Origin of the sequence: Streptomyces sp. CB01881 (assembly GCF_002953255.1) — a bacterium.
Lineage (GTDB): Bacteria > Actinomycetota > Actinomycetes > Streptomycetales > Streptomycetaceae > Kitasatospora.
Genome location: NZ_CP026498.1, coordinates 1,881,412 through 1,937,744 on the forward strand (window position 1 = coordinate 1,881,412; position 56,333 = coordinate 1,937,744).

The following is a 56,333-nucleotide window of genomic DNA, read 5'->3' on the forward strand; positions in this document are numbered from 1 at the left end:
GGCCAAAGAGAACTGGGCCGGCCGACAGCCGGGCGGGCACCTTTCACAGAGGGACGATGCGCGATGAGTTCTCACTCCGCCCCCTGACCTGACGTCAACGGCTGCGGCGGTGCCCGCCCACGGACGCCCTTTCGCTGTGCCCGTACGCAGGTGCCCCGCCGTCGCCTTCACTCCCCTTGTTCGGAGATCCCACAGGCGTATGCCCATGTCTTTCCATCAAGCGATCATCGAGGAATTCCGTGCCAAGGCCGGAAGGGTCGGCGGCCCCTTCGAAGGCGGCGACCTGCTCCTGCTGACCACCGCCGGCGCCCGGTCCGGGCAGGAGCACGCCGTGCCGCTCGGATACGTGCGGGCGGACGGGCTGCCGCTGGTCGTCGCCTCGGCGGTCGGCGCTCCGGAGCACCCGCAGTGGTACCGCAATCTGCTCGCCCGGCCGGTGGTGCGGATCGAGCTCGGGTCGGAGGTGTTCGAGGCGGTCGCGGTGCCGGTCGAGGGCGCCCGGCGGGACCGGCTGTTCGAGGCGGTGGTGCGCGTCGCGCCGGGGTACGGCGACTACCAGGCGCACACCGCGCGGGTACTGCCGGCGGTGGCGCTGGAGCGGCCCGAGACGCCGCCGCGCGAGGTGGCCACCCTGGCGGACAAGCTGCTGGAGGTCCACACCTGGCTTCGCGCCCAACTGCGGCACGTCCGAGCCGGGACGGAGGCGCACTTCGCGGCCGGACCCGCGGGCGACGGCCGGCCACCGGGCCTCGGGCTGCAGATCCGCCAGCACTGCCTTGCGCTCTGCAGGGACTGACCCACCATCACAACGGCGAGGACGCGGCGATCTTCCCCGCGCTGGAACGCAGCCATCCACAGCTCCGGGAGACGCTCGTGCGACTGGGCGAGGAGCACCGCCCGGTCGGCCGGATCAAGGACGAGCTGGTGGGGCTGCCGGCCGGGATCGGGGTGGCCGAGCCGGAGCGCTTCCGGGCCGAACTGACGCGGCTGCCGGCCGAGCTGGAGGCGCACCTGGACCACGAGGAACGGGAGCTGCTGCCGGTGCTCGCCGGCATCCCGTTCCCGTCGGGTCGCCGAGGGACCGGGGGCGCCGAGGGGCCGAGCCCCTGATGGGGTGGGGCGCCGAGGCACCGAGGCGCCGACCCCGTGGTGCTCCGTGGCCGCCGGCCCCCACCCGGAGGACGGGTGGGGGCCGGCGGCCAGCCCGAAGCCGGCGGGCCCTCCCGGAACGGGCGGGCCTTCCCGGAACGGGCGGGCCTTCCCGGAACCGGCGGGCCTTCCCGGAACGGGCGGACGCCACCGGAACCGCGCAGCCTCACCAGGTCCGGCGGGCGCCACCGAACCGGTGGACGCCCGGCCCGGGTTCGGCTACGCCTGGGCCGAGAAGACCGGCAGGTAGCCGCCCGAGTGGCCGGCCGCCTTCGGGTGGTAGCTCTCGTCGACGGGCAGGGTGGTGCTGTTCAGCCAGGTGGTGCTGGAACCGCAGATCTCGTGCTCGGTGAAGATGCTCCGGACGTCACCGAAGGCGAAGCCCGCGTTGGCGGCACGCTTGGCGATGACGCCGTCCAGGACGTCCGCCGCACTGTTGATGGCGGAGCGCTTGGTGTCGCCGATGCCGAAGATGCAGCTGCCGCCGATCTTGTAGAGGTGGGGGTAACCCAGCACGACCACGCGGGCGTTGGGGGCCTTGGCGTGGATGGCCGCGTAGACCTGGTCGAGCTGGCCGGGCAGGGTGTTGTTGGCGTAGTTCTTCGCGGTGGCGACGGCGTTGAGGCAGGCGCTCTCGGTGTCCAGCACGCAGGTCTGCATGGTGCTGGCGAAGCCCGCGTCGTTGCCGCCGATGCTGATGCTGACCAGCGTGGTGCCGGAGTTCAGCACCGAGAGCTGGTTGTTGAGGACGTCACCGGTTCTGGCGCCGGAACAGGCGACGAAGGAGAAGGACGACGGCGCGTGCGCGTTCTTCCAGAGGTAGGGGTAGGCGTTGGTGCTCCGCTTGCAGCTTCCGCTTTCGCTCGTGTAGCTGCCGGCACCGACACCGGAGGCGTAGGAGTCCCCCAGGGCGGCGTAGTTGACACCGGCCGCATGGGCGGACGAGGCGGTGAAGAGGGTGGTGAGGGCGAGGAGTGCCGCAAAGGCGGCGACTGACATGGAGCGGGTGGGGCGCAGCATGACACCTCCAGAGAGTGACGTGAGTCACAGAATTTGATACCAGGCAGTAGGTATCCCGGGAAGTGGTCATGCCAAGGCAATTGACGGTCGGTCGGACGGACACAGGGTGAACTGCGCTACGGCCAAAGGAAAGTGCACTGGCCGGGCGCCCTGGACAAGGCCTGCGGCACCCCGCCGCAACTCACTCGTCCGGAGGAGCGCGCGGCAGCGCGGTGGAGGTTTCCCGGACACGCCGGTGGCGGTCCCGGGTGCCCCGGTCGGATCCACGAGGACGCCGGCCGGGCCCACGGTGGTCCGCCAGGCCGGACCCACGGTTGCGCCGACCGGGCCCACCGGGGTCCGCCGGCCGGGCTCAAGGGTGCGCCGGCGTGGACGCCTCCCGCCCCGGTCCCTGACCGTCCATCAGGCGCGCCGTCGCCCCCGGTGTCGGCGCGCGACCTCCGGTGGGCGGCACGGCGCCCGCCGGGCCCGCGTGGCGGCGAGGCCGTCCGCCCGGAGCTCGACGTGGTGGAGCAGCCCGCCGGGGTGTGCCTCCGCGGCTCCCGGTCACTCCCCGCCGGGGTGAGCGGCGGCGCCGGCGCCGCGGACCGCCCCGGGGAAGACCTCGCAGCCCTCCACCGGGAGCTCCTCGATCGCCTCGTTGGCGGCTGCGGGCACGCCGAGCCACCGGACGCCGGCCGACACCGCCGCCCGGGCCTGCCGCAGGCCGGGCGCGCCCCAGCCGAGCAGCTCGACCGCGAGGCCGGGCGCGACCAGCAGCCTCCGGTAGTGCCGGCCCGACGCCGGGTCGGGCGCGCTCGGACCGACGGCCCGCAGCGCCGCGGCCATCCGGACCCGCGCGCACTCGTGCCCGCCGTTGGCCGAGCCGACCCGGTCGTAGAGGTAGCCGAGGTAGTACGGCGTGCCGATCAACGCCTGGGCCTCCTCGGCCGCCTCCCGGGCCAGGGCGGAGCCCGGCTCGCCGTCGTCCTCGGGCTCCAGTGAGCCGCCCGGGAGCGAGACGATGCCGTCCTTGGGGTTGACCAGGGTCAGCACCCGGCCGTCGGGGGCGAACAGCCAGCCCCACGACTGCTTCACCGGCAGTCCGTCGGGCACCTGCTCCCCGGGCCGCCACGGCCAGCCCGCGCTGGGACGCCGTCGCACCTTGCCGAGCAGCTCGGCGATCTCCGCGCTGTACTCGATCCGGCTCATGCGTCCCCCTTTCGGTGTCGGGCTCGCCGGACCGGCGGTGCGCGGGGAGGACCTGCGGTGCGCGGTTCAGGGCGGAGCGGCCGGAACGACGGCGTGGGGCACCGCCGGCTCCTGCTGTTGATCTTCCCCGAAATCTTCCCCGAACAGGCGGTCGATGAACAGTCCCCAGCGCCGCTTGGTGGACACGGAGGTCTTAAGTCCCTGGTCACCCCAAGGGCTCACCGCCGTCCTCGCGCACCCCGCCGGGGCCGGCTCCGTCACCCGGCCCCGCACCCGGCGGCACGGGCCCCGGCCGCCACGGGCCCGGCAGTGCGAAGCCCGGCAGCGGCACGGCGCCCGGCGGGAACGGCAGGCCCCGGCCGACGTCGTCGGCGAGCGAGTCGAACACCTCCTGGGCGGACATCGGCCGCATCCGGCCGCCCTCCAGGGCCCAGCCCCGCACCTCCTGCCCGCCCGGCGCCGCCGGATCGCCGTGCAGCAGCAGCGCGCCCGCGCCGCCGGCGGCCACGCCCGCCGCCAGGGTGACGCAGAGCGCCTCGGTGTCCCGGCCGGCGTCGAGGAGGCGGCCGTCCCGGACCCGGACGTCCGCGGCGGCGGTGAGCTCCTCACCGTCCTCCGGCCCGTGGCACCACAGGGTCAGCAGGTGACGCCCCTCCCCGGCCCCCTCCGCCACCGCCAGGTAGACCGAGGTGACGTACGTCATGACCGCGACCATCCGGGGCTGCCCGGCCGGGCCCTCGCCGAGGGCGTCCAGCAGCGCGGTGCAGGCGATGGTGATCCGCACCCTGGCCCGGTGGTCGTCGGCCAGCGCCGGAAGCAGCCCGGCCAGCCGCTCCCCCGCGTAGACGAAGGGCTCGCCGGCCAGCTCCGGGTCGGCCGCGTACGCGACGCGGGCGGCCGCGCCACCGGGGTCGAAGCCGAGGGCCTCGCAGTAGTCCTCGTAGTCGGCGGGGTCGAGCACCCGCAGGTGCACCTCCACCCCCTGTCCGCACAGGGCTCTGAGCTGGGACTCCGTCCGACGCAGGTACTCCCGGAAGGCCAGGCCGCCGAACAGGCCGTGGCGGGCCAGGCCGGCGAAGTCGGCCTGGCGGACGGCCAGCGCGACCGCCACCGGCAGCGGCGGCGGAGCCCCGCGCGACCGGCCCCGCTGCCCCGCCCGGCCACCGGGCCCACCCGGACCTCCGGTGCCGCAGGGGCCACCCGGACCGCCCGGGCCCGCTCCGCCCGCACCTCGCGCGCCGCCGCCCGGCGGCCGGGCGCCGCCCCTCCCGGCGGCCCTCCCGCCCGACGGCGGACCACCCGGCGGGCCGCCCGTGCGACCGCCCCCGGCCGGCCCGCCCGGCCCCGGCCGTCGCCCGGACACCCGACCGGACGACCCCGGCCGGGGTCGTCCGCCCCCTCCCGTACTCGCACCCGCTGCACCTGCACCCGCACCCGCCCACGCACGGACGCGCACCCGACGCACCCGGCGCACCAGGGGCCCGGCAAGGCCGAAGAACTGGGACTGCACGGACATGGTTCCTCCCACGAGCTCGCACCGGTCGCTCCGGAGTGGCGCCGGCGATCGGGACCATACACAGCGTCACTGACAATGCACCGGGAGCGACGGCCCGACGGCGGCGGGCGCCCCGCCCGGCGGCAGCCCCCTCCGCGGGACACCCGGGTCCCCTGTTCCGGCCGCGTTGTCAGTGCCGGGCGTTAGGGTCGGGGACCATGCGACTGCTGCATACCTCCGACTGGCATCTCGGGCGCTCCTTCCACCGGGAGAGCCTCCACGACGCCCAACGCGCCTTCCTGGACCACCTCGTCGCCGTGGTCCGGGCCGAGCGCGTCGACGCCGTGCTGGTCGCCGGCGACGTGTACGACCGGGCACTGCCGGGCCTGGAGGCGGTCGCCCTGTTCGACGACGTGCTGCACCGGCTGGCCGGCCTGGGCGTGCCCACGGTGTTCATCAGCGGCAACCACGACTCGGCCCGCCGGCTGGGCGTGGGGGCCGGCCTGATCGGCGAGGCCGGCGTCCACCTGCGGACCGACCCGGGCAAGTGCGCGGTGCCCGTCCTGCTGGCCGACGAGCACGGGCCGGTCGCCGTCTACGGGCTGCCCTACCTGGAGCCGACGCTGGTCCGCGGGCAGTTCGGGCTGGAGCGCGGCGGCCACGCGGCGGTGCTCGGCGCGGCGATGGACGCCGTCCGGGCCGACCTCGCGGCCCGCCCCGCGGGCACCCGCGCGGTGGTGCTGGCACACGCCTTCGTCACCGGTGGCGCGCCCAGCGACAGCGAGCGGGACATCGCGGTCGGCGGCGTCGCCTCGGTGCCCGCGTCCGTCTTCGACGGCGTGCACTACGCCGCCCTCGGCCACCTGCACGGCTGCCAGACGCTCGCCCCGCACCTGCGCTACAGCGGCTCGCCGCTCGCCTACTCCTTCTCCGAGGCCCGGCAGCGCAAGACCATGTGGCTGGTCGACCTGGCGGCGGACGGCTCGGTGGCCGCCGAGCGGGTCGACTGCCCGCAGCCGCGCCCGCTGGCCTGCCTGCGCGGCCGGCTCGACGAGCTGCTCACCGACGAGCGGTACACCGAGCACGAGCAGTCCTGGGTGCAGGCGACGCTGACCGATCCGGGCCGCCCCGGCGAGCCGATGGAGCAGCTGCGCCGGCGCTTCCCGCACACCCTCCAGCTGCTGTTCGACCCCGAGGAGAGCGAGGCCGCCCCCGCCCGCTCGTACGCGGCGCGGGTGAGCGGGCGGGCCGACCTGGAGATCGCCGAGGGCTTCCTGCGGCACGTCCGCCCCGGCGCCGAGCCGGACCAGGACGAGCTCGGCTGGCTCCGCGAGGGATTCGAGACCGTCCGGCAGACCGGCGACCGGAAGGCGGAACTGCCCCGATGAGGCTGCACAAACTCACCGTCACCGCCTTCGGCCCGTTCGCCGGCACCGAGACGGTGGACTTCGACGCGCTCGCCTCCGGCGGCCTCTTCCTGCTGCGCGGGGCCACGGGCGCGGGCAAGAGCAGCGTGCTGGACGCCGTCTGCTACGCCCTCTACGGCGAGGTGCCCGGCACCCGCCGGGTCAACCGGCTGCGCAGCGACCACGCCGACCCGCGCCGGCTGACCGAGGTCCGGCTGGAGCTGACGCTCGGCGGGCGCAGGCTCCAGATCACCCGCCTCCCGGAGCAGCCGCGGCCGAAGAAGGTCGGCAAGGGGACGACCGTCGAGCGGGCCCAGACCCTGCTGCGCGAGTGGTCCGCGGACGGCTCCGACGGCGGTGACGGCGCCCCCGGCTGGCGGGCCGTCAGCAAGTCCCACCAGGAGGCCGGGGAGGAGATCCACCGGCTGGTCGGGATGAGCCGGGACCAGTTCTGCCAGGTGGTGCTGCTGCCGCAGGGCGACTTCGCCCGCTTCCTCAGGGCCGACTCGGAGGAGCGCGGCAAGCTGCTCCGGCGGCTGTTCGACACCGAGCGGTTCCAGCACGTCGAGGCCTGGCTGGCCGAGCAGCGGCGGGCCCAGGAGGCCGCCGTCCTGGCCGGGCGCCGGCGCCTGCGCGACCTGTGCAGCAAGGCCGAACAGGCCGCCGGCCCGCAGTCCGAGCCGGCCGCGGCCTGGGTGCCCGGCGAGGACGAGCCGGCCCACGCCGCCGCCGGCCTCACCGCGGACGTGCTCGGCTGGGCCGCCATCCTGCGCAACGGCGCCGCCGAGCAGCTGGCCGTCGCCGACGCCGCGCTCGACGGTGCCGAGGCCGGCCACCGCGCGGCGCAGCGCGCCCGGGCCGACGCCGAGGAGCTGGCCGGCCGGCAGCAGCGCCACCAGGCGGCGGCGCAGGAGGCGGCCCGCCTCACCGCGGCCGGTCCGGAGGTCGAGCGCGACCGCCGCCGGCTGGCCGACGCCCAGGCCGCCGTCGGGGTGGAGTCGGTGCTGCACCTGCGCCGGACCGCCGTCGAGGCCTACCGGGCGGCCGTCAAGGAGGAGCACCGCCGCCGGGAGGCGCTGGCCGGTGCGCCCGGCGGCGAGGGCGCCGCGCTGGCCCGCGCCGGCGCCGAGGAGCTCGCCGCCGCCGAGCAACGGCTGCGGGCCGAGGTCGTCCGGCTGGAGGCGGCCCAGGCCGACGAGCTCCGGTGCGCCGCGCTCGGCCGGGAGCAGGCGTCGCTGGACGCGGACCGGTGCAGGGCCGAGGAGCTCGCCGAGGAGGCGGCCGACTGGCTGGTCGAGTTCGACGGGCGGCTCGCCGCGCTGCAGGAGGCGCAGGCCGCCGCCCGGGCCGCGGGCACCCGGGTCGAGCAGCTGGACGCCAGGCACGGCGAGGTGACGCAGCGACTGGCCGCGGCCCGCCGCCGGGACGCGCTGCGCGAGGAGATCAGGGCCGCCGAGCCGCTCGCACTCGCCCGGCGTGCCGAGGCCCTGGACGCCCGCGAGCACAGCCAGGACGTGCGCGAGCGCCGGCTCACCGGCATGGCCGCCGAGCTGGCGGAGCAGCTGCGGGCCGGCGAGGCCTGCCGGGTCTGCGGTTCATCCGAGCACCCGGAGCCGGCCCGGCCGTCCGGCGGGCAGGTCGGCGCGGCGGACGAGGACCGGGCCCGGGCCGCCCAGGCCGTGGCCGAGCAGGCGGCCGACGCCGCCGAGCGGGAGCTGGCCGGCCTGCAGGTGCGCGAGGCGTCCGCCGCGGGGGCGGCCGGGCCGGAGAGTGCCGGGGCCATCGCCGAGGCGCTCGCCGAGGTGGAGCGGGAGCGCCGCGAGGCGCTGCGGGCGGCGGAGGGGCTGGGACCGGTCACCCGCCAGATCGAGCGGCTGGCGGACGACCAGAACCGCCGGCTCGCCGAGCTGCGCGACGCCGGCGAGCGCACGGCCGCGCTGACGGCCCGGGCCGAGGCGCTCGGCACCGAGCAGGAGGAGCTGGGCCGCCGGGTCGAGGCGGCCCGGGGCGACGCGCCCTCGGTGGCCGGCCGGGCCTCGGCGCTGGCCCGCCTCACCGAGGCCGTGGCGGCTTCCGCGGAGGCGGCGCGGGCCGCCCGGGCGGCGGCCGAGCGGCTGGAGGAGGCCTCCGGAGAGCTGGCGCGGGCCGCCGAGGCGGCCGGGTTCCCGGGCGTGGAGGAGGCCGCGGCCGTCCTGCTGCCACGGGAGCGGCGCGAGCAGCTGGAGGCCCGGCTGGCGCGGTACCAGGCGGAGCTGGCCGCGGTGCAGCAGCAGCTGACGGAGCCGGAGCTGGCCGCGGCTGCGGCCTGTCCGCCGGCGGACGTGCCCGGCGCGCAGTCCCGCCTCCAGGCCGCCGTCGACCGGCTGCGCCGGGCGCACGCCGCGCAGGAGGCGGCCCGCGAGCGACGCGAGGCGCTCGCGGCGATCGGCCGGGAGCTGACCGGGCTGGCCGCCTCGCTGGCGCCGGCCCTGGACAGGTTCGGCCGGATCAACCGGCTCGCCACCCTCGCCGCCGGCACCTCGGCGGAGAACCGGCTCCGGATGCGCCTGGAGTCGTACGTCCTGGCGGCCCGGCTGGAGCAGGTGGCGGCGGCCGCCAGCGACCGCCTGGTGCGGATGTCGGGCGGCCGGTACACACTCGTCCACAGCGACGACCGGGGCGCCGGCACCAAGCGCTCGGGCCTGGCGCTGCGCGTGGTGGACGCCTGGACCGGCACCGAGCGGGACACCGCGACGCTCTCCGGCGGCGAGAGCTTCTTCGCCTCGCTGGCCCTCGCCCTCGGCCTGGCCGACGTGGTCACGGACGAGGCGGGCGGCATGCCGCTGGACACGCTCTTCATCGACGAGGGCTTCGGCACGCTGGACGAACAGGCACTGGAGGAGGTCATGGACGTCCTCGACGGCCTCCGCGAGCGGGACCGCGCGGTCGGCATCGTCAGCCACGTCGCCGACCTGAAGTCCCGGATCCCGGCCCAGCTGCTGGTCCGCAAGGGCCGACACGGCTCGACCCTCAGCCTGGCGGGCCGGGAGAACGCGTAGCGCGGGCCGGGCGCGGAGGACGGCCGACGGAAACGCCCGGGGGGTCAGCCGGAGCAGGCGATCCGCTGCGCCTGCTGCCAGGCGCAGACCGGGCAGAGCGTGGTGCCCGGGTGGTCGGCGGGCAGCTCGGTAGGCTCACCGCAGAGCACGCAGTCGGCGCGCGGCCCGGACAGCCCCGGGTCGTGCACCAATGCGGCCTGTGCCGCCTCGGCCGCGGCCGGCTCCAGGGCGCACACCAGGCCGTCCTCACCCGCCGCCGCCGAACCCACCGCCGCCGCGCCGCCCGCCGCCGCTTCCGCCGTCACCGCTGCCTCGCTGCTCATGCCGCCTTCCTACTCCGCTCCCCCGCCCGGTCGCAAGGACACCCGGTCGTAAGGACGCCCGGTCGCGACGGCAGCCGCTCGCGCCGGGCCCCGGCAACCACGGGGCCCGGCCATCACGGGACCCGGCGACCACGACTCCCACGCACAACGAGGCCCGGCCACGACGGCAGCCGCTCGCGAGGCCGCCCGGCCGCGGGGGAACCCCGCCCGCCAGGCCCCCGGCGGGACCGCGGCCACGGATCCGCACCGCACACACCCGCACCCGCACCCGCACCCGCACCCGCACCCGCACCCGCCACGATCCCGGTGGCCCGCCTCCCGTACGGTGGCCCCGTGCCCGCCGACCTCGCCCAGATCCTGGCCTCCGCCCGCGCCGCCTCGCCCAACTACCCCGAGGTGGGCGCCACCCTGGGGCCCCGGCTGCCGGCCGGGTACGCGCAGCTGCGGCGGCGCATCCACCTCGGTCACGGACGCGCCGTGCTGGAGCGGGCCGGGCGGTACGTACTCGGCTGGGGCTGCCAGCTCGGCACCGGATTCGCCGTCCACCCGTACGCCCCGGCCGAGGAGGGCGCAACCGTCCTGCTGCGGCTGAGCCCGCCCCGGCTGCGGTGGCCCCGCGTGGTGATCCCGTGCCGGGTGGTGTGGACGGTCGACGAGCCGGACCGGATCGGCTTCGCCTACGGCACGTTGCCCGGGCATCCGGAGTGCGGCGAGGAGGCGTTCCTGGTGAGCATGGACGCGGCGGGCGAGGTGTGGTTCGAGGTGACCGCGTTCGCCCGGCTCGCCGCCTGGTACGCGCGGCTCGGCCGTCCGGTTGCGGTGCTCTGCCAGTACCTGGCGATCGAGGGCTACCTCGCCGCGGTCGCCACCGCCGTCGCCGGGCCCGACGACCCGGCCGAACCGGTCCACGCCGCCGCCCCCACCGAACCCGTCCACCCCTCCGGGCCCACCGCCCCCACCGGCCTCACCGCCCCCGTCCGCCCGGCCGACGCCCCAGGCGGGGCCGCGGCGGCCGGGTAGCCCGTCACCCCAGGAAGGACAGCCGGACCGTCCGGTGCGGGTTGTCGCCGTTGGTGTCGACGAGGACGACCGACTGCCAGACCCCTAGGGCGAGTTGGCCGCCGATCACCGGCAGCGTGGCGTGCGGGGCGACCAGGCCCGGGACGACGTGGTCGCGCCCGTGGCCGGGGCTGCCGTGCCGGTGGCGCCAGCGGTCGTCGGCGGGGAGCAGCTCGCGCAGGGTCGTCAGGAGGTCCTCGTCACTGCCCGAACCGGTCTCCAGGACGGCGATGCCGGCCGTGGCATGCGGCACGAAGACGTTGAGCAGGCCGTCGCGCCCGGCGGCCCGGTCGTTGAGGAACTCGGCGCAGCGGTCGGTGATGTCGAGTGCGACCTCGCGGCTGCCCGTGGTGATCTCAAGGGTGGTGGTGTGGAAGGGGGTGGAGTGGGTGTTGTCCGCCATGGCGTCATCCTCACCCACACGAGGGGATGTGGCGGTCCGCCTCGCCGACTCTCCTTGCCAGGGAGGCAAAATCTCGTACGCTGACAGGTTCGGCGCATCCGCGAACCCGGACGCCCGCCCCTGCCCGTACCTCCGGCCCGTACGGACGGGCGCGCCCCGCGTCCGGACACGCCAAAGACCCGACGGTCCCTGAGGTCCGTCGGGCCGGATGCCGGTCGGCGCGGGGGGCAACCGCCCTAGCCGCGACTCCCGAACAGGCTCCGCCGCAGCCGGCGCAGCGGCGCCAGCAGCCTCACCCGCACGTGGCGGCGCGGGGCCGTGAGGGCGCTGGTGCCGCGTGGCGTCAGCTCCCTTATCAACCCGAGCGCCTCGGCGGTGTCCACCGCCGAGAGTGCGGGCGCGCCGAGCACAGCCAGGTGACGGTCGATCCGACGGCCGGTCGCGCCGACACCGCACTGGATCGCCGGCACACGAGGCCGAGTCCGCACTTGCATGTGTTCCATCAGTATTCCCACCCCTACGAGGCGCCAGGGCCGTGAGGCGAAGACTATCCGTGATAGACGGTCTTCGCGCAACCGTCCTGGTGTTCTGCCACCGTATCGTGCGGCGTCAACTGACGACGCACCAGGGGCCACCCGACCGGTCACGACTAGGCATCAATGGTGGTGCACGACCGGCCGTACGTCACCGGGTCCACGGAGGCACTGACCCGGCGCCCTGCCCGGCCGGCACGCGCCGGGCGCACAGGGTCACCGTCGGTCACCGTCCGCACTCCGTACCCGCCCGCGCCGCCGCACGGCTCTCCATGGCGACACCTCGACAAATCCCTAGGACAATCACTTCAGTAAGTGAACGCAATCGAGGGATTGACGCGGGCGAAACCTCCAAGCAATATCTTCTTCAACCACACAGTGCCGCTCCCTGGCCACCTGTGCGTTCGACTGGTGAACATCGATCGGCATCGATGATCAACGGTTGATGAAGATCTCCGGCTCCCCCGAGCCACTGCCCGGCCGCCTCGACGCTGCGGTGGCCAGGTTCGGGAGGTGCCCGGACCGGCGGCCGGCCGTAGAGGGTCGGCCAGGCCGCCACCAGGCTGCCGGTGCCGCCCCGCGAGGGGCCCGGCACCGGCGGTTCCGGGCCCCGGCCCCGAGCGGCCCCGACCCCGGTCGCGCTCGGTAGACTCGGCCAGCGTGCCAGTCCTCCTCAGCATCGTCCTCCCGGTCCACGGGGTGGAGCGCTACCTGCCCCGCTGCCTCGACTCGATCCTGGAAGCCACTCCCGCCGGGGAGTCCCGCTTCGAGGTGATCGCGGTCGACGACCTCTCCCCCGACCGCTGCGGCGCGATCCTGGACGAGTACGCGGCCCGCGACCCGCGGCTGCGCGTGCTGCACCTCACCGAGAACCAGGGCCTCGGCGGCGCCCGTACCGCGGCCCTGCCCGAGGTGCGCGGCGAGTACGTCTGGTTCGTCGACAGCGACGACTGGCTGCCCGAGGGCACCGTCCCCGCCCTCCTCGACGAGCTCGACCAGGAGCGCCGGCGCGAGACCCCGGCCGACGTGCTGCTCACCGACTTCACCCACGTCTACCCGGACGGGGGGACGGAGCCCAACCCCTGGCGCCACGTGATGGCCGGCTCCCCGCTGACCGACGGCGCCACCCTCGCCGAGCACCCGGCGCTGTTCCAGACCGTGATGTCGGTCTGGAACAAGGTGTTCCGCCGCGCGTTCCTGCTCGGCCTCGGCGTCTCCTTCGGGCGCGGCTACTACGAGGACATCTCGGTCACCTATCCCGCCCTGCTCGCGGCCGGGCGGCTGCGCTACCTCGACCGCCCCTGCTACTTCTACCGGCGCGGCCGGGCGGGCGCGATCACCTCCACCGCCTCCCCCAAGCACGCCGACGCCTTCGCCCAGTACGACGCGATCTTCGCCTTCCTGGACCGCCCCGACCGGCCCGGCCGCCCGGTGCCGGACTCGCTGCGCACCCTCGTCTTCGACCGCACCGTCAAGCAGGCGCTCACCGTCTACGACACCCCCGGGCTGGTCCCCGTGGAGCGGCGCAAGGAGTTCTTCCGCCGGATCTCCGAGCACTTCGCCCGCCACCGCCCCGACGGCTACCGCTTCCCCGGCGGCCTGCGCGGCGTGCAGTACCGGCTGGCGGCGCGCGGTGCCCGGGTCACGTACGCGGAGCTGCGCCGCACCGGACGGCTGCCGCGCGAGCTCAAGCGCGGGGCGCGCGCGGTCGCGCCGGCCGTGAAGAAGGGGGTCCGGAAGGGCGTGCGCAGCGGTGCGCGCTTCACCGCCTACAACGCGTTCCGCCGGCTGCCGCTGGACGAGTACCTGGCGGTCTACGCGGCCTACTGGCACCGGGGTTACGCGTGCAGCCCGGCGGCGATCTACGAGAAGGCGAAGGAGCTGGCCCCGGACGTGCGGGGCGTCTGGGTGGTGGAGAACGGCACCCAGGCGGCCACGCTGCCGGCCGGGGTCCCGTACGTGATCGTCAACACACCCGCGTACCTGAAGGCGATGGCGACGGCCAAGTACTTCGTCAACAACGTCAACTTCCCGCGGACCATGGCGAAGCGGCCGGGCACCGTGCACGTCCAGACGCAGCACGGCACGCCGCTGAAGGCGATGGGGATGGACCTCAAGGACCACCCCGTGGCGGCGGACGGGATGGACTTCGACCGCTTGCAGGAGGCCGTCGACCGCTGGGACTTCCTGGTCTCCTCCAACCCGCACACCAGCGAGCACTTCGCCCGGGCCTTCCCCGGCCGGTACGAGATGCTGGACTCCGGCTACCCGCGCAACGACCGGCTGGCCAACACCACTCCGGCCGAAACGGCCGCGATGCGCGAGCGGTTCGGCCTGGCCCCCGGCCGCACGGCGGTGCTGTACGCGCCGACGCACCGCGAGGCCAAGGGCGGGTACGTGCCGCTGCTGGACGTCCGCGAGCTGGCGCGGCGGCTCGGGCCGGGCTTCACGCTGCTGGTCCGCACCCACTACTTCCACACCGGCGGCCCGGGCGACCTGACGGCGGGCGCGGGGGCCGCGGAGATCGTGGACGTCTCGGCCCACCCGACCGTGGAGGACCTCTACCTGGCGGCGGACGTGCTGGTCACGGACTACTCGTCGATGATGTTCGACTACGCGGTGCTGGACCGGCCGGTGGTGATCTTCGCGCCGGACTGGGACGAGTACCGCGCGAACCGTGGCGTCTACTTCGACCTGTTCGAGCAGCCGCCGGGCGCGGTCACGGTGGACGCCGACGGGCTGGCGAAGGCGCTGCTGGCGGGCGACCCGGAGCCGGACGCGCGGGCGCGGTTCCGCGAGCGGTTCTGCCCGTGGGACGACGGCGGGGCGTCGGAGCGGGTGGTCCGCCGGGTGTTCCCGGTCCAGGACTGAGGCCTTCACCACCGGGCCGTTGCGCCGGGCCCGGAAAGGCGAAGGGCGGGGCCCCGGGAGTCCCGGTGCCCCGCCCGTGCGGCCTCGGCCGACTCAGCCCTGGCGCGCGGCCAGGAACTCGTCGAAGGTCAGCTCGCCGTCGTGGTTGGTGTCCATCTGCTTGATGATGGCCTCGGCCATCGAGATCGACGTGGTGAGGTCGCCGAGCTCACGCGCGACCTTGGCGTACTCGGCGGCGGTGATCCGGCCGTTGCCGTCCACGTCGAACTTGTCGAAGGCCGCGCGGATGGTGTCGACGTCTGCCATGGGTAGGCCCCTCCTGAGGGAACTGATGAACTGCTGATCCGCCGATCACGACGACCTGCTGATCTGTCTTTCTTTCCGACGGCGGTACCCTACCCGGCCGTGGCGAGCGCCACGGCCTCCGGGAGTGGACGGCCTCGGGGGTGGGTGTCGTAGTCTGCGGGTCTGATTCCCGGCCCGGCCGGGGACGGACCGACCGTCGGTAGTCGAATGTTCAAGCCCGGGCTCCTCCCGGGCGTGCTCGTCCTGGGAGGGACCATGCTCGATCTCGCCACCAAGCTGGTGCTGAAACCGCTCGCGCGGGGGATCTGGCGGCCCACCATCGAGGGCCTGGAGAACGTGCCGCGCAAGGGCGGCGTGATCCTGGCCAGCAACCACCTCTCCTTCATCGACAGCGTGGTCATCCCGATGACCGCCCCGCGCCGGGTGCACTTCCTGGCCAAGGCCGAGTACTTCACCGGCCCCGGGCTGAAGGGCGCGCTGTCCCGGGGCTTCTTCGAGGCGATCGGCGCGGTGCCGGTCGAGCGCGGCACCTACCGCTCGGCGCAGGCCTCGCTGGAGTCGGCGCTGGAGATCCTGGAGGACGGCAAGGCCTTCGGCATCTACCCGGAGGGCACCCGCTCGCTCGACGGCCGCCTCTACCGCGGCAAGACCGGCGTGGCCTGGCTGGCGCTCACCGCCGGTGTCCCGGTGGTGCCGGTGGCGCTGGAGGGACCGGAGCAGATCCTGCCGGTCGGCAAGCGCGTCCCCCGCATCCGCAAGGTGACGGTCCGCTTCGGCGAGCCCCTGCACTTCGACGAGCTGCACGGCCAGGCCCGTTCGCTCAAGGCCCGCCGCCAGGTCACCGACGAGGTGATGCGGGCGATCCAGGAGCTCTCCGGCCAGGAGATCGCGGAGACCTACAACGAGATCCCCAAGGCGGCCTGAGGCACCCGACGCCTGCCGGACCCGGGTGCCGGCAGCACGCGGGACCGACAGCACGCGGGACCGACGGCACGCCCCGTCGGCGACACGCGGGCCGACAGCACGGGAGCCGGCGCCGCCGGGGCGGGAGCACGCGCCCGACGGCACGCGGCCGCTACGCGTGCCCCAGCACCGCGGCCACCGGTGCCTCGCGGCGCAGCAGCGCGGCGTAGCGGCCGTCCGCCTCGACCAGTTGGTCGTGGGTGCCCAGCTCGGCCACCTCGCCGCGGTCCAGGACGACGATCTGGTCGGCGGCCCGGACGGTGGAGAGCCGGTGCGCGATGGTGATGGTGGTCCGGCCGGCCGCGAGGGTGTCGATGGCCTGCTGGACGGCGTGCTCGGTGCGGTTGTCCAGCGCGCTGGTGGCCTCGTCCAGGATCAGCACCGGCGGGTTGCGCAGAATGGTCCGGGCGAGCGCGAGGCGCTGCTTCTCCCCTCCCGAGAAGCGGTAGCCGCGCTCGCCGACCAGGGTGTCGTAGCCGTCGGGCAGGCCGGCGATGGTGTCGTGGATCTGTGCGGCCCCGGCGGCGGCGACCAGTTCGGCGTCGGTGGCGTCCGGCTTGGCGAAGCGCAGGTTGTCGGCGACCGAGGCGTGGAAGAGGTACGTCTCCTGGGAGACCACGCCGACCGCGCGGGACAGCGTGTCGAAGGAGAGGTCGCGGACGTCCACGCCGTCGATGGTGACCCGGCCGCCGGTCACGTCGTAGAGGCGCGGGACGAGGTAGCTGAGGGTGGTCTTGCCGGAGCCCGTCTCGCCGACCACGGCGAGTGAGCTGCCGGCCGGCACCTTGAGCTCGACCCCGGAGAGCGTCGGCCGTTCCTGTTCCGGGTCGTAGCGGAAGTCGACGCCCTCGAACCGGACCTCGCCGCGGAGCCCCTCCAGCTCCACGGGCTGCCCGGGCTCGGCGATCTCCACCGGGAGGTCGAGGTACTCGAAGATGCGGTGGAACAGCGCCAGTGAGGTCTGCACCTGCACGCCGGTGGAGAGCAGGCTGACGGTCGGGCGGAAGAGCCCCTGCTGGAGCGAGACGAAGGCGACCAGGGTGCCGACGGAGACGATCGGCGCGCCGTCGGCCGCGGCCAGGCCGGCCGCCCAGTAGATCACCGCCGGCATCGCGGCCATCACGATCTGGATGGTGTTCATCCGCCAGCGCCCCGCCATGCTGGCGCGCACCTCCAGCTCGGCCAGCTCGTCGGACTGCCCGGTGAACTCCTTGGCCAGCGAGTCGGAACGGCCCATCGTGCGGCCGAGCAGGATGCCGCTGACCGACAGCGACTCCTGCACTGCCGAGCTCATCGCGGCGAGCTGCTTCTGCCGCTCGGCGGTGATCTTCTTGCGCTCGTTGCCGACCCGCCGGCTGATCCAGACGAACAGCGGCAGGAGCAGCAGCGAGACCACGGTGAGCCGCCAGTCCAGCGCCACCATGGCGACCACGGAGGCGATCACGCTGGTGAAGTTGGAGACCAGCGAGGTGGCGGTGGAGGTCACGGTGGACTGCATGCCGCCGATGTCGTTGGCGATCCGGGACTGCACCTCGCCGGTGCGGGTCCGGGTGAAGAAGGCCAGCGACATCCGCTGGAGGTGTCCGTAGACGGCGGTGCGCAGGTCGTGCATGACGCGCTGGCCGACGGTGGTGGAGATCAGCGTCTGGAGGACGTTGAAGATGCTGTTGACCACGGCGGCGGCGATCATGCCGAGCGCGAGCAGGCTCAGCAGGCCGGTGCGGCCCTGCGGGATGGCGGTGTCCAGAACGGCCCTGAGCAGGAACGGCGATATCACCGAGACCACGGCGGAGGCCGCCACCAGCAGGCCGACCACGACGAGCCGGCCCGTGTACGGGCGGAACAGCGTGAGGATGCGGCGCCACTGGGCCGGGGGTCGCGGTTCGTCCGCGGCCCGGTCGGGCGGGGTCCATCGGATGCCATCGGGCCTCAAGGGCGGTCCTCCCTGGATCGGACGCGCGAACGCGCGGCGGGCACGACGCCGCACGGGCGCGCGGCGGGCACGGCGGGCATGGCGGTCGGGCGGCCGCCAGCATAGCGAGAATAGCTCATAGTTAGCGAAGCTAATAGTGAGGCTCGCTCTATTCCCGGGCGGAGTCCCGGGTCCGCCACCCCCGGGCCACCGCGCCCCCGACCCTCCGCCCCGACCCCGACCGGCCCCACCCCGGCCCCCGCGGCCCCCATGGCCCCCGTGACCGACATGGCCGCCGCGCGCCCGCCCGCCCCCGGGCCCCGCGGCCCGCTAGTTGGTCCGGTAGGTGCGCGCCGCCTTCGAGGACAGCCCGCCGAGCCTGCCGGACGGCAGCAGCCGGGCGATCGCGACCGCGATCTTGTAACGCTTGCCCGGGACGGACAACGAGCGGCCGCGGGCCAGGTCGCGCATCGCCTCGTCGACCACCCGCTCGGCGGACAGCCAGCCCCAGGACGGGATGTTGCCCGTTCCCATGCCGGCCCGCTGGTGGAACTCGGTCCGGGTGAAGCCCGGGCAGAGCGCCATCAGCCGCACCCCGGCACCGCCGAGGTCGCGCTGCACGCCCTGGGTGAAGCTCACCACCCACGCCTTGCTCGCGCCGTACGTGCCGCGCGGAAGGAAGGCCGCCACCGAGGCCACGTTGACGATCGCGCCGCGGTGCCGCTCGCGCATACCCGGCAGGGCGGCGGTGGTGAGCCTGAGGATCGCCTCCACGTGCACCTTCAGCATGTCCAGCTCGTCCTGGAGCGGGACGGTCAGGAAGGCGCCCTTGTTGCCGAAGCCGGCGTTGTTCACCAGCAGGTCCACCGGGCGGGCGCCGTCGGCCAGCCGGGCCTCCACGGCGGCGATGCCGTCCTCGGTGGCGAGGTCGGCGGTCAGCACCTCGGCGTCGACGCCGTACTTCGCTTGCAGGTCGGCGGCGGAACGCTCCAGCCGCTCGGTGTCGCGGGCCACCAGGACGAGCTGGTAGCCGCTCCGGGCGAGCCGGCGGGCGAACGCGGCTCCGATGCCGGCGGTCGCGCCGGTGATCAAGGCAGTGGTCATGCCCCTGACCGTACCGACTACGCCCGGCGACGGGTACCGCAATCCGCAACGCGCCCCGGTCCGGCCGGCCGGGCCGAGGCCGACGCGCTCGGCATGCTGATGACGGAGGACGAGGCGGCCGTCAGCGACGCGCCCACGTACTGCCCCGAAGCCGCCGGCGTGCTGCTCGCCCTCCTGCTGCTGTCGCCGAAGCAGCCCGAGGAGAAGACCCGGTAGGCCACCGGACGCACCGGTCTCCAGAACAGGAGAAGTCATTCCTCATGCCGTTCGCCGACACCTCCCTCCGTGACGAGTACGCCGCGGCCGTCGAGCGAGTGGCGGGCCTGGTCCTCGACGCCCTCCGGGGCGGCGGGGGCCCGGCCGCGCCCGCCCGGCCCGACGGCGCCGCACCGCCCTCCGGTGCGGCCCTTCCCGGTGGACCGGGGCCGACCGGGGAACCGGCCCTGACCGGCGATCCCCGGGACCCGGCCCTGACCGGTGAACCCCAAGACCCGGCCCTGACCGGTGAACCCTCGCCGACCAGAGCGGAGTTGGCGGCCATCCGGATCCTCGGGCTGGACGCCTTCGCCCCCGGGCTGCTCGACGGCCTGACCCCGGACGCGACGACCGCCCTGGTGGTGGCGCAGGCCCTCGACATGTTCCCCTCCAGCGGCACCACCGCCACCGCCGCTGCCACCGGCACCGGCACCCGGCCGGAGGCCGCGTTCGTCACCGCCTGGCGCGACCGGGCCACCGCCCAGTGGGCGGACAGCCTGGTGCCGCGCGACACCGACCCGATCACCGAAGACCCCGAGCAGTTGCTCACCGACCACGGCCACACCGCCGTCGTCACGGTGGTGGCCGCCGCCGCCGCCCTCGCCCGTGCACTCGGCGGCGCGTCCGTGGCGGCCTAGGTGGAACGGCAGCCCGGCGAGGCGGAGTTGGACGGGATCGTCCGCGCCGCCGCGCCGTACGCGACCGCCGTCACCCTGGCGGTGGCGGCCGGCGACCGGCAGGCCGTCCACTGCCACGGGCGGCTCGGCCGGGACACCGCCGCGCCCTGCACTCCGGAGACCGTCTTTCGAACTCGGCTCCGTCACCAAGACGTTCACCGCCCTGCTGCTCGCGACCATGGCCGCGCGCGGCGAACTCGCGCTGGACGACCCGGTGGAGCGCCACCTCCCCCGCCACTGGCGGCCCGCCGCCGTCCGCTCCGGCGCGCCGATCCGGCTGCTGCACCTGGCCACCCACACCTCGGGGCTCCCCCGACTGCCGCCCGGGTTGCGGGCCGGCGCCCCCCGCCTTCTTCAGCAACCCCTACGCCGCCTTCGGGGACGAGCAGTTGAGGTCAGGGCTGACCAGAACCACCGTTCACCACAGGCCCGGCAGCTACTTCGCCTACTCCAACTACGGCGTCGGGCTGCTCGGCCGGCTGCTCGCCGAAACCGGCAACGGCACGTACGCCGAGTTGCTCGCCGACCGCGTCTGCCGCCCGCTCGGGCTGCGCTCCGCCACCACCGGCCGCGACACTCCGGGCCGGGCCACCGGCCACCGCCGTGGCCGCCCGCTGCCGCCCTGGCACATCCCCGGCCTGCCGGGCGCCGGCGCCGTCCGGGCGGGCGGCGCCGACCTGCTGCATTATCTCCGGGCCCACCTCTCGCCGGGCGGGGGCGAGTTGGGCGCCGCCCTGCGCGACGTCCAGCGGCCCCGGCTGCGCCTGCTCCGCTCGGCCGACCAGCTGGCCCTGGTCTGGAACCACCGCCGGCTCGACGGCCGCGACCTCCTCTTCCACTCCGGCGCCACCCGCGGCTTCACCGCCTTCGTCGGCTTCTGCCCCCAGTCCGCCACGGCCGTCGCGGCCCTCGCCAACTGTGGCCCCGCCCTGGACGGCCGGTTCGTCCAGGGCGGGTACGAGGTGCTGAAGAGGCTCTCGCACGGCCGGGGTTGACGGCCGACGGACCGGGCCGGACCGGTTCAGGGGCGGCCGCTCACCGCTTCGCCGAACGGGCGGCGCTGTCGGCCGCTCCGCCGGCGCCGACGGGGCGCAGGCGGCTGGCGGCGGTGGCCGCCAGCTGCGGGGCGAGCCTGGCGACGTCGCGGGAGCCGACTGCGGCAATCAGCAGGGGCAGGATCGCGCGGACCGGCTGCATGCCGCGCAGCCAGGCCTGGGCGTAGACGTGGGCGGAGCGGCGGGCGATGCCGGCGACCAGTCGGTCCACGGCCGGGCCGAGCGGGTAGGTCTTGTTGGCGGGCCAGGGCAGCCGGGAGCGCATCTGCTTGAGCACGGCGTCCTGGTCGGCGCCGCGCACCATGTCGGTGTCGGTCCAGCTCAGGTAGCCGACACCGACCTTGACGCCCTGATGGGCGACCTCGGCGCGGATCGAGTGCGCGAAGGCCTCGACGCCGGACTTGCTCGCGCAGTACGCGCTCATCAGCGGGGCGGGGGTGAGCGCGGCCAGCGAGGCGATCTGGAGGAGGTAGCCGCGGCTCTCGGCGAGGGCCGGGAGGAAGGCGCGGGCGGTGGCGACGCTGCCGAGCAGGTTGACCTCGATCACCCGGCTGAACGCCTTGTGGTCGCTGTCCAGCAGCGGGCCGCCGATGGCGATGCCCGCGTTGGCGACGACGGCGTCGATCCGGCCGTAGTGCTCCTTGATCAGCCGGGCGGTCTCGGTGAGCGCCTCGACGTCGGTGACGTCGGCCTCCCAGGCGGTGGCGGACGGGCCGCAGAGCGCGGCGACGGCCTTGAGCTCGGCCGGCTCCAGGCCGAGCAGCGCGACCTTGGCGCCCTGGGCGGTGAGCTTGCGGGCGAGGGCGGCGCCGACGCCGCGCGCGGCACCCGTGACGACGACGACCTGAGCGGACAGCGGCGGGACGGCACTCATGCGGTCAGGCTCCTCTGCTGGCTGGGGAGTCGGGTCGCCGCCAGGTGGGCGGCGGCCATCCGGTCGATCTCGGCGGCGACCTCGACGGGCCGCTCCAGTGGTGCCATGTGGCCGACACCGGGCAGCAGGAGCAGGCCCTGCGGGTCGGACAGCGCGGCGACCATCCGGTGGGAGTGCACCGGCGGGGTCATGCGGTCGTCGGTGCCGACCACGACGGCGGTCGGCGCGGCGAGCTCCGCCAGCCCGGCCCGGACGTCGAGCACGTCCAGCACGCCCGCCCACGAGGCCCGGACCGCGGTCGGGCAGGCGTGCACGATCCGGGCCGCCGCCTCGACCTGGTCGGCGGGCGAACCCGGGCCCATCGTCGCGTACTTGAGCGCGGCACGGCTGACCGGTCCGACCGGGCCCAGCGGCAGGCGGGAGCGGAGCAGCCGGCGGTGCAGGAGACGGCGCAGCCGCGGGGCGCGGACCGCGTCGGGCAGCACTCGCAGTTCGGCGACCAGGTCGGACGGGCCGGTGGAGACCAGCACCGCGGCGGCGGTCCGCCCGGCGACCTCGGGACGCCCGCCGGCGGCCATGATCGTCATGCCGCCCATGCTGTGGCCGGCGAGGACGGCGCGCTCCCCCTCGGGGACCGTCCGGGTGAGCACCGCGGAGAGGTCCTCGGCGAGCGCGCGGGTGGAGTAGCGCAGCCGGCCGGGCGGGAGCTCGCTGCGGCCGTGGCCGCGCTGGTCGTACGCCACCACCCGGTAGCGGCCGGCGAGCCGCCGGATCACCGGTGCCCAGAAGGCCGTCGAGCAGGTCCAGCCGTGGGCGAGCAGGACGGTCGGGGCGGCCGGCCGCCCGTGGATCTCGACGTGCAGGCGGATGCCGTCGGCTGAGAGGACGTCCAATTCCTCGGCGGGGGTGGGCGGTACGTGGTCGGTGGGGATCGCGGGCCTCACGCCAGGGCCTCCTCGGCCTCGGCCGGCCGGGGCGCCGGCGTGGTGCGCATGATCAGCTCGTACTCGCCGAGGTCGACCTTGCGGGTGGCGCGGCGGAAGGCGGTGGTCGAGCCGGGCCAGAGCACGGTGTTCCGCCCGCTCGGGTCGAGGTACCAGCTGCGGCAGCCGCCGGTGGTCCAGACGGTGCGGTCCATCCGGTGCTGGAGTTCGAGGTTCCAGTGCCGCTGGGCCCGTTCGGTGGGCTGCATCGCGGTGGCGCCGATCGAGCCGAGCGTGGTGAGCGCGTCGACCAGGTAGTTCAGCTGGGACTCGATCATCAGGATCATCGAGCTGTTGCCGAGACCGGTGTTGGGGCCGATGACGAAGAAGAGGTTGGGGAATCCGCGGACGGTGGAGCCGCGCAGCGCCTCCATGCCGTCCTTCCAGTGCTCCGCCAGGCTCGTGCCGTCGACGCCGAACACCCGGGCGCCGATGGGCATGTCGGTGACGTGGAAGCCGGTGCCGAAGACGATCGCGTCCACCTCGTGCTCGCTGCCGTCGGCCGCGACCAGGGTGGAGCCGCGCACCTCGCGCAGGCCGGAGGCCACCACTTCGGTGTTGGCGGCGGCGAGCGCCGGGTAGTACGTGTTGCTGAGCAGGATGCGCTTGCAGCCGATCCGGTAGTCCGGGGTGAGCTTGGCGCGCAGCGCCGGGTCGGCGACGCCCTGGGCGATGTGCCGTTCGGCGAGCTGCTGGACGATCTTCAGCAGGCCGGGGCGGCGGACGAAGGCGTCCACCTGGAGCTCGCGGAGGGCGAACAGGGCGCCGCGGCGGAGCTTGGCGGTGACGGGCAGCCGGCCGTGCAGCCACTTCTCGATCTCGGTGATCTCGCGGTCGCGGCGGGGCAGCACCCAGGCCGGCGTGCGCTGGAACACCGTCAGCTTGCCGGCCTTCGGCTGGATCGAGGGGATGATCTGGGCGGCGGAGGCGCCGGTGCCGACCATCGCGATCCGCCGGCCGGCGAGGTCGTAGTCGTGGTCCCAGCGGGAGGAGTGGAACACCTTTCCGGGGAAGGCGTCCAGGCCCGGCAGGTCCGGGATCTGCGGGTCGGCGAGCGGCCCGGCGGCCGAGACCACGGCGTCGGCGGTCCACTCGCCGGCCGTGGTGGTGACCCGCCAGCGGGTGTGCTCCGCCTCCCAGCGCGCCTCGGTGACCTCGGTGTCGAAGCGCAGGTGCGGACGGAGGCCGAAGACGTCGGCGACCTTCTCCAGGTAGGCGCGGATGTCGGGCTGGCCGGAGAAGCTGCGCGGCCAGTCGGGGTTGGGCGCGAAGGAGAAGGAGTACAGGTGGGAGGGGACGTCACAGGCGCAGCCGGGGTAGCTGTTGTCCCGCCAGGTGCCGCCGACCGAGTCGGCGCGCTCCAGGATCACGAAGTCGGTGATGCCGGCCCGGCGCAGCCGGACGCCGGCGCCGAGGCCGCCGAAGCCGGAGCCGATGACCGCCACCCGGACGTGCGGGACGGGCCGGGCGGCCTCGGCCCGGGAGTCCCGGCCGGGCGCGCCGGGGCTGGGGCGCTTGCTCGTGGATGCCATTCGGCGTCCTCCTGAGGGTGGGGGCCTGAGGTGCGCACTTGCTGCGACGTGCCGCCTTCATGGTGCCGTGACACCGTCGCCATAACCATGCCAGCAATCACTGGCACGATTGGCAGATTAGCTCGCGCCGACAGCGGAGGGAAGGAGTCCGGCCGCCCCGCTTCCACGATCGGCGGTCCTATGCTGAGCGCCGTGGACAGGGTCAGAGCAGCTGCGGGCGACGGGAAGCGCGAGTACCGGGTGGAGGAGCTGGCCGAGGCGGCCGGCATCACCACCCGCACCCTGCGCTTCTACCGCGAGCGCAAACTGCTCCAGCCGCCGCGCAAGGAGGGCCGGATCGCCTGGTACGGCGAGGCGCACCTGGCCCGCCTCCGGGTGATCGCCGAACTGCTGGAGCGCGGCCACACGCTGGGCGGCATCGCCGAGCTGATCGGCGCCGGCGAGAGCGGCCGGGACGTCGCCGAGCTGATCGGGCTGGAGGCCGCGATCATCGCGCCGTGGTCCGACGAGACGCCGGTCCACGTGGACTGGGCCGAACTGCGGGCCACCTTCGGCGACCAGCTCACCGAGGAGACCACGGCCGAGTCGATCGCCCAGGGCTACGTCACGCCGGACGAGGACGGGATCACCCACGTCAGCCGCCGGCTGATGGACGCGACCACGGCACTGGTCGCCGAGGGCGTGCCGCTCGCGGCCGTCCTGGAGGCGAGCCGGCGCACCCAGGAGCACGTGGACGCGATCGCGGAGATCTTCACCGCGCTGGTCCGCGACCGGATCCTCGGCGCGCTCGCCGCCGACGCCCCGCTGCCGCCCGGCGAGGCGGCCCGCCTGACCGAGCAGATCCTGCGGGTGCGCCCGCTCGCCCGAACCGTCACGGACGCCCAGTTCGCGCTGGCGATGGACCGGCGGGTGCACGCCGAGTACGACGAACTGCTGCGGCAGCGGCTGGAGCAGCGGGAGGACGGGGACACGGCGGAGGGCTGACACCCTCGGCGTCACCCCGGTCGGCGCCACCGTCGTCACCGAGGGCGCGCCCACCCGGCTCTACCTGAACGACACCTTCGCCGGCTCGGTCTTCAAGGACCTCGACCAGATCCGCAGGAACCTCGTCGGTTGAGACGAGCCTTCGGCGGCGGGCCACCGGCCCCGTTGGCCGGTCCTCCAAGCCGGTCGATCACCTTGCCCCGAATGCGCTGGGTGATCGTACGGTTACCCGGGGAATCGTCCGGGCCGTACGGTCGGAGCTCACCCGCGGGCCGCAGTCACCAGGCCGGGCCGGTGGTGGGAGGCGGGCGCCCACCCCGGCTCCGTGTGGGGGCTCAGCAGGATGTCCGTAGTCACGAAGTTCCGCTCGGCGGCGCAGCTGACGGGTGGTGAAGTGCTGGTCTGGTCGCTGCTGGGCCGGCTGCCGAACGCGATGTGCCCGATCGGCACGCTGCTGCTGGTCACCCGGAACACCGGCAGCGTCTGGCGCGGCTCGGTGGTCGCCGGGGCGCTGGCCGTCGGACAGGCGGTCGGCGGTCCGCTGGTCGGCCGGCTCGCGGACCGGCGCGGGCAGCGGACGGTCGGGCTGGCCGCGGCGGCCGTCAACGCGGTGGCGATCCTCGCCCTGGTCGCCGCCTCCGAGGCGGGGCTCCCGTCGGCCTGGCAGATCGCACCGGCCGCGCTGATCGGCCTCTCCGTCCCCCTGGTGGGCCCGCTCTCGCGCAGCCGCTGGGTGCGGCTGGCCGGCGGGGACGCGGGGCTGACCTCCTCGATGCTCTCGCTCGACGGCATCGTGGACGAGGTCAGCTTCACCACCGGTCCCGCGCTGGTCGGCCTGCTCGCCACGCTGGTCTCCCCCGCGGCCGGCCTGCTGACGGCGGCCGCACTGACCGGCGTCTGCGCCACCCTCTTCGCACTGCACCCGACCCCCACCCGCGCGGGCTCCGGCACCGGCGCACAGGTGCGCGCCCCCGGGCGGCTGCTGAACGCGCCCTACGTCCTGCTGCTGGCCGGGATGGCGCTGCTGGGCGCCTGCTTCGGCTCGGTGCAGGTCGGGGTGACGGCCACCACGGACGCCCTCGGGCAGCCGGGCGCGGCGGGGCTGATCTACGGGTTCATGGGCTTCACCAGCGCCTTCGCGGGGATCGCCACCGCCGCCCTGCCCGCCCGCTGGGAGCTGCCGCTGCGCCTGCGGGCGGGGACCGTCCTGCTCTGCGCCGCGTCCGTCCTGCTGCTCTTCGCGGGCGGCGGCGTGGCCACCCTGGCCGCCGCGATCGGGTGCCTCGGCGTGGCGGTCGCCCCGCAGATGATCACCATGTTCGGGCTCGTGGAGCGGACGGTGCCCTCCGCCCGGCTGGGCGAGGCGATGGCGGCGCTGGTCAGCGCGATCATCCTGGCCCAGTCGGCGGGGACGTTCCTCGGCGGCTGGGCGGCCGACCACGTCGGGCCCACCGCGCCGTTCCGGATCACCGTCGCCGCCGCGGCGGCCGCCCTGCTGCTCGCCGCGTTCACCGCGACCGGCCGCCGCTACCGCCGCCGGGGCGGAGCGTCGCCGGACAGCCCGTCAGGGGGCGCTCCGGGCAGCGCACCGGTCCCCGGACCGATTCCCAAGAACACCCCAAGCACCGGGGCGGATTCCCCGGAGAAAGCGGAGCCCGGGCGTCGGCGGCGTGAAGGGAACGAGGAGCCCGTGCAGCCCTCGCGGGCGTAACACCCCCGCCCCTGCCACACGTTAGGCTCTGCCCCCGATGTCCGCGCCGCACCACACGGCGCGGGCATCGAGCCATTCGGACGGACGGACCGACTGACGTACCGGCAGACGTGAAGACGTCCCGGGGACGGGGGAACGGGAACCATGAGCGGCGGGACAAACACGGCACCCGGAGCAGGGGCGGCGGGCGGGTACGGCGTCAGCCTGGCCGGCCTGAGCGGCGTCGGCGACCAGCTGGGCAAGACGGCGACCGACATCGCGGCGGCCAAGGCCGCCTACGCCGGCTCGGTCTGCTACGCGTCGACGGCGTTCGGCGAGTTCGGCATGGACCAGGCCTGGGCCGCCTTCGACACGGCGTGGTCGAAGGAGATCACCGTCACCCAGCGCGCCCTCGACGAGCTGTCGCAGAAGATGTCGGCCACGACGCAGAACTACCGCAACGCGGAGAAGGCCGTCACCGCCTCGCTGGTGCCGGCGGGTGGCCGGTGAGCAAGGTCAAGGATCTGGAACACGCCCAGCACAGCATCGAGCAGCTGGAGTTCATGTTCGCCAACCTGCACCTGCTGCAGGGGATCAACGAGGCGCTGGCCGTGCCGGAGCCGGTCGGCGACCCGGGCGCCGTCCGGGCGCGGGCGAAGGACTACGCGCAGGCCGCCGCCTCCTTCGGCCAGGCCTCGCAGGACCTCGCGGGCATCGCCACCAACCAGCTCCCCGCGGTCTGGACGGGTTCGGTGGCCGAGCACGCCACCCAGGCGATCCACGCGATGTCGGCCGAGACCATCACCTCCAAGGAGACCCTGGCCGAGGCGGCCGGGCTGCTGGACGCCTGGGCCAACGAGCTGGAGTGGGCGAAGCGGACCGACGCCGACGGCTGCCGCCAGCTGAAGGACGCCGGGGATCGGGTCAAGGACGATCTCGGCGGCTTCGACGCCGACGCCCGCGCCACGGCGCTGTCCGGCGTCGGCGCCCGCCTGGCGGCCGCCCGCCGGGCCGAGAGCTCCGGCACCAGCACCGCGAGCAAGCTGAACCAGCTGACCTCCAAGGCCCGCGCCTCGCGCGCCGGCGAGGGCTCGCTCGACCCACTGGCGGCCGTGGTGCTGGCCACCGAGAAGAACCCGGGCGCGGGCGAGGACGACGGCTACATCCTGACGCCGGGCCAGCTCGACCGCGCCACCCAGACCCTCGGCGTGATGACCGGGGCCGACCAGGCGGCCTTCCGCGCCCTGCTGTCCGGCGCCAAGTCCCCCGAGGAGGCCGCCTACCTCTGGAAGGCGCTGGCGGCCGGCCACTCGGTGGCCGACATCCAGAAGTTCGACGCCGGAATCCACCCGCACGGTGACGACCCGGCCTGGCTCGCCCAGCACCTGGTGCCCGCGACCAGCACCAAGGACATCAACCGCGAGTCCTCGGACAACATCGACCTCACCTACCAGGGCCAGCAGGTCAACATCGACGGCTACGGCGTCTACTCGCAGCGCGACGTCAGCGACTGCGTGGCCGCGTCGACCGTGATCGCCCAGGCCAAGCTGGACCCGCTGCTGATGTACCAGCTCACCACCGGCGGCACGCCCGACGAACCCGGCGCGGACTCCGCGCAGAACTTCGAGCAGCGGCTGCAGAAGACCTACGTGGACGAGTACATCGCGGGCCAGAAGGCCGACGGCCGGAAGACCTACCCCGAGGAGGACAGCGGTCTCGGTCCCAAGGCCCAGACCTACCTGGCCGACAAGGACCTCGGCAAGGCCACCGGCGCCGACTACGAGCACGTGGAGCTGAAGAGCGACGCGGACCGGCGGGCGGCGCTGGCCCGGATCGAGAAGTCGGTGGACGAGGGCCTGCCCGTCCCGATCAGCGTCCGCAACGAGGACGAGGGCCACCAGATGATGATCATCGGCCGGGACGGCGACAAGCTCCAGATCTACAACCCCTGGGGCTTCACCTCCTGGGTGACCGAGGACCAGTTCGTCAACAGCCAGCTCGGCGGACTGACCCCCGGCGAACACCCCCTGAACAAGTCGACCGCCCTGGAGCTGCCGAAATGACCACCGTCCGGCCGGACGCCGAACTGGCTGACCTCGACGTGCCCGCCGCCATCACCCGCGGCCTGCTGCTCGACGGCGGCCCGCGCCAGGCCCTGTTCACCGAGGCCGCCATCGCCGCCGCGCACCGCGCCGAGGCGGCGGGCGTCGGCCCGTACCCGCTGGGCTTCCTCGCCCGGCACGTCCGGGCCGGCGGTTTCGCGGCCGCCCTCGCGCTGCCCGAGCCGGTGATCGGGCTGCCCGGTCGCGCGCTGGTCCGCGACTGGCTCCAGGCCGCTGCGGCGAGCGGCGCCGATGTGGCGCGCGAGCACCTGTTCGCGCGCTGGCTGGCGGAGGTCTCCGCACTGCTCGCGATCCGGCGCGACCTGCGGGAGTTGGACGACTGAGCGGCCGTCCGGTGCCGCGGCCTCCCGGGGCCCGGGCCCGGACCGGGGCGGCGGTGGGCCCGGGCGGGGGCGGCAGGCCCGGGCCTTGGCGGCGGGCGTTGCGGCGGGAGGTTCGCAGGCCGCCTGCCGGCGGGCCTGCCGCCCTATGATCTGTTCATGATCGAAGGAACGCGGGTGAGACTGCGCGCGCTGCGCGCCGAGGACGCGGAGCACCATCTCCGGTGGCGCAACGACCCGGAGGTGGTCCGCCTGGCTTCCGCCGGGGACCCGTGCTTCGGGCCGGTCACGGCCGAGGCGGTCGGGATCGCGTTCGACACCATGCTGCGACTGGTCCCGCGGGAAGCGGCCGTGCTCACCGTCGAGGAGTCGGCGACCGGGCGCGTCATCGGCGTGACCGACTACCGCGGCCTCGACCCGTACCTCGGGGTCGCCACGCTCGGGATCACCATCGGCGAACGGGAGTTCTGGGGCCGGGGGCACGGGTCGGAGGCGCTGCGGCTGCTGGTGGACCACCTGTTCGGCGCGTACGGACTGCACCGGCTGGAGCTGGACACCTGGAGCGGCAACGAGCGCGCCGCCCGGGCCTTCGTCCGGCTCGGCTTCCGGGAGGAGGGCCGCCGCCGGTCGGCCGCCCTGGTGGGCGGAGTCCGCTACGACCGGGTGCTGTTCGGCCTGCTCCGGGAGGAGTGGGCCGCGGCGAGGCCGTAGGCACGGGGCCGGCCGGAGGGTACCTGCCACCGCCCGGCGCCGGGTTTCCGCTCCGGCACCGGGTTTCCGCTCCGGCGCCCGCGTCCCTGCGCCAGACTGGCCCGCATGGTGGTTCTCCGCGTCCTCACGACCGACGACTGGCCGCTGTGGCGGGACGCCCGGCTCGCCGCCCTCGCCGAGGCGCCGTACGCCTTCAAGGCCCGGCTCGCGGACTGGGAGCACGGCGGTGAGCGACAGTGGCGCGAGCGCCTGGCGATGCCCGGCGCGTTCCACGTCGTCGCCCTGCTGGACGGCCGGCCGGCGGGCCTGGCCGGGGGCGTGCCCGGGGCCGACGGCGTGCCGCAGCTGCGGTCGGTCTGGGTCGGCCCCGAGGTGCGGGGGCGCGGGGTCGCGGACCGGCTGGTCGCGGCGGTCGAGGGGTGGGCGCGGCGGACGGGCGCCGCGGTGTTGCAGCTCGCGGTGGTTCCGGGCAACGAGGCCGCCGTCGCGCTCTACCGTCGCCACGGGTTCGTCGCCACGGAGCCGCTGCCCGACGGCGCCCGGCCGGGAGCTGCTGATGGCCAAGCCGCTGCGCTGACCGCGCCTCCCCGCGCTCCCGGGCCTCGGCCCGCCGGAACCGGCCGGACGGGCCGCACACGGGCCGGACGGGCCCGCCCCGCGCGGGGAGCGCCGGCGGGGCCCGGGTCGGCGAGGGCCCGGGTCGGCGGGCGGTCAACCCGGCCGCACCGCCGGGTACGCGCTCCGCAGCCTGGCCAGCAGTTCCCGCGCGGCCGGCCGCTGCGGGCCGTCCGCCTGCCAGGCGAGGGCGATGCGGCCACGGGCCTCGGGGTCGGCGAGCCGCCGGGTGCCGAGGCCGAGGACGGCGGCGTACTCGGAGGGGACCTCCGGAAGGACGGCCACGCCCAGTCCCCGGGCGGCGAGTTGGGCCAGCAGCGGCGGCGAGGAGGCCTCGAAGGCGATGCGCGGCCGGACACCGGCCCGCGCGCAGGCGTGTTCGAGGGTGGCGCGCAGACCGGTGCCGCGCGGGAGGCTGATCAGGGGACGGTCGGCGAGGGCGGCGACCGGAAGGGGGTCGGCGGCGAGGAAGGGGTCGCCGACGGTGGTGGCGGCCACCAGCGGGGTGTCCACCACCACCTGGAAGGCGATGCCCGGCGGGGGCTCCTGCTCCGCCACCCCGACGATCGCGATGTCCAGCTCCCCGCGGCGCAGGGCGGCGAGCATCTGCTCGGAGCCGGACTCGCTCAGCGAGATCTCGACGCCGGGGTGGTCGCGGTGGAAGCCCGCGAGCAGTTCGGCGACCGCGAACTCCTCCGTCGCCGCGCCCGACACCAGCCCGATCGCCACCTGCCCGCGCACCAGTCCCGCGTACTCGTCGGCGGTCTGCCGGATTCCCTCGACCGCCGCGAGGGCCGCCCGGACGTACGGGAGGACGGCCTCGCCGAGCTCGGTCGTGGTCACCGTCCGGCCCGAGCGGTCGAGCAGCCGATGGCCCAACTCGCGTTCCAGCTGGAGGATCTGGGCACTCACTCCCGGCTGGGCGAGGTGCAGGCGCGCCGCGGCCCGGGTGAAGTTGGCCTCCTCGACCACGGCGGCCAGGTACTGCAACTGGCGAAGCTCCATAACCACCGATTCTAGTGATCAGAACAACCAGCTCTTGGACTTATGACGCCGGCCCGGGCAGGCTGACGATCATGGGAAGCAGCACCGCATCGACCGTCCGGGCCGCCATCGCCGCAGAGCGTCGCGAGCTGGCCGACGTCCTCGACGGCCTCACCGACGCCCAGTGGGACGCCCCCTCGCTCTGCGCCGGCTGGCGCGTGCGCGAGGTGGCCGCGCACATGAGCACGGGGTTCCGCCACTCGCTGCCCCGCACCGCGCTCGAACTCGCCCGCGCACGCGGCAGCCTGCACCGGATGACGGACCGCACCGCCCGGCGTGACGCCGCGGCCCTCGGACCACGCGAACTCGCCGACGCCCTGCGGGAGAACGCCGACCACCCGTGGACGCCGCCGGTCGGCGGGTTCACCGCCGCACTCGGGCACGACGTCGTCCACGGCCTGGACATCACCGTCCCGCTCGGCCTGGACCGCCGGGTACCCGCCGACCGCCTGCGCCTCCTCCTGGACGCCGTCACCCCTCGCAGCCTCCGGTTCTTCGGCGCGCGGCTGGACGGTGCCGGGCTGCGCGCCACCGACCTCGACTGGTCCTACGCCGGTGATAGCGGCGGCCGCACGGTGGCCCGGCCGGCGCAGGAACTGCTGCTGCTCGCCTACGGGCGGACGCTCTCCGGCTGACCGGGCGTCGGGCCCCGGGGGCCGAACCGCCCGCCGATCGTCACAGTGCCAGCACCGGGCGGACGGAGAGGTCCTGGAACAGGCCCTCCCCCTCCGGGCCGTGGAAGAGCTCGGCCGTGTACGGGTTGCGGTTGGCGGTGGCCAGCGGGAGCCAGGCCAGCAGGCGGCCGTAGCCGCCGCAGACCGACTCGCCGCCGTCGCCGCCGTGGACCGCCGTCACGTCACTGCTCAGCTCGGTGCGGTAGGTGTCGTAGGCGATGCGCAGACCGAAGGCGTTCGGCTGCCGGTGCGGCCCGTCGGCGTCCCCGTACGGGATGCGGTCGAGCGGGCACTCGTCGCCCCAGCGGAAGAGGGTGCCGGCGCCGGCGCCGCAGGCGTGCTCCCACTCGTCCGCGCTCGGCAGCCGCAGGCCACGGGCGGCGAGGACGGCCGGCATGTCGGCGGGCGGCTCGGTCAGCTCCTCGTCCTGCACGGCCATCAACACGGTCGGGAGGGTCACGGTGCGGCGCGGGCTCAGCACTTGGGCGAGGTGGGCGCGCAGGTCGGGGCCGAGACCGAAGCCCTCGGCCTCGCTCTCCGCGTAGTCGGCGGCCTGCTCGGGCGTGGGCTGCCAGGCCTCCAGGTCGAAGCCGAGCACCAGCCGCCCGCCCGGTACCAGCGCGAACTCCTGGCCGCCGCGGTCCAATCGGACGCGGTGCAGCCGCGCGCCGAGGTGGTCGACGGCCTCCACGGCGATGACCCGGCCGCCCACGGCGTCCGCCACCGCCCGGGCGGTGGCGTGGGCGGCGGGGAGGTCGTAGGAACGCCACCGGTCGAGGCTGAGGTCGGCGAGGGACATGGCGGCAGTCTGGCACGGGCGGGTGACAACGCCTCGCCGCGGACCGGTGAAGCCCCCGCCCGGCGGCCCTCCCCCGCCACGACGGGCGGGTGTGGTCGGGTGGTCCGCACCGTCGAGGGCTCCGTTGATCGCGAGCACCGGAACGGTGATCCCGGCCGCGCGGGCCCGGGTGGCGTTGGCGGAACGACCGGGCGGTCAGGACGTCCAGGTCCGGGTGCAGAGCACCAGGCGGTAGCCGTCCGGGTCGGCGACGGTGACGCCGAACTCGTCCCAGTACGGGTTGTGGGCGGTCACGCGGGTGCCGCCGGCGGCCTCCAGGCGGGCGACCAGGGCCTCGTTCACGGGCGCGCCCAGGTAGAGGACGAAGAGGTCGTCGACGGTCGGGGTCGGGTCGAGGGGGTGCTCGGGGTCGCGGGTCAGCTCGAAGTGCCAACTGCCGCCGGGGATACCGACCATGACGAGGTCGTGCTCGGCGGGGACGCGCTCGGCGGAGCGCCAGAGAACGGAGAGGCCGAGGCCGTCGACGTAGAAGCGCTCGGCGGCGGCGAGGTCCCGGGAGGGGCGGGCGACGCGGACGTGCGTAGTGGAGTCGATCATGTGGCGAGCGTACCGGTGAGCACCCGAGCGGGCGTCAGAGCCGCCGCAGGCGCTCCTCGTCGGGCGTCCGGGGGCAGGTGATGCAGGCGGAGTCCGGGCGGATCGCGTAGTAGAGGCAGCAGCCGAGGCGGGTCCGGGTGGGGTGGCTGCGGCCGTCCGCGCCGTGCAGGGTCCGGAAGGCGGCGGCGCCGACGAGGGGTTCGGTCCCGCCGGGCAGAACGGCCTCGGCGGCGGCGACGGCCCCGGCCACCCCGGCCGGCTCGGCCGCCCCGGCGGGCAGCGACGATCCGTCGGGCTGTGACGATCCGCCGGAGCGCTCGTCGAGCATCCGGCCGAGGTACCAGACCGCGGAGGCCAGATCGTCCGTGACCATGCCCCAGAGCGCCCGGGTGCCGCGCCGGGTGGGCCCGGCGAACGCGGCGAGCAGCGGCTCGACGTGCGCCACGACCGCGGCGCGCAGCTCGGCGCGGAGCTCGTCGTCGCCGGGAAGGCTCACGTGGGCCCGCGGGCGGAGCGCGAGGTCGCCGGTGGGGGCGTGCAGCCAGAGGTCCGCCGCATCGATCACGGGGACCCGGCGGGCGAGGTGCCAGGGGCCGGCGATCAGGACGGACACCGACCAGAGGTAGTGGTGCAGCAGCCGGGAGGCGGCGACGTGCGGGCGCGGGGCGGTGCCGTGTTCGGCGGCGACCGGGGCGATCCGGGCGGCCTCGCCGACCAGCGCCGCCTCCAGGGCCGCCGGGTCGGCGGCCAACTCGGCGGCGGAGTACCAGCCCTGGGCGCGCGACGGGGACGGCTCGCCGTCCGCGAGCAGGGCGAGCCGGAGGACGGGACAGAGCTCCGACAGCAGCCGGTAGTCCGCATGGAGGGGGGAGGCGTCCCGGCGCGCGGCGGGCATGGGTGTGGCGGTTCCCGAGATCATCGGCACTCCCGAGCTCGAATTAGGTGAGGCTCACCTTATAGGCACTCAGCGGTCGGTTCGCACGCGGGCGACGCCCGGGCGCAGTCGCTCCGGACGCGGCCAACGCCCGGGCACAGTCGGTCCGGACGCGGACAACGCCCAGGTGGGGACGGTCCGGGCCGAGCCGGGACAGAAGGGGCAAGGCTTGACAAATTTAGGGTTGCCTAACCTACTATCTCGCCTCGTGCTGACAACCGATCCGCCGGCCGCCCCGGCCCCGGCGGCGCCCCCGCCCTCCGTGGCGCGGCGGCCCCTACTGCCGGCCGCCGGAGTCGGCGTGCTCCTGCTCTGCGTCGCACCAACGCCATCGCGCCGACCGTCCTCGCCGAGACCACCGGGTTCCCCTGGAAGGAGAACCCCGCCCTCTACGCGCAGGCGCTCGGCAAGGAGGCCGAGGCCAAGAAGGCGCCGGCTGACCACGCGGCCCACGCCGCGAAGCTCGGCGAGGCGATCAGGGCCAAGTCCGGCGGCACCGCGCCGACCGCGTCGGTGGTCCGCTTCGTGGCCGGCCCGACCCGGCTCTACCAGAAGCAGTCCTTCAGCGGTGTCGTGCTGAAGGACGTCGGCCTGGGCCGCCCGGCCTCGCAGGACGTCGACAAGTCGATGCTGGAGGTCAGCGCCGAGCAGATCGACCAGGCCGACGCCGGCCTGGTCTTCGTCACCGTCGCCGACGACCCGACCAGGACCAAGCGGAGCGAGGTCCAGGGCACCCCGGTCCGGCAGGGCCTGAACGCCGTCAGGAACAGCAAGGTGTTCAATGTGCCGGACGAGACCTGGATGTCCGGCACCGGCGTCCAGGCCGCCGACGCCATGCTCGGCGACATCGCCAAGGCCGCCGGCGTCGACGCGCCCAAGTAGCGGCCGCCCGCGTGGGTGTGTGCGGGACGGGACCGCCCCGGCCCGTCCCGCACACACCCACGCGGAACTCCCCCACCACACGGAGAGGACCAGCGCCGACATGCGGCTCTACCTGCTCGCCCTCAACCCCACCGACTCGGTCACCCAGGGGTTCCTGCCGGCCGCCGCCCGGCTCGGGCTCGACGTCACCGTGCTCACCGACCACGCCGAACCGCACCGACGCGCCTACGCCGGACTGGACTTCGCCCCTCAGGTGGTGGAGTGCGAGGTGCACGACTTCCGCGAGGTGATCGGAGTCGTGTCCCGGCACCGGGAGCGCGACGCCGCGACGGCGCAGGCGGCTGCGCGAACCGCCGGCTTCGCGCTCTTCAGCAACAGTGACCACCTGCAGACCCAGACCGCCCTGGCCGCCGAGTACTTCGGGCTGCCGGCCAAGGACTGGAAGGCCACCCTGCGGGCCAAGAACAAGGGCGAGCTCCGCCGCCACCTGGCCTCGGCGGGCGCCGACGCCGTCCGCTCGGCCGAGCTCGGTCCCGGCCAGGACCCCTCCGTACTGCGGGAGTCGGGCCTGCCGTTCCCGGTCGTGGTGAAACCGCGCGAGGGCGTCGCCAGCGAGGACGTCTCGCTGGCCGCCGACGCGGCCGAACTGGAGCAGCGCTGCAAGGAGATCCAGCACCGCCGGCCCGGAGCCGCCCTGGTCGTCGAGGAGTTCCTGGACGGGCCGTTGTGCACCCTGGAGACGCTCGGCGACGGGCGGCGGCGCCACGTCCTCGGCGGCTTCCGGACCAGGCTCTCCCCACCGCCGCACTTCATCGAGGAGATGCTGGAGTTCGTCCCCGCCCACCCGGCCGCGGTGGTGGCGCAGGTCCTCGCCCAGCTCGACGCGACCGGCGTCGGCCTCGGCGCCTGCCACACCGAGTTCGTCGTCCAGCCGGACGGCCGGGCCCGGATCATCGAGGTCAACTACCGCGCCATCGGCGACCAGTGCGACCTGATGCTCGCCGAGATCCTCGGCATTGCGCTCTTCGAGCACATCCTCTCCGTCCACCTCGGCCGCGAACTCCCCGCCGACCTCGGCGAGCGGTGCGCCGCCGCGCCGCTGCGCGCCCGCAACGAGCCGGTCTGCGCCGACCGGGCCGGCACCCTCACCGCCGCGCCCGGACCGTACGACGAGGAACGCGACGGCGTGCGGCTCGCCTACCGGCCGCTGCGCCCGCTCGGCGAACGGCACGAGCACTACCGCACCAACCGGGACTACCTGGGCGTGATCTGGGCCGTCGGGCCCGAGCAGGCCGCCGTGGACGCCGCCGTCGCCCGCTTCGTCGCGGCCAACCGCTGGGAGATCACGCCGTGAACGCCGCCCCCGTACCCCCCGCCGACGCGCTGACCCTGCGCGTCCTCTCCGCCCTGGTGCGCGAGGACGTCCTCGGGCTGCGCACCCGCGGCGCCGTCGAGGAACGCGCGGACGGCCCCTGGCTCGTCCTCGCCGACGCCGGGGTCGCGCTGCCCGTCACCGCCGACGGCTTCCAGAGCGAGTACGCGGCCAGGCTGCCGCTGCTGGAGGCCGACGGCACCGGGCTCACCGACCCGGAACAGGCCGTGGCCGCCCTGGCCGGCCGCGCCGAGCCCGCGGACCGGCCCGGCTGGGCGGCCTTCGCCGAGGAGTGCCGGCAGACCCTCGCCACCATGGAGCTGCACGAACGCGTCCGGGGCGAGGTACACACCGCGCTCACCGACCTGTACGGCGCCGATCCGGCGTACTGGGCGGGCCCTGCGGCCGCCCTCGGCCACGACACCCTCGCCGCCCACCTCGACCACCCGGTCTACCCCACCGCGCGCGGCCGTTCCGGCCTCACCGAACCGCAACTGTGCTCCTACGCGCCCGAGTTCCACCCGGCCTTCGAACTGCGCTGGCTCGCCGTCCCGGCCGACCGGCTCAGCACGCACGGCGACCGGCCGCTGCCCAGCTGGTGGCCCACCCCGAGCTGGCTCGGCCTCGACCTGCCGGGCGGCGACGGCGCCTGGGCCACCCTGCCGGTCCACCCGCTGACCATCGGCGAACCGCTCACCGAGGCCCTGCGCGCGAGCGGCCTGGAGGGGCGAGCCGTCCTCGCCGGACGGCCGTACCTGACCGTGCTGCCCACCCTCTCGATGCGGACCGTCGCCGTCGCCGAGGACCCCGTGCACCACCTCAAACTCCCGCTCGCCACCGCCACCCTGGGCCGGCTCAACCGCCGCACGATCAAGCCCGGCACACTGCTCGACGGCGCCGCCGGCCAGCGGCTGGTCGAAGCCGTGCTGGAGCGCGAACCACGCTTCGCCGGCCGGATCCTGCACGCCGACGAACAGAGCTGGGCACACGCCGGCCACGAGCTGCTGGCCGTTCTGCTGCGCCGCCACCCCTCCGGGCTCGACAGGTCCGTCACCGTGCCGCTGGCCGCCCTGCTCGCCCCGGCCCCCGGCGGGCGGCTGGTGATCGACCACCTCGCCGACCGCTTCCACGGCGGCGACCCCGTCGCCCTCTTCGACGCCCTGCTGGAGCTGCTGCTCGACTGGCAGACCACCCTCTTCGGCTACGGCATCGCGCTGGAGTCCCACCAGCAGAACACCTCGCTGGTGCTGGACGAGGACGGCGGACTGCGCCTGCTCTACAAGGACGACGACGGGCCGCGCGTCCACACCACCCGGCTCGCCACCACCCTCGGCGAACTCGCCCCCGCACGCGACGAGTTCGACGACGCCCGGATCTTCTGCGACGACGACCGGCCGCTGACCGACCTGTTCACCACCATCACCGGCCATCTCTGCACCGGCGCCCTGGCGTTCGGCCTCGCCGCCCACGGCCGCGCCGGACTCGACGACCTGCTGACCCTGCTGCGCACGCGGCTGGCCGAGTCGGTCGACCGGATCGGACCGGCCGGCGAACCCCTTCGCGCCGCCCTGCTCGACGCCGAACGACTGCCGGTCAAGGCGATGGTCACGGCCGGCACCCTGCTGACCAAGCAGCGCTCGGGCGCCGCCGACATCAACAAGCACTACACCGACGGCCCCAACTACCTGCTGCCGCAGGCGTCCCCGCCACCGGCGAACGGCCGGCCGGCCGCCTCCCCGGGCGCCCGGTGACCGTCGACGCGCTCGCGCAGCACTCCGGCAGCGGCACCAGCGACCCGCGGAGAACCGGCCGGCGCCAGGTGCACGCGGTGGCCGCCTGCTACTTCGTCGCCTCCTTCGCCGCGCTCGGCCTGGTCTGCCTGTCGGTGCTGGCCGCCGAGGCCGCCCGGGGCCGGGCGCCGGGCCGGATGTTCGGCACCCTCGAATTCGTCTCCAAGGGCGGCGCCGTGGCCGCCGGCGCCGTCGCGGCGCTGGCCGACGGCCGGTTCGGCGCCGCCTCCCCCGTGCTGGCGGGCACCGCCGCCGCACTGCCGGCCGCCGTCGCGGCCGCCGCACTCGCCGTCCCGTCCCGCAAGCGTTGGAGTCGCCGATGACCCACGAACTACCCACCGCCGACCACGCGGTGGCCCACACCCTACTCAACTGCCTGCTGCGCGAGGTCTCCGCGCCCGAGCACCAGACCGCCGTCGCCGACGGCCGCCTGCTGCTCCGCCTGCCCCGGCGCGGCGTCCTGCTCCGGATCGCGCTGCGCCGCACCTCGCTGCTCGGCGCCCACCGCTTCACCGGCCCGGCCGAGGAGGAACGGCCCGGCGGCTGGTCCGAGGTGGACTGGCACGTGCTGGCCGGGTACGTCCGGGACGAGCTGGAGCTGCGCACCGGATCGGTCAACGAGGAGTTCCTGGAGCAGCTGACGTCCAGTCACGACGTGGTCCGCTCGGGGATGGAGGACCGCCCGGCGCCCGGCACGGACCGCTACCTGGAGTCCGAGCAGGCCCTGCTCCTCGGCCACCGGTTCCACCCCGCGCCCAAGTCCCGCTCCGCCGAACGCGGCGACTGGCGGTCGTACGCGCCCGAGTCCCGGGCGGCGTTCCGGCTGCACCACCTGGCCGTCCGCGAGGAGCTGGTCGCCGAGTCCTCGGCGGACCCGGCGGCGACCGCCCTGCTGGACGGACTGCGCGAGGCGCCGGCCGGCTACCGGCTGCTGCCCGCCCACCCCTGGCAGTACCAACTCGTGGCCGGACACCCGCTGTTGCGCGGCGCCCTGGAGAGCGGGGACGTCCTGGACCTCGGCCCCGGCGGCGAACCGTTCACCGCCACCGCCTCGGTCCGCACCCTGTACGGCACGGGCGCGTTCCTGAAGTTCAGCCTCAATGTGCGGATCACCAACTGCCTGCGCAAGAACGCCGCCTACGAGCTGACCGGCGCCGTGGCCCTGACCCGCCTGCTCGGCCCCGTACTCGCCGACCTCGCCGAGCGGTTCCCCGGCGCCGCGATGCTGCGCGAGCCCGCCTTCCGCACACTTTCCCTGCCCGGCGCGGACGGCCGCCCGGACCGCTCGCTCTACGAGGGGTTCGGCCTGATCGTCCGCGAGGGCTTCGCGGACGCGCTGCACCCCGGCGTCACGCCGCTGCTGGCCGCGGCCGTCGCCGACGAGCACCCGACCAGCTCGGCGCACGTCTCGGCGCTGCTCGGGCCGGAGGCGGGCGTGCAGGAGGCCCTGGCCTGGTGGACGGCCTACCTGCGCCTGCTCGTTCCGCCGGTGCTCGCGGCCTACTTCGACCACGGCGTGGTCCTCGAACCGCACCTGCAGAACGTGCTGATCGGCGTGGACGCGGCCGGCCGGCCCGCCCAGGTGCTCTTCCGCGACCTGGAGGGGACCAAGCTCGTCCCCGACCGCAACGCCGCTCTGCTCGCCGCCCTGCCGCCCGAGGTGGCCGGCCCGATGGCCTACGACGCCGAACGCGGCTGGGACCGGGTGGTCTACTGCCTGCTGGTCAACCACGTCGCCGAGCTGCTGGCCGCCCTCGCCGACCGCCACCCGGAGGCGGAGGGCGCGCTCTGGGAGGCCGTCCGGCGCGTCCTGGAGGAGTACGCCGCCGCCCACGGCCGTCCGCCCCGGCTGCGCGCCCTGCTCGCCGGGGTGCCGCTGCCCGCCAAGGCCAACCTGCTGACCCGCTGGGAGCGCCGCCCCGACCGCGAGGCCGGCTACGTCCGGCTGCCGTCCCCGCTCGCCCGCACCGTCCTCGCGGAGGCCGCGCACCTGCCGCCGCAGGGCGCGCGGACGCCGGCCCGGAGCGCCCGGTGAGCCGGCCCCGCCTCCGCCGGAATGCAACGCCGGCCCTCGGCGGCCAACGGACCCGTGTGTCCGACGACTTGGAGTGTCCGATGACCTGGAACAGCCGATGAAGTGGAGCAGTCGATGACCGAGGCCGTCCGCCGGCACGTCGCCGGGCTGGCGCCGGAGGCGCTGCCCGCCTTCGTCCACGACCTCGCGGCGCTGCGCTCGCACGCCGCCGCCGTCAGGGCCGCACTGCCCGCACGCGTCGAGCTCTACTACGCCGCCAAGGCCAACCCCGACGCGCCGCTGCTGACCGCCCTTCGTGACGCGGTCGACGGCTACGAGGTCTCCAGCGGGGGCGAGTTGGCGCACGTCCGGCAGGCCGTGCCGGGGGCGCCGCTGGCCTTCGGCGGGCCGGGCAAGACGCCCGCCGAGATCGTGGCCGCCGTCGACGCCGGGGTGCGCCGCTGGCACGTCGAGAGCGAGCAGGAGCTGCACCGGCTCGCCGCCGTCCTGGCCGACGACCGGCCGCAGGCCTGCGTGGACGTGCTGCTCCGGGTCAACCTGCCGGTGGGCCCGGGCACACTGGACACGGTGGCGCTCGCCATGGGCGGCCGCCCGACCCCGTTCGGCCTCGACCCGGACCGCGCCGAGGCGTGCGCCCGTCTGCTGACCGATCCGCTCGGCCCGTTCGCCCCGCTCCACCGGCGGCTGCGGCTGCGCGGCGTGCACGCCCACCTGGCGAGCGGGCTGGCGGCGGCCGGGCAACTGGCCGTCGCGGAACAGGTCGTCGGCTGGGCGGCCCGGCTGGCGCAGCGGCACGCGTTCAGGCTGGACGAGGTCAACGTGGGCGGCGGCATGGCCGTCGACTACGCCGACCCGCAGGCGCGCTTCGACTGGGCGGCCTTCGGCGCGGGCCTGGCCGGGCTGCTCGACCGGCACCCCGGGCTGACCCTGCGGATCGAGCCGGGCCGCGCCCTGACCGCCTACTGCGGCTGGTACGCCACCGAGGTGCTGGACGTGAAACAGAGCCACGGCGAGGACTTCGCGGTGGTCCGCGGCGGCACCCACCACCTGCGCACCCCGGCCACCCGGGGCCACGACCAGCCCTTCGCCGTACTGCCGGTCGACGCCTGGCCGCACCCCTGGGCGCGGCCGGCGGTCACCACCGGCCGTGCCACCCTGGCCGGCCAGCTCTGCACGCCGAAGGACGTCCTCGCCCGGGCCGCGCCGGCCGCGGACGGCCTCCGGACGGCGGACCGGGTGCTCTTCGCGATGGCGGGCGCGTACGGGTGGAACATCTCGCACCACGACTTCCTGATGCACCCCCGGCCGGGGTTCCACTACCTGGGCGGGTGAGAGCCGGGCCATGACGGCCATGACGGCCCTGGCGGCCCTGGCGGGCCTGGCGGGCCTTCGCGGCCGGCGGCCGTGGGCCTTCGGCTGACAGATTTCGGAATCTGTCAGCCGAAGGTCCGCAGCCCCGGGCCGTCAGCCGCCACTCCCCCGTCCGAGGGGGCTGCCGCAGGTCAGCACCGCACAGGCGTGCGAGAGTGGTAGCCAGCGAAGGGAGCGCGGACGTGCTGATGGACAGGGTGGCGGAGATCCTCGCCGAGGCGTCGGCCGAGGTGGTGGAGCCGCGGTTCCGGGCGCTGGCCGCCGGCGAGGTGATGGAGAAGGCCCCCGGCGAGGTGGTCACCATCGCCGACCGCGAGGCCGAGGTGATCATCGAACGACGGCTGCGCGAGCTCCTGCCCGTCCCGGTCGTCGGCGAGGAGGCCGTCGCCGCGGACCCCGGACTCGCCCGTGCACTGCACTCCGAGCCGGCCGTCTGGCTGGTCGACCCGGTGGACGGCACGGCCAACTTCATCGCCGGCCGCCCCGAGTACGCCGTGATGGCCTCACTGGTGCGCTCCGGGGAGACCGTCGCCGCGTGGATCTGGCAGCCCGAGACCGCCACCTCCTACACCGCCGAGCTGGGATCAGGCGCCTGGCGCAACGGCCACCGCCTCACCCGGACGCCCGCACCCGGCGATCCCGCCGACTGGCGCGGTTCCGTCAAGAGCCGCTTCCTGAGCCCGGACCGGCGCCGGACGCTGGAGGCCAACGCCGCCGCGTTCGGCGAGATCTCCGAGGGCCGGCACGCGGCCGGGATCGAGTACCCGGACATCGCCGAGGGCGCCCTCGACTTCATCCTCTACTGGCGCACCCTGCCCTGGGACCACGCCCCCGGCTCGCTGCTGATCAACGAGGCCGGCGGCCTCTCCGCCCGCCTGGACGGCAGCCGCTACCGGCCGGAGGCGCCGGGCGGCCAGGACGGCCTGCTGGTCGCCGCCGACCCGGAGGCCTGGGAGCGCACCCGCGACATCCTGATCGGCCGGTAGGCCCCAGCGACCGCCCCGGCCCGGCCCGCCCCGACGGCCGGCCGGCCGTCACTGGGCCGCCGGCCTCACCAGAGGACGGGCAGCCGCTCCGGCAGGCGCTTGATGAACCCGGGCCGCCAGGCCAGCTGCTCGACCGGCAGGGCCAGCCGCAGGCCCGGCAGCCGCTCGACCAGCGCCGCGACCGCGATCTCGGCGTGCGTGCGGCCGAGCGCCGAGGCCGGGCAGAAGTGGCGCCCGCCACCGAAGGCCAGGTGCGGGTTGCTCGTCCGGTCGAAGTCGATCCTCTCCGGGTCCGGGAAGACCGCCGGGTCGTAGTTGGCGCCCTCGATCAGGACGAGGACCAGCTCGCCCTCCTTCACCTCCACCTCGCCGAGCCGCACGTCCGCCAGTGCGATCCGCGGCAGTGCGTCGCCGATCGACAGGTTGACCCTCAGCAGCTCGTCCACCGCGCGGCCGATCAGCGCGGGCTCCCGCCGCAGCCGCTCGGCCAGTTCGGGCTGCCGGGCCAGGTAGACGATCGCGTGCAGCAGGAAAGAGGAGGTGGAGACGGCGCCCGCGCCGAACAGCGACAGTGCCACGGTCGCCAGCAACTCGTCACCGACCCGGTCCGAGACGTCGGGCGAGCGGCGCAGTTCGGCGAACCGGCCGAGGAGGCCGTCCTTGGGCTCGGGGTCGGCGTTGAGCCGGTCGAGCATGTAGCCGAGGTCCTTGTACCAGTTGGACGCCGCGCCCTCGAACGGCACCGGGCTGGTGAGGAAGGCGACGTCGATGCCGGCCATCAGCCGCCGCCAGTCGTCGGCGGGGATGCCGAGCAGCCGGCAGTGCAGGGCGGCGGAGTAGGGGTCCGTGAAGCCGTCGCGCAGCTCGCCGGGGGCGCCCCGGTCGACCAGCGTGTCGATGAGCCGGTGCGCCTCCGCCTGCAGCCAGCCGTCCAACTCCTTGTCGGCGCGCGGCGAGAGGGTCTTCATGACGGCGTTGCGCAGACCGGCGCTGTTGACGTTGCCCATGTTGTTGACCACCTCGGGCGGGATGGTCAGCGCGTACTGGCGCGGGACGCCCGGGTTCGCGGTGTCCTTGAGGCTGAACCGCTCGTCCTCCAGCACCTGCTTGGCCAGTTCGTAGCTGCTGACCAGCCACGCGGGGTCGCCTGTCATGGTGCGGACCCGGGCGACGGGCTGCTCCTCGCGCAGCCGCCTCGCCTCCTCGGGCAGGACGTCGCCTCTGCGGGAGAGCGGGAAGGTCAGGTCGGTCACGGGTGTGCTCCAGGTACGGGAGGGCGTCCGGGGAACGCTGGGGGATGGGAAAGGCTGGAGGATGGGGGAACACTGCGGGACGGGGAACGCTGCGGGACGGCAGCGTGGTGGAACGGGAAGGGGCGCGAGAAGCGCTGCGGGAGGGGCAGCGTGGCGGGGAGGGAAGCGCCGCGGGGGGAGCGAATCGCCACTGCGGGCGGGGGCGGCGCCACAGGAGGGCCACGCTGCGGGAGAGGGGCCCGGGACGGGCTCAGGCGGCGCGGGCCGGCTCCACGGAAGTCTCGGCGACGACGCCGACGGGCCCGGACGGCGCCGCCGGGCGGACCACCGCGTACCCCTGGGCGGGCGCCGCACGCAGCCCCTCGTCGCGGCCGAACAGAACGGGGGTGAGCGGCAGTTGAAGGTGGTAGCAGCTGACCGACGAGGGCACTCCGAGCAGTGCCGGGGTATCCAGGAAGAACGGCAGCTCGGCGGTGATGTACCGGAGCCCGGCGGCGAGTTGCGGCTCGTTCGGGGCCAGCCCCTCGTCCATCCGGGCGGCCAGGAAGCCCCGCGCCATCCCCTCCGCCGCCTCGCGGAACTCCCGGTCGGTGCCGAGCGCGTCGACGGCCTGCCGGTGCAGCCGCCGGTACACGGGGTGGCCGGCGAACTCGGAGAGCGCGTGCATCCGGACGCCGTCGGGCGAACCGGCGTCCTCGGCGCCGCGGGCGATCCGCCGGGCGGTGGCCTTGACCTCCTTGACGGCCCGGCGTTCGGCCCGTTCGGCGTCGTAGCCGAAGGCCTCGTACTGCGCCCCGACGTGCAGGTCGGCGTGGACGATGTCGATCCGCTCGAAGAACTCCCGCCCCCATCCGATGAGTTCGGCTATTCGGCGGTGGCTGAAGTAGCTGTTTCCCGGACTGACACCGATCAGCAGGTGGTCGCCACGCCGCCAGATGTCCCGGCAGCGGTCGGAGAACGGCAGTGCCTCGTACGTGTTCGTATCAATGGTGAAAGTGCTTTCGCCCGGGAGGGTTTCGCGCATGCCTTGCCTCCGCTTCGCAGGATTGTTCAAAGGATTCGGTCTCACGTGGTTCACGCGGTTTTTACCGGGGTTCACCAAAGTGCACGGCGGATAGGCGGAGTTCACCCGGCCGTAAGGGTGGTCTCACCGCGTGCGGATGGCGCGCGCCTGGTCAGACGGCCTGCACCGGAGAGCCGTGTGCTCTTGGTGGGGCGGCGACCACATGAAGTTACCGCCGCTCTTCGGGATCTCCGCAAGCCCTGCCGGGGGGTTGGCGAAATCTGATCCCCGGGCGGCCGGAATCGGCCTGTACTCCCACGGAAACGTATGTCCACGGAGGCTTTCCCGGGGCGGCCGGATATCCCCCGGACAGCATGTCACGCCAGTGTGGATTCCTCCAACATCCTCCCGCGAAAAAGGCGTTGGTTCTGAATGCGGCACGCGGCGGCCGAGGGCTCCGGCCCGTCGGCGCGCGCCGTCAGGCCGGCCCCCGGAGGGCCGGCCGCCATCCTCCGGCCGCCGCTAGTCCGGCCGGACCTCCCGCCCGGTACGGACGACCGCGTGCAGCAGCTCACCCACCTCGGCGGCGGTGGTGTGCGGGTTGAGCAGGGTCAGCTTCAGGCGGACCCGGCCCGGGCCCTCGCCGGGAAGTTCGGTCCGGCCGACCACCGCGCGACCGGTGCGGAGCAGCGTCCGGCGCACCTCGGCGTTGACCTCGTCGAGCACGGCCTGGTCCTGATCGCCGGGCGGGCGGTAGCGGAACACCACGGTGGTGAGGACGGGTTCGGCGTGCAGTTCCAGTTCGGGCTCGGCACGGACGGCTCCGGCGGCGTCCAGGGCCAGTTGGTGGCAGGCGTCGACCAGCCGGCCGAGTCCGGCACGACCGAGCGTGCGCAGGGTGACGGCGATCTTGAAGGCGTCGGCCCGCCGGGTGGTGCGCAGCGACCGGCCCAGGAGGCTGGGGTAGCCGGCCTGCTCGTCGTCGGCCGGGTTTAGGTACTCGGCGCGGCGGGCGAGCGACACGTAGGTCTCGGCGCGGCGGACCAGGAAGACCCCGGCGGCGGCCGGCTGCCAGCCGAGCTTGTGCCAGTCGAGGGAGACGGAGTCGGCGCGGGCGATGCCGTCGAGCAGCGGGGCGAGGCGGTCGGAGAGCAGTGCGCCGCCACCGTAGGCGGCGTCGACGTGCAACCAGGCGCCGTAGCGGGCGGCGAGGTCGGCGGCGGTGTGCAGCGGGTCGATCGCGCCGGTGTCGGTGGTGCCCGCGGTGGCGACGACGGCGATCGGGGTCTGTCCGGCCCAGCTGGTCTCGGCCAGGGCGCGGGCCAGGGCGTCCGGGTCCATGCGCAGCTCGCGGTCGACCGGGACGGGGACGACGGCGCGTTCGCCGAGGCCGAGCAGGGCGGCGGCGCGCTGGACGGAGAAGTGCGCCGCCTGCGAGGCGATGATCCTGGGCGTGGCACCGGCCGGGAGGCCGTCCAGCTCCACGATGCCGTCGAGCTTCTGGTCGCGGGCCAGCATCAGGCCCATCAGGTTGGACTCGGTGCCGCCGGAGGTCAGCACGCCGGCCGCGCGGGCCGGGTCGTAGCCGACCAGGGCGGCGAGTTCGGCGAGCAGCGCGGTCTCCAGCGCGGTGGCGGCGGGGGCCTGGTCCCAGGAGTCCTGGGAGGGGTTGAGCGCGCTGACGGCGAGGTCCGCGGCGGCCGCGACGGCCAGCGGCGGGCAGTGCAGGTGGGCGGCGCAGGCCGGGTCGGCGGGGTCGGCGGCGCCGAGGGTGAGCAGTTCGGTGAGGGTGGCGAGCGCCTGCGGGCCGTGCGCGCCGGCCAGCTCCTCCGCGACCCGGGCGGCGATCCCGGCCGGGTGGCCGGCGGGCAGGGGGCCGCCGCGCCGGGCGGCCCCGACGTCCAGCGCGTCCAGCACGGTGGCCAGCAGGGGGCCGAGCGCGGCCGGGCCCGCCGTGCCGCCGGCCAGCGCGTCGAGCGGCGCGACCGGGTCGTCGGGGAGGCCGGACTCCTCCGGCTCCCCGGCGGGGCCCGGCCCGCCCTCGGGCCCGCTCACCGGGCCCCCGCCACGCCCGGGGCCGTGCCCTGCGCCGTGCCTGACGTGGTGCCCGGCACGACCGGGACGTCGGCCCGGGAGGCGGCCGCGATGGCGTCGGCGAGCCGGTCGAGGACGGCGTCGGCCTGCTCGTCGGTGATGGTGAGCGGCGGCAGCAGGCGCAGCACCGCGTCGTGCCGGCCGCCGAGTTCGACGATCAGCCCGCGTGCGAGGCAGGCCTCGCGGACCCGGACGGCGAGGGCGGGCGCGGCCGGGCGGGCCCCGCAGGTGTCCGGTTCGGCCGTCGGGTCGACCAGTTCGACGCCGATCATCAGCCCGCGTCCGCGGACGTCGCCGATCACCGGGAGCTCTCCGGCCAGCGCGCGCAGCCGCCCGGTCATCCGGGCGCCGACCAGCGCGGCCCGCTCGGCCAGCCCGTGCGCGGCGACGTACCGGAGGGTGGCCGCGCCGGCCGCCATGGCGAGGGTGTTGCCGCGGAACGTGCCGGTGTGCGCGCCCGGGCGCCAGCCGTCGTACTCCGCGCGGTAGACGACGACGGCGAGCGGCAGACTGCCGCCGATCGCCTTGGAGAGCACCATGGCGTCCGGGACGATCCCGCTGTGCTCGACCGCCCACATCGCGCCGGTGCGGCCGACACCGGTCTGCACCTCGTCCACGATCAGCGGGATGCCGCGCTCGGCGGTGATCCGGCGCATCGCGCGCAGCCAGTCGTCGGGGGCGGGGACCACGCCCCCCTCGCCCTGCACGGCCTCCAGGACCATCGCCGCGGGCCGTACGACGCCGCCCGAGGGGTCGTCCAGCAGCCGCTCGGCGTAGGTCGCGGCGAGCCCGGCGCCCGCCTCGCCGCCGACCCCGAACGGGCAGCGGTAGCCGTAGGGGTAGGGCAGCCGGGCGACCTCGCCACCGCCCGGCAGCGGCTCCTTGACGGCGACGTTCCCGGTCAGCGCGAGGGCTCCGGCGGTCATGCCGTGGTAGGCGCCGGTGAAGGCGAGGGCGCCGGAGCGGCCGGTGGCGGTCTGCATCAGCTTGAGCGCGGCCTCGACGGCGTCCGTCCCGGCGGGCCCGCAGAAGTGCACCCGGGCCTGCTCGGCGAACTCCCGGGGCAGGCTCTCGAACAGGGCGGTGGTGAAGTCGTCCTTCTCGGCGGTGGCGAGGTCCAGCAGGTGCAGCGGTGCGCCGCTGTCGAGGGTGCGGCGGATCGCCTCCAGGACGACCGGGTGGTTGTGGCCGAGCGCCAGGGTGCCCGCGCCGGAGAGGCAGTCGAGGTAGCGGCGGCCGTCGGCGCCCTCGACGGTCATGCCGTTGGCGCGCACCGGGACAATCGGGAAGGAGCGGGCGTAGGTGCGGGCGGCGGACTCGCGGACGCGCTGGCGGCGCAGGATGGCGTCGCCGCCCTGGGCCTGGGCGGGGACGGCGGCGGGCCCGGTGGCGGGGACGGCGGCGAGCGTCAAGACGGACTCCCGAGAAGTTAGGTAAGCCTAACTTTACTTCCCCGGCCCGGCCGGATGTGCCCCGGGGGGCGAGAACCACCCGCGCGGGTGACGCGGATCCCGCCAGCCCAACGAGCGGCCGGGCCGGAGGTTACGGCCCTCGCGCTACCCTCGCCCCCATGTCGCCCTCCACCCCCGCCTCCCCGTACGAGGCCGAACTGGCCCGCACCCGCGAGTTCTTCGCCGCCCGCGCCGCCGGCTGGGACGCCCGCTTCCCCGACGACGGCCCGCGCTACGCCGCCGCGATCGCCCGGCTCGGCCTGCGGGCGGGCGACTCCGTCCTCGACGCCGGCTGCGGCACCGGCCGCGCACTCCCCCTGCTGCGTGCGGCGACCGGCCCCTCCGGCCGGGTCCTCGGCGCCGACGTCACCCCCGAGATGCTGCACGAGGCGGCCGCCCGCCACCCCGGCGCCGCGCCCCTGCTGCTCGCCGACTGCGCCCGCCTCCCGCTCCCCGACGCCACCCTCGACGCCGTCTTCGCGGCCGGCCTGATCTCCCACCTCCCCGATCCGGCCCGCGCCCTGCGCGAACTCGCCCGCGTCTGCCGCCCCGGCGCCGCGCTCGCCCTCTTCCACCCCGTCGGCCGCGCCGCCCTCGCCGCCCGCCACGGCCGCGAACTCACCCCCGGGGACCTCCGCGCCGAGCCCAACCTCCGCCCCCTCCTGACCTCCACCGGCTGGCGCCTGGACAGCTATACGGACACGAACGACGAATACCTCGCACGGGCGACCCGGGTCAATCCCTAGTTGACACCGCCGGTGGTAACCTGGCCGCATGTCCGAACCGATGGATGCAGCGCCGGCGTCGCGCCCGGTGAAGAAGTACAGCGTCTCGATGCCCGAGGACGTGGCCGAGGAGGTCCGCACCCGGGTCGGAAAGGGGTCCTTCAGCGCTTACGTCACCGCTGCGGTCAGACAGGCGATAGAGCGCGAGCGCCTTGCCGAACTGGTCGACGACTACGTCCGCCGCAACGGTGAGATCCCTGAAACCGCCCGAGCCCAGGCTGCCCGCGAGGCCGAGGAAGCAGAGCGGAGGTACGCTCAGTGGCTCGCCGAACAGGAGACCAACGAGTCCCTGGCAAGCTGACGCCGGGAGCGCTGGTGCTCGACAGCGAGGGCCTCTCCCGCGCGGTCGCCGAAGATCCCCTCGTGATGGCCCGGATCGACCACGCCAAGACTCACGGCGCCAGGGTCGTCATCAGCACGCTCACGCTGATCGAGGCAATGAATCCGCAGCAGCCGCAGCCCCGTTGGGACTTCGTCGTCTCCCGGCTCAACGTCGAGGAGGTGACCCGGCAGTTGACCCACCGGGCCATGGCGCTCCTCAGGGCAGCCGGGCTGCACGGGCACAAGTACGCGATCGACGCCGTCGTCGCAGCCACCGCGATGGCGCAGCCGGGGCCCGTTCGGCTCCTCACCAGCGACGTCGACGACATGGCGAAGCTCTGCGACAAGCGGATCATGCTGATCCCCGTCTGACCCTCACCCGCCCCCGCCGCCCGTCCAGCGGTAACAGAGCTCCGGGCGGCCCACGTTGCCGTACTGGGGTTCGCGGGCGGCGAGGCCGCTGTCGACGAGGTGTTCGAGGTACCGGCGGGCGGTGATGCGGGAGACGCCGGCGGCGGCACCGGCGGCGGCCGCGGAGAGCCCGGTGCGCGCGTCGCGCAGGACGGTGGCGACGGTGTCCAGGGTCGGCGCGCTCAATCCCTTGGGGAGGGCGGTGCGTTCGGGGGTGCGCAGGAGGGAGAGGGCCTGGTCCACCTCGTCCTGGCCGGTGGCCTCGCCGGTGCGGGCGAGGGTGTCGCGGTAGCGGGCGTACCGCTCCAGGCGGTCGTGCAGGGCGGCGGCGCTGAACGGCTTCAGCAGGTACTGGACGACACCCGCCGAGACGGCCTGGCGGACCATCGCGAGGTCGCGGGCGGAGGTGACAGCGATGACGTCCGTGGTGTGGCCGGCCGCGCGCAGCGTGCCGCAGAGCTGGAGGCCGTGCCCGTCCGGGAGGTAGAGGTCGAGCAGGGTGAGGCCGACGGGGGTGCCCGCGGCGCGGGCGCGGTCGAGGAAGCGCAGCGCGTCCGCGCAGCTGTGCACCGTCCCGGCGGCCCGGAAGCCCGGCTCGCGCTGGACGTAGAGCGTGTGGGCGGCGGCGGCCACCGGGTCGTCCTCGACCACCAGGACGGAGATCTCGGGCCGGGCCGGGGGGCGGGTCACGACGCCACCGCCTCGAACCGCCCAGGCACCCGGACCAGCGGCAGCCGCACGGTGAGCACCGCGCCGCGGTCCCGGCCGACCTCGACGGTGCCGCCGTTGCGCCGGGCGGCCTGGGCGACGAGGGCGAGCCCCAGCCCGTGCCCGCGGCCGTCCTGCTTGGTGCTCCAGCCGCGCCGGAACACGTCGTCCACGGCGGCCGGGTCGATGCCGGCGCCGGTGTCGGCGACCCGCAGCAGCAGGTGCCCGCCGTCGCGGGGCGTGGCGTCGATCCGGGCGGTGACGGTGACTTCGGGCGGGTCGGGGCTCTCGGCGGCGCCGGCGATCGCCGCGTCCACCGCGTTGTCGACCAGGTTCCCGAGGACGGTGATCAGGTCGCGGGCGGAGAGTCCGGGCGGCAGCACGCCGTCGTCGATCCGGCTGTCCTCGGTGAGTGTCAGCTCCACCCCGCGCTCGGCGGCCTGGGCGGCCTTGCCGAGCAGCAGCGCGGCCAGCACCGGCTCGCCGACGGCGGCGACCACGCGGTCGGTGAGCTGCTGGGCGAGGGCGAGTTCGGCGGTGGCGAACTCCACCGCCTCCTGGTGACGCCCGAGTTCGATCAGCGAGACGACGGCGTGCAGCCGGTTGGCGGCCTCGTGCGCCTGCGCGCCGAGCGCCTCGGTGAAGCCGCGCACGGAGTCCAGCTCCCCGCTCAGCGACTGGAGTTCGGTGTGGTCGCGGAGGGTGAGGACGCGGCCGAGGCCGGTGCCGATGGTGGAGGTATTGAGCACCACGACGCGCTCGGCGGTGAGATGGACCTCGTCCCGGACCGGCTCCGCCCCGAGCACGGCCGCCACGAGCGCCTCCGGCAGCCCCAGCCCGTCGACCGGGCGCCCCTCCAAGTCCCCGGCCAGTCCGAGGAGTTCACGGGCCGCGTCGTTGCAGAGCACCACCCGGTGGCGGCGGTCGAGCAGCACCAGGCCCTCGCGCACCGAGTGCAGGGTGGCCTGGTGGTACTCGTACAGGTGGCTGAGCTCGGCCGGCCCCATGCCGTGGGTGTGCCGGCGCAGCCTGGAGTTGGCGAGGTAGGTGCCGAGCCCGCCGAGCGCCAGCGCGGCCACCGCCACACCGGCCAGGGCGAGCAGCGGCCCGCTCAGCTGCGCGGAGATGGACTTCACCGTGATCCCCGCACTGACCAGCGCCACCACCCGGTGCCGCTCGTCGAACACCGGGGTCACCACCCGGACGGACGGGCCGAGCGTCCCGGTGTACGTCTCGCTGCGGGTCTCCCCGGCGAGCGCCCAGTCGATGTGGCCGAGGAAGGTCCTGCCGATCTGCTCGGGCAGCGGGTGGGTCCAGCGCACCCCGGCGGTGTCCATCACCGTGATGAACGAGACCCCGGTGTCGGCCCGGACCTGTTCGGCGTACGGCTGGAGGACGGCGGTCGGATCGGGCCCGGCGACGGCGGCCCGGACGGACGGCGAGTCGGCGACCGCCTCGGCGACGGCGGTGACCTGGCTGCGCGCCGCGGCCTCGGTCCGGTCGGCGGTGAACAGGTAGGCCAGCACGGCGCCGCCCGCCACCACGGCGGCGACGATGACCACCTGGACGACGAAGAGCTGTCCGGCCAGGCTGCGCACCAGTCGGCGCGGCGCACCGGGCACCGGCCGACGGCGCGGCGTGGGGAGCGTGCGCGGGGACATGCCTGCCAGTGTGCACCACGGCCGGGCCCGGTCCGGGCGGCCTGCGGACGGCGGGCACAGGCGAACCCGCCGCGGGCGCACGTGAACTCTATGAACGCAAACGTGACCCCCGTCACCCCGCGGCCCCATAGTTCGGAGCGGCCCACCACCCGGGGCCGCCAGGACTGCATGGCGAAGGAGCCGCAGATGTCGATCACCGGAGCAGGACCGCAGGCGGGGGTCAGACGGAAGGACCGCACCCACTACCTCTATCTCGCGGTGATCGCGGCCGTGGTCGCGGGCGTGGTGGTCGGCCTGGCCGCGCCGGGGTTCGCCGTGGAGCTGAAGCCGGTCGGGACGGGATTCGTCAACCTGATCAAGATGATGATCAGCCCGGTCATCTTCTGCACCATCGTGCTCGGCATCGGCTCGGTGACCAAGGCCGCCAAGGTCGGCAAGGTCGGCGGCCTGGCCCTCGGCTACTTCCTCACCATGTCGACGGTGGCGCTGGCCATCGGCCTGCTGGTCGGCAACCTGCTGGAGCCCGGCGGCGGACTGCACCTGACCGCCGCGCTGGCCAAGTCCGGGCACGCCCAGGCCGCCGCCGGAGCCGCCCAGTCCACCACCGACTTCCTGCTCGGGATGATCCCGACCACCATGCTGTCGGCCCTCACCGAGGGCAAGGTGCTGCAGACCCTGCTGGTCGCCCTGCTGGCGGGCTTCGCCCTCCAGGCGATGGGACCGGCCGGCACGCCCGTCCTGCGCGGGATCGAGCACGTCCAGCGGCTGGTCTTCCGGGTCATGTCGATGATCATGTGGGTGGCCCCGATCGGCGCCTTCGGGGCCATGGCGGCGGTGGTCGGAGCGACCGGCACGGCCGCGCTGAAGAGCCTCGCCGTCATCATGATCGGCTTCTACATCACCTGCGCGCTCTTCGTGGTCGTGGTGCTCGGCACGCTGCTCCGGCTGGTCGCGGGCGTCAACGTGTTCACGCTGCTGCGCTACCTGGGCCGCGAGTTCCTGCTGATCCTCTCCACCTCCTCCTCGGAGAGCGCGCTGCCCCGGCTGATCGCCAAGATGGAGCACCTGGGCGTCAGCCGCCCGGTCGTCGGCATCACCGTTCCGACCGGCTACAGCTTCAACCTCGACGGCACGGCGATCTACCTGACCATGGCCTCGATCTTCATCTCGGAGGCGATGGACAAGCCGATGTCGCTGGGCGAGCAGGCCTCGCTGCTGGTCTTCATGGTGATCGCCAGCAAGGGCGCGGCCGGCGTCACCGGCGCCGGGCTGGCCACCCTGGCCGGCGGGCTCCAGTCGCACAAGCCGGCGCTGGTGGACGGGGTCGGCCTGATCGTCGGCATCGACCGCTTCATGTCTGAGGCCCGGGCGCTCACCAACTTCGCGGGCAACGCCGTCGCCACCGTGCTGATCGGCCACTGGACCGGCGAGTTCGACCGCGAGCGGGCCCGGCAGGTCCTGGCGGGCGAGGTGCCGTTCGACGAGCGGACGCTGGTCGACGCGCACGGCGCTCCGGCCTCGCCCGCCGACCCGGCCGCCCCGGGCACCGCCGGTGCCCCGGACGCCGCCCCCGCGCTGCCGGGCGCCGTCCCGCCGCAGGGCGGGGCACCGAGCACGACGGCCGCCTGACCGCCGCTCCCCCGGCCACCACTCTCCCCGGCCCGGCGCCGCAAGCCCAACCCCCCGGGCGGCGCCGGGCCGGGGTCCGTTCCGGCCGGGCCGGGGTCCGCGTCGCACGTGGCCGACGTCCGCGTCGCACCTGGCCGGCGTCTGCCTCCGCGTTCGCGCCGGGACCGGGATCCCTCCCGCGCCGGCCCCGGGTCGTGCCCGTCAGGGCTCGTCCGAGCCGCTGACCGCCCAGCTCAGGCCGGTCGCCGGATCCTCCATCGCGACGTGTACGTGTCGCAGGTCGTCCGCCGGGTCGCACCAGGTGAAGCACCGCATCCGGGCCACCAGGGCGTTCACCTCCACACGGTTCGGCCCCTCCCCGCCGGCCATCGCGCCGAGCGCCCGCCAGAGCGCCAGCCGGCCGTCCGCCGAGCCCTGCGAGCGCTCCGCGGCGCCCGCCTGGACCAGCACCGGATAGGCGATCGCGAACGGGAGGTACCCGCCGGTGACCCGTCGCCCCGGAGCCAGCTGCCCCGCCGCCTGCGGCGCCGGACCCCGGACGCAGGCCACCTCCGCCCACTCCGCCAGCGCGGCCAGCGCCCGCGTCGCCCGTTGTCCGCGCAACCGTCCGCCCGGCTCGGGCAGCAGCACCGGGCCCAGGCCCTCCCGGGTGGCGGGGAGCGTGAGCAGTGCGCTGCGCGAACCGCCACGCGGCAGGTAGTCGCGGACCCGGGTGCCCTCGCCCCAGCCCGCGGTCTCCCAGGGCTCCAGCACCAGCGGAACGCCCTCCGGATCCGGTTCGGCGCCGTAGGAGAGGTCCTCGCCGAGCAGCACCCGGGTGTGCGCGACCAGCCGCCGCACCCGCGCCGGGCCGAGCAACGGGGCCAGCCGCAGCCACGAGTGCCGGGTGGCCAGCACCTCCCACAGCGGCCCGGAGTCGTGGTCGGCCACCCCGGCGGCGGTTCCGGGGCCGCCGTCCGGGTCGAACAAGCGGACGGCCACCTCAGGCGGCGCGGCGTACGCGATCAGATGGCCGAGCGGCGCGGTGACGGCCGCCGCCCGCTCCTCGCCCGCGCGCGCGACGGCGACGGCGCGGGCCTGCCGGTAGGAACCCAGCAGTTCGGGCCAGCGGCCGTCCTCGACCAGGGTGCGGAGCCGGTGCTCCTCGTACGTGATCACGATTCGCAGCGTACGGGCCCGGGTGGCACATCAGCTGACATGCCGTCAGCCCGGTGCGTCGGGCCGGGGTGCCGGCCGTGTCACGTCGCTGCCGCCGTGGCCGCCACCACCGGGCTCGCCACCCCCTTCGCCGGCCTCCCCTTCGGTCTCTCCGTCGGCCTCCCCATCGGCCGACCCGTCGGCCCCCCCATCGGCCGACCCGTCGGCCCCCCCATCGGCCGACCCGTCGGCCTCCCCGTCGACCCGCCCGCACGCGGGCCCGGGTTCACTCCGGCCGTGTTCGCGCTCGCGTTCGAGCACAGCCCGGAGCCGGCCCAGCGCGCGACGGCGGGTGACCGCCAGCGTGGACCGGTGCACACCCAGCAGGGCGGCCGCCTCGTCGACCGAGTACCCGTCGAGGTCGACCAGCGCCACCGCGCGGGCCTGCTTGACCGTGAGGCAGCGCAGCAGCCGGACCACCTCCCAACGCGCCTGCAACTCCCCCAGCCCGCCGCCGAGCGGATCCGTCCGAGCACGCTCCCCCTCGACGGGATCCGGCACGACCAGCCGCCGGCGGTCCCGGCGCCACTGGTCGCGCACGAGGTTCGCCATCGTGGTGACCGCATAGGCATAGGGCTGCGGGTGCCCGAGGAACCGCTCGGGCCTGCGGGCGATGCGCAGATAGGCCTCGTGCACGACGTCCCCGGCCGCACAGGGACTCCCGACGAGGGAGACGGCCGCCCGGTGGAGCCTCGGCAGCATTTCCGTGAACACCCGGTTGAATTCCGCCGATTCCGGATCGGC

50 protein-coding genes and 2 pseudogenes (1 of these 52 running past the window's edge) are annotated in these 56,333 nt (G+C 75.1%); 28 read left to right on the forward strand and 24 right to left on the reverse strand.

From position 1 onward, the window contains the following. Positions 1 to 199 precede the first annotated feature (199 nt). Positions 200 to 1,110 (forward strand): annotated as a pseudogene (locus tag C2142_RS08240) (nitroreductase/quinone reductase family protein). A gap of 258 nt (positions 1,111 to 1,368) precedes the next feature. On the opposite strand, the gene C2142_RS08245 reads toward C2142_RS08240, so the two are convergent. The 3 genes from C2142_RS08245 to C2142_RS08255 form a co-directional block, all read right to left on the reverse strand. Further along, positions 1,369 to 2,148, reverse strand: a complete 780-nt coding sequence (locus C2142_RS08245; protein ID WP_148642273.1) for an SGNH/GDSL hydrolase family protein — start codon at positions 2,146 to 2,148, stop codon at positions 1,369 to 1,371. Positions 2,149 to 2,715: 567 nt separating this feature from the next. Beyond that, positions 2,716 to 3,360 (reverse strand): hypothetical protein, encoded by a 645-nt coding sequence (locus C2142_RS08250; RefSeq protein ID WP_194235761.1) that lies wholly within the window; start codon positions 3,358 to 3,360, stop codon positions 2,716 to 2,718. A 205-nt stretch (positions 3,361 to 3,565) separates the two neighbouring features. Continuing rightward, on the reverse strand, positions 3,566 to 4,471 hold the full coding sequence (locus tag C2142_RS08255; RefSeq protein ID WP_153882760.1) for a hypothetical protein: 906 nt from the start codon (positions 4,469 to 4,471) through the stop codon (positions 3,566 to 3,568). 602 nt (positions 4,472 to 5,073) lie between these two features. Between C2142_RS08255 and C2142_RS08260 the strand changes: the two genes are divergently transcribed. Together C2142_RS08260 and C2142_RS08265 are read left to right on the forward strand one after the other, a co-directional pair. Next, entirely contained in the window at positions 5,074 to 6,243 is a 1,170-nt protein-coding gene (locus tag C2142_RS08260; protein ID WP_148641791.1) for an exonuclease SbcCD subunit D, read from the forward strand. Next, positions 6,240 to 9,299 carry an SMC family ATPase gene (locus C2142_RS08265; protein ID WP_148641792.1) on the forward strand — a complete coding sequence of 1,020 codons (3,060 nt, stop codon included), beginning with the start codon at positions 6,240 to 6,242 and terminating at the stop codon, positions 9,297 to 9,299. The genes C2142_RS08260 and C2142_RS08265 overlap by 4 nt, the downstream gene beginning before the upstream one ends. A gap of 44 nt (positions 9,300 to 9,343) precedes the next feature. Here the strand turns inward: C2142_RS08265 and C2142_RS08270 are convergent, their stop codons facing one another. Next, complete coding sequence (locus tag C2142_RS08270; RefSeq protein WP_162600483.1) at positions 9,344 to 9,622, reverse strand: hypothetical protein; 279 nt, start codon at positions 9,620 to 9,622, stop codon at positions 9,344 to 9,346. Between the two features lie 333 nt (positions 9,623 to 9,955). Here C2142_RS08270 and C2142_RS08275 point away from each other — a divergent pair, with 333 nt between their 5' ends. Next, positions 9,956 to 10,642, forward strand: a complete 687-nt coding sequence (locus tag C2142_RS08275; RefSeq protein WP_162002425.1) for a DUF1990 domain-containing protein — start codon at positions 9,956 to 9,958, stop codon at positions 10,640 to 10,642. A 4-nt stretch (positions 10,643 to 10,646) separates the two neighbouring features. Here C2142_RS08275 and C2142_RS08280 read toward each other — a convergent pair whose 3' ends face one another. Further along, a complete protein-coding gene (locus C2142_RS08280) occupies positions 10,647 to 11,084 on the reverse strand; it encodes a YjbQ family protein (protein WP_148641794.1) in 438 nt (145 codons plus the stop codon). A 236-nt stretch (positions 11,085 to 11,320) separates the two neighbouring features. Further along, positions 11,321 to 11,587, reverse strand: a complete 267-nt coding sequence (locus tag C2142_RS08285) for a hypothetical protein (RefSeq protein WP_148641795.1) — start codon at positions 11,585 to 11,587, stop codon at positions 11,321 to 11,323. A 690-nt stretch (positions 11,588 to 12,277) separates the two neighbouring features. Between C2142_RS08285 and C2142_RS08290 the strand changes: the two genes are divergently transcribed. Next, positions 12,278 to 14,488 carry a bifunctional glycosyltransferase family 2 protein/CDP-glycerol:glycerophosphate glycerophosphotransferase gene (locus tag C2142_RS08290; RefSeq protein ID WP_148641796.1) on the forward strand — a complete coding sequence of 737 codons (2,211 nt, stop codon included), beginning with the start codon at positions 12,278 to 12,280 and terminating at the stop codon, positions 14,486 to 14,488. Between the two features lie 93 nt (positions 14,489 to 14,581). Here the strand turns inward: C2142_RS08290 and C2142_RS08295 are convergent, their stop codons facing one another. Next, the gene (locus C2142_RS08295; RefSeq protein ID WP_148641797.1) at positions 14,582 to 14,794 is read right to left on the reverse strand and encodes an EF-hand domain-containing protein; all 213 of its coding nucleotides are present in this window, start codon (positions 14,792 to 14,794) and stop codon (positions 14,582 to 14,584) included. Between the two features lie 255 nt (positions 14,795 to 15,049). On the opposite strand from C2142_RS08295, the gene C2142_RS08300 reads away from it, so the two are divergent. Further along, positions 15,050 to 15,718 carry a lysophospholipid acyltransferase family protein gene (locus tag C2142_RS08300; protein WP_148641798.1) on the forward strand — a complete coding sequence of 223 codons (669 nt, stop codon included), beginning with the start codon at positions 15,050 to 15,052 and terminating at the stop codon, positions 15,716 to 15,718. 151 nt (positions 15,719 to 15,869) lie between these two features. Here the strand turns inward: C2142_RS08300 and C2142_RS08305 are convergent, their stop codons facing one another. Together C2142_RS08305 and C2142_RS08310 are read right to left on the reverse strand one after the other, a co-directional pair. Further along, entirely contained in the window at positions 15,870 to 17,690 is a 1,821-nt protein-coding gene (locus C2142_RS08305) for an ABC transporter ATP-binding protein (protein WP_148641799.1), read from the reverse strand. 309 nt (positions 17,691 to 17,999) lie between these two features. Beyond that, complete coding sequence (locus tag C2142_RS08310; protein WP_148641800.1) at positions 18,000 to 18,773, reverse strand: SDR family oxidoreductase; 774 nt, start codon at positions 18,771 to 18,773, stop codon at positions 18,000 to 18,002. A 93-nt stretch (positions 18,774 to 18,866) separates the two neighbouring features. Here C2142_RS08310 and C2142_RS41470 point away from each other — a divergent pair, with 93 nt between their 5' ends. From C2142_RS41470 to C2142_RS08315, 3 genes are all read left to right on the forward strand, one after another. After that, positions 18,867 to 18,989: a hypothetical protein gene (locus C2142_RS41470; protein ID WP_277347244.1), complete on the forward strand. Its 123-nt coding sequence runs from the start codon at positions 18,867 to 18,869 to the stop codon at positions 18,987 to 18,989. 44 nt (positions 18,990 to 19,033) lie between these two features. Further along, positions 19,034 to 19,666 (forward strand): hypothetical protein, encoded by a 633-nt coding sequence (locus C2142_RS39530; protein ID WP_241003354.1) that lies wholly within the window; start codon positions 19,034 to 19,036, stop codon positions 19,664 to 19,666. A gap of 146 nt (positions 19,667 to 19,812) precedes the next feature. Continuing rightward, positions 19,813 to 20,700: a serine hydrolase domain-containing protein gene (locus C2142_RS08315; RefSeq protein WP_277347325.1), complete on the forward strand. Its 888-nt coding sequence runs from the start codon at positions 19,813 to 19,815 to the stop codon at positions 20,698 to 20,700. Between the two features lie 40 nt (positions 20,701 to 20,740). Here C2142_RS08315 and C2142_RS08320 read toward each other — a convergent pair whose 3' ends face one another. From C2142_RS08320 to C2142_RS08330, 3 genes are read right to left on the reverse strand one after another with little or no spacing between them, the layout of a single operon-like run. Further along, complete coding sequence (locus C2142_RS08320; protein WP_148641802.1) at positions 20,741 to 21,634, reverse strand: SDR family oxidoreductase; 894 nt, start codon at positions 21,632 to 21,634, stop codon at positions 20,741 to 20,743. Next, positions 21,631 to 22,578, reverse strand: coding sequence for an alpha/beta hydrolase (locus C2142_RS08325; RefSeq protein ID WP_148641803.1), 948 nt, complete (start codon positions 22,576 to 22,578; stop codon positions 21,631 to 21,633). The genes C2142_RS08320 and C2142_RS08325 overlap by 4 nt, the downstream gene beginning before the upstream one ends. After that, a complete protein-coding gene (locus tag C2142_RS08330) occupies positions 22,575 to 24,149 on the reverse strand; it encodes an NAD(P)/FAD-dependent oxidoreductase (RefSeq protein WP_148641804.1) in 1,575 nt (524 codons plus the stop codon). Before C2142_RS08330 ends, C2142_RS08325 begins: the two co-directional genes overlap by 4 nt. A 192-nt stretch (positions 24,150 to 24,341) precedes the next feature. Between C2142_RS08330 and C2142_RS08335 the strand changes: the two genes are divergently transcribed. The 7 genes and pseudogenes from C2142_RS08335 to C2142_RS08365 form a co-directional block, all read left to right on the forward strand. Next, positions 24,342 to 25,133: a MerR family transcriptional regulator gene (locus C2142_RS08335; protein WP_241002448.1), complete on the forward strand. Its 792-nt coding sequence runs from the start codon at positions 24,342 to 24,344 to the stop codon at positions 25,131 to 25,133. A 343-nt stretch (positions 25,134 to 25,476) separates the two neighbouring features. Then, entirely contained in the window at positions 25,477 to 26,844 is a 1,368-nt protein-coding gene (locus C2142_RS08340) for an MFS transporter (protein ID WP_148641806.1), read from the forward strand. Between the two features lie 144 nt (positions 26,845 to 26,988). Beyond that, entirely contained in the window at positions 26,989 to 27,333 is a 345-nt protein-coding gene (locus tag C2142_RS08345; RefSeq protein WP_148641807.1) for a type VII secretion target, read from the forward strand. Further along, positions 27,330 to 28,886 carry a hypothetical protein gene (locus C2142_RS08350; RefSeq protein WP_153882761.1) on the forward strand — a complete coding sequence of 519 codons (1,557 nt, stop codon included), beginning with the start codon at positions 27,330 to 27,332 and terminating at the stop codon, positions 28,884 to 28,886. Before C2142_RS08345 ends, C2142_RS08350 begins: the two co-directional genes overlap by 4 nt. Continuing rightward, positions 28,883 to 29,269 (forward strand): hypothetical protein, encoded by a 387-nt coding sequence (locus C2142_RS08355; RefSeq protein ID WP_148641808.1) that lies wholly within the window; start codon positions 28,883 to 28,885, stop codon positions 29,267 to 29,269. Before C2142_RS08350 ends, C2142_RS08355 begins: the two co-directional genes overlap by 4 nt. 156 nt (positions 29,270 to 29,425) lie before the next feature. Then, positions 29,426 to 29,977: a GNAT family protein gene (locus C2142_RS08360; RefSeq protein ID WP_148641809.1), complete on the forward strand. Its 552-nt coding sequence runs from the start codon at positions 29,426 to 29,428 to the stop codon at positions 29,975 to 29,977. A gap of 105 nt (positions 29,978 to 30,082) precedes the next feature. Then, positions 30,083 to 30,496, forward strand: a pseudogene (locus C2142_RS08365) (GNAT family N-acetyltransferase); the annotation flags it as partial. Between the two features lie 192 nt (positions 30,497 to 30,688). Here the strand turns inward: C2142_RS08365 and C2142_RS08370 are convergent. After that, complete coding sequence (locus C2142_RS08370; protein ID WP_148641810.1) at positions 30,689 to 31,597, reverse strand: LysR family transcriptional regulator; 909 nt, start codon at positions 31,595 to 31,597, stop codon at positions 30,689 to 30,691. A gap of 71 nt (positions 31,598 to 31,668) precedes the next feature. Between C2142_RS08370 and C2142_RS08375 the strand changes: the two genes are divergently transcribed. Next, a complete protein-coding gene (locus tag C2142_RS08375; RefSeq protein WP_148641811.1) occupies positions 31,669 to 32,271 on the forward strand; it encodes a maleylpyruvate isomerase family mycothiol-dependent enzyme in 603 nt (200 codons plus the stop codon). 40 nt (positions 32,272 to 32,311) lie between these two features. Here the strand turns inward: C2142_RS08375 and C2142_RS08380 are convergent, their stop codons facing one another. The 3 genes from C2142_RS08380 to C2142_RS08390 all read right to left on the reverse strand — a co-directional run bounded on the left by C2142_RS08380 (position 32,312) and on the right by C2142_RS08390 (position 34,625). After that, positions 32,312 to 33,109, reverse strand: a complete 798-nt coding sequence (locus C2142_RS08380; protein ID WP_148641812.1) for a formylglycine-generating enzyme family protein — start codon at positions 33,107 to 33,109, stop codon at positions 32,312 to 32,314. Between the two features lie 195 nt (positions 33,110 to 33,304). Next, a complete protein-coding gene (locus C2142_RS08385; RefSeq protein WP_148641813.1) occupies positions 33,305 to 33,706 on the reverse strand; it encodes a VOC family protein in 402 nt (133 codons plus the stop codon). Between the two features lie 34 nt (positions 33,707 to 33,740). After that, entirely contained in the window at positions 33,741 to 34,625 is an 885-nt protein-coding gene (locus C2142_RS08390) for a (2Fe-2S)-binding protein (protein ID WP_148641814.1), read from the reverse strand. Positions 34,626 to 34,952: 327 nt separating this feature from the next. Between C2142_RS08390 and C2142_RS08395 the strand changes: the two genes are divergently transcribed. From C2142_RS08395 to C2142_RS08425, 7 genes are all read left to right on the forward strand, one after another. After that, positions 34,953 to 35,522: an ABC transporter substrate-binding protein gene (locus tag C2142_RS08395; protein WP_277347326.1), complete on the forward strand. Its 570-nt coding sequence runs from the start codon at positions 34,953 to 34,955 to the stop codon at positions 35,520 to 35,522. A 100-nt stretch (positions 35,523 to 35,622) separates the two neighbouring features. Continuing rightward, positions 35,623 to 36,876: an ATP-grasp domain-containing protein gene (locus C2142_RS08400; protein ID WP_148641816.1), complete on the forward strand. Its 1,254-nt coding sequence runs from the start codon at positions 35,623 to 35,625 to the stop codon at positions 36,874 to 36,876. Next, complete coding sequence (locus tag C2142_RS08405; RefSeq protein ID WP_241002449.1) at positions 36,873 to 38,645, forward strand: IucA/IucC family protein; 1,773 nt, start codon at positions 36,873 to 36,875, stop codon at positions 38,643 to 38,645. Before C2142_RS08400 ends, C2142_RS08405 begins: the two co-directional genes overlap by 4 nt. Continuing rightward, positions 38,642 to 39,007 (forward strand): hypothetical protein, encoded by a 366-nt coding sequence (locus tag C2142_RS39535; protein WP_241002450.1) that lies wholly within the window; start codon positions 38,642 to 38,644, stop codon positions 39,005 to 39,007. Before C2142_RS08405 ends, C2142_RS39535 begins: the two co-directional genes overlap by 4 nt. Next, entirely contained in the window at positions 39,004 to 40,719 is a 1,716-nt protein-coding gene (locus C2142_RS08415) for an IucA/IucC family protein (protein ID WP_148641817.1), read from the forward strand. Before C2142_RS39535 ends, C2142_RS08415 begins: the two co-directional genes overlap by 4 nt. 114 nt (positions 40,720 to 40,833) lie before the next feature. Continuing rightward, complete coding sequence (locus tag C2142_RS08420) at positions 40,834 to 42,051, forward strand: type III PLP-dependent enzyme (RefSeq protein ID WP_148641818.1); 1,218 nt, start codon at positions 40,834 to 40,836, stop codon at positions 42,049 to 42,051. A gap of 227 nt (positions 42,052 to 42,278) precedes the next feature. After that, a complete protein-coding gene (locus C2142_RS08425; RefSeq protein ID WP_148642275.1) occupies positions 42,279 to 43,076 on the forward strand; it encodes an inositol monophosphatase family protein in 798 nt (265 codons plus the stop codon). 65 nt (positions 43,077 to 43,141) lie between these two features. Here the strand turns inward: C2142_RS08425 and C2142_RS08430 are convergent, their stop codons facing one another. The 4 genes from C2142_RS08430 to C2142_RS08445 form a co-directional block, all read right to left on the reverse strand. Further along, positions 43,142 to 44,329 (reverse strand): cytochrome P450, encoded by a 1,188-nt coding sequence (locus C2142_RS08430; protein WP_241002451.1) that lies wholly within the window; start codon positions 44,327 to 44,329, stop codon positions 43,142 to 43,144. Between the two features lie 250 nt (positions 44,330 to 44,579). Further along, on the reverse strand, positions 44,580 to 45,353 hold the full coding sequence (locus tag C2142_RS08435) for a tRNA-dependent cyclodipeptide synthase (RefSeq protein ID WP_148641819.1): 774 nt from the start codon (positions 45,351 to 45,353) through the stop codon (positions 44,580 to 44,582). Between the two features lie 501 nt (positions 45,354 to 45,854). Then, positions 45,855 to 47,300: an aminotransferase class I/II-fold pyridoxal phosphate-dependent enzyme gene (locus C2142_RS08440; RefSeq protein ID WP_148642277.1), complete on the reverse strand. Its 1,446-nt coding sequence runs from the start codon at positions 47,298 to 47,300 to the stop codon at positions 45,855 to 45,857. 83 nt (positions 47,301 to 47,383) lie between these two features. Continuing rightward, positions 47,384 to 48,769, reverse strand: coding sequence for a diaminobutyrate--2-oxoglutarate transaminase family protein (locus tag C2142_RS08445; protein WP_277347327.1), 1,386 nt, complete (start codon positions 48,767 to 48,769; stop codon positions 47,384 to 47,386). Positions 48,770 to 48,996: 227 nt separating this feature from the next. Between C2142_RS08445 and C2142_RS08450 the strand changes: the two genes are divergently transcribed. The 3 genes from C2142_RS08450 to C2142_RS08460 are packed head-to-tail and all read left to right on the forward strand — an operon-like array spanning position 48,997 to position 50,355. Further along, a complete protein-coding gene (locus C2142_RS08450; protein WP_148641821.1) occupies positions 48,997 to 49,623 on the forward strand; it encodes a methyltransferase domain-containing protein in 627 nt (208 codons plus the stop codon). A gap of 28 nt (positions 49,624 to 49,651) precedes the next feature. Continuing rightward, positions 49,652 to 49,963, forward strand: a complete 312-nt coding sequence (locus tag C2142_RS08455; RefSeq protein ID WP_148641822.1) for a hypothetical protein — start codon at positions 49,652 to 49,654, stop codon at positions 49,961 to 49,963. 14 nt (positions 49,964 to 49,977) lie between these two features. After that, on the forward strand, positions 49,978 to 50,355 hold the full coding sequence (locus tag C2142_RS08460) for a DNA-binding protein (RefSeq protein WP_346766369.1): 378 nt from the start codon (positions 49,978 to 49,980) through the stop codon (positions 50,353 to 50,355). A gap of 3 nt (positions 50,356 to 50,358) precedes the next feature. Here C2142_RS08460 and C2142_RS08465 read toward each other — a convergent pair whose 3' ends face one another. Together C2142_RS08465 and C2142_RS08470 are read right to left on the reverse strand one after the other, a co-directional pair. After that, positions 50,359 to 51,084, reverse strand: a complete 726-nt coding sequence (locus tag C2142_RS08465) for a response regulator (RefSeq protein ID WP_148641823.1) — start codon at positions 51,082 to 51,084, stop codon at positions 50,359 to 50,361. Further along, positions 51,081 to 52,763 (reverse strand): ATP-binding protein, encoded by a 1,683-nt coding sequence (locus C2142_RS08470; protein ID WP_148641824.1) that lies wholly within the window; start codon positions 52,761 to 52,763, stop codon positions 51,081 to 51,083. Before C2142_RS08470 ends, C2142_RS08465 begins: the two co-directional genes overlap by 4 nt. Positions 52,764 to 52,949: 186 nt before the next feature. On the opposite strand from C2142_RS08470, the gene C2142_RS08475 reads away from it, so the two are divergent. Further along, positions 52,950 to 54,392, forward strand: coding sequence for a cation:dicarboxylase symporter family transporter (locus C2142_RS08475; protein WP_148641825.1), 1,443 nt, complete (start codon positions 52,950 to 52,952; stop codon positions 54,390 to 54,392). Between the two features lie 201 nt (positions 54,393 to 54,593). Here the strand turns inward: C2142_RS08475 and C2142_RS08480 are convergent, their stop codons facing one another. Continuing rightward, positions 54,594 to 55,550, reverse strand: a complete 957-nt coding sequence (locus C2142_RS08480) for a hypothetical protein (protein ID WP_148641826.1) — start codon at positions 55,548 to 55,550, stop codon at positions 54,594 to 54,596. A gap of 45 nt (positions 55,551 to 55,595) precedes the next feature. Then, positions 55,596 to 56,333, reverse strand: partial view of a sigma-70 family RNA polymerase sigma factor gene (locus C2142_RS08490; protein ID WP_277347245.1) — the 3' portion only. The gene runs 78 nt beyond the window's last position; 738 of the gene's 816 nt are visible here — the last part of the coding sequence; the start codon falls outside the window, past its right edge; its stop codon occupies positions 55,596 to 55,598.

Coding starts and splice junctions, on each gene's coding strand:
- C2142_RS08415 (WP_148641817.1), top strand. CDS start 39,004: ATGACCCACGAACTACCCACCGCCGACCACGCGGTGGCCCACACCCTA.
- C2142_RS08420 (WP_148641818.1), top strand. CDS start 40,834: ATGACCGAGGCCGTCCGCCGGCACGTCGCCGGGCTGGCGCCGGAGGCG.
- C2142_RS08385 (WP_148641813.1), bottom strand. CDS start 33,706: ATGATCGACTCCACTACGCACGTCCGCGTCGCCCGCCCCTCCCGGGAC.
- C2142_RS08470 (WP_148641824.1), bottom strand. CDS start 52,763: ATGTCCCCGCGCACGCTCCCCACGCCGCGCCGTCGGCCGGTGCCCGGT.
- C2142_RS08475 (WP_148641825.1), top strand. CDS start 52,950: ATGTCGATCACCGGAGCAGGACCGCAGGCGGGGGTCAGACGGAAGGAC.
- C2142_RS08340 (WP_148641806.1), top strand. CDS start 25,477: ATGTCCGTAGTCACGAAGTTCCGCTCGGCGGCGCAGCTGACGGGTGGT.
- C2142_RS08360 (WP_148641809.1), top strand. CDS start 29,426: ATGATCGAAGGAACGCGGGTGAGACTGCGCGCGCTGCGCGCCGAGGAC.
- C2142_RS08250 (WP_194235761.1), bottom strand. CDS start 3,360: ATGAGCCGGATCGAGTACAGCGCGGAGATCGCCGAGCTGCTCGGCAAG.
- C2142_RS08390 (WP_148641814.1), bottom strand. CDS start 34,625: ATGATCTCGGGAACCGCCACACCCATGCCCGCCGCGCGCCGGGACGCC.
- C2142_RS08330 (WP_148641804.1), bottom strand. CDS start 24,149: ATGGCATCCACGAGCAAGCGCCCCAGCCCCGGCGCGCCCGGCCGGGAC.
- C2142_RS08310 (WP_148641800.1), bottom strand. CDS start 18,773: ATGACCACTGCCTTGATCACCGGCGCGACCGCCGGCATCGGAGCCGCG.
- C2142_RS08435 (WP_148641819.1), bottom strand. CDS start 45,353: ATGCGCGAAACCCTCCCGGGCGAAAGCACTTTCACCATTGATACGAAC.
- C2142_RS08280 (WP_148641794.1), bottom strand. CDS start 11,084: ATGGCGGACAACACCCACTCCACCCCCTTCCACACCACCACCCTTGAG.
- C2142_RS08300 (WP_148641798.1), top strand. CDS start 15,050: ATGCTCGATCTCGCCACCAAGCTGGTGCTGAAACCGCTCGCGCGGGGG.
- C2142_RS08245 (WP_148642273.1), bottom strand. CDS start 2,148: ATGTCAGTCGCCGCCTTTGCGGCACTCCTCGCCCTCACCACCCTCTTC.
- C2142_RS08425 (WP_148642275.1), top strand. CDS start 42,279: ATGGACAGGGTGGCGGAGATCCTCGCCGAGGCGTCGGCCGAGGTGGTG.
- C2142_RS39530 (WP_241003354.1), top strand. CDS start 19,034: ATGCCGTTCGCCGACACCTCCCTCCGTGACGAGTACGCCGCGGCCGTC.
- C2142_RS08270 (WP_162600483.1), bottom strand. CDS start 9,622: ATGAGCAGCGAGGCAGCGGTGACGGCGGAAGCGGCGGCGGGCGGCGCG.
- C2142_RS08400 (WP_148641816.1), top strand. CDS start 35,623: ATGCGGCTCTACCTGCTCGCCCTCAACCCCACCGACTCGGTCACCCAG.
- C2142_RS08375 (WP_148641811.1), top strand. CDS start 31,669: ATGGGAAGCAGCACCGCATCGACCGTCCGGGCCGCCATCGCCGCAGAG.
- C2142_RS08455 (WP_148641822.1), top strand. CDS start 49,652: ATGTCCGAACCGATGGATGCAGCGCCGGCGTCGCGCCCGGTGAAGAAG.
- C2142_RS08345 (WP_148641807.1), top strand. CDS start 26,989: ATGAGCGGCGGGACAAACACGGCACCCGGAGCAGGGGCGGCGGGCGGG.
- C2142_RS08380 (WP_148641812.1), bottom strand. CDS start 33,109: ATGTCCCTCGCCGACCTCAGCCTCGACCGGTGGCGTTCCTACGACCTC.
- C2142_RS08370 (WP_148641810.1), bottom strand. CDS start 31,597: ATGGAGCTTCGCCAGTTGCAGTACCTGGCCGCCGTGGTCGAGGAGGCC.
- C2142_RS08260 (WP_148641791.1), top strand. CDS start 5,074: ATGCGACTGCTGCATACCTCCGACTGGCATCTCGGGCGCTCCTTCCAC.
- C2142_RS08285 (WP_148641795.1), bottom strand. CDS start 11,587: ATGGAACACATGCAAGTGCGGACTCGGCCTCGTGTGCCGGCGATCCAG.
- C2142_RS08295 (WP_148641797.1), bottom strand. CDS start 14,794: ATGGCAGACGTCGACACCATCCGCGCGGCCTTCGACAAGTTCGACGTG.
- C2142_RS08265 (WP_148641792.1), top strand. CDS start 6,240: ATGAGGCTGCACAAACTCACCGTCACCGCCTTCGGCCCGTTCGCCGGC.
- C2142_RS08355 (WP_148641808.1), top strand. CDS start 28,883: ATGACCACCGTCCGGCCGGACGCCGAACTGGCTGACCTCGACGTGCCC.
- C2142_RS08320 (WP_148641802.1), bottom strand. CDS start 21,634: ATGAGTGCCGTCCCGCCGCTGTCCGCTCAGGTCGTCGTCGTCACGGGT.
- C2142_RS41470 (WP_277347244.1), top strand. CDS start 18,867: ATGCTGATGACGGAGGACGAGGCGGCCGTCAGCGACGCGCCCACGTAC.
- C2142_RS08450 (WP_148641821.1), top strand. CDS start 48,997: ATGTCGCCCTCCACCCCCGCCTCCCCGTACGAGGCCGAACTGGCCCGC.